Annotated in this window: 55 protein-coding genes, 6 tRNA genes, 2 pseudogenes and 1 riboswitch; of the genes and pseudogenes, 17 read left to right on the plus strand and 46 right to left on the minus strand. The window is 53.6% G+C overall.

What is annotated here, in order from left to right; translation table 11 throughout:
• The first annotated feature begins 6 nt into the window (after window positions 1–6).
• From BMI79_RS04220 to BMI79_RS04230, 3 genes are all read left to right on the plus strand, one after another.
• Entirely contained in the window at window positions 7–2,607 is a 2,601-nt protein-coding gene (locus BMI79_RS04220; protein ID WP_083704364.1) for a ZirU family protein, read from the plus strand.
• Between the two features lie 204 nt (window positions 2,608–2,811).
• Entirely contained in the window at window positions 2,812–3,492 is a 681-nt protein-coding gene (locus BMI79_RS04225; protein WP_244157309.1) for a ZirU family protein, read from the plus strand.
• A gap of 76 nt (window positions 3,493–3,568) precedes the next feature.
• Window positions 3,569–5,185, plus strand: a complete 1,617-nt coding sequence (locus tag BMI79_RS04230) for an Ig-like domain-containing protein (protein WP_076940723.1) — start codon at window positions 3,569–3,571, stop codon at window positions 5,183–5,185.
• Between the two features lie 84 nt (window positions 5,186–5,269).
• On the opposite strand, the pseudogene BMI79_RS04235 reads toward BMI79_RS04230, so the two are convergent.
• Window positions 5,270–5,455, minus strand: a pseudogene (locus tag BMI79_RS04235) (transcriptional regulator); the annotation flags it as partial.
• Window positions 5,395–5,685 carry a hypothetical protein gene (locus BMI79_RS23475; RefSeq protein WP_125828723.1) on the minus strand — a complete coding sequence of 97 codons (291 nt, stop codon included), beginning with the start codon at window positions 5,683–5,685 and terminating at the stop codon, window positions 5,395–5,397. The gene BMI79_RS23475 and the pseudogene BMI79_RS04235, both read right to left, overlap by 61 nt.
• Before the next feature lie 56 nt (window positions 5,686–5,741).
• Between BMI79_RS23475 and BMI79_RS04240 the strand changes: the two genes are divergently transcribed.
• From BMI79_RS04240 to BMI79_RS04275, 8 genes are all read left to right on the plus strand, one after another.
• Window positions 5,742–6,713 (plus strand): phosphotriesterase family protein, encoded by a 972-nt coding sequence (locus BMI79_RS04240; protein ID WP_076940726.1) that lies wholly within the window; start codon window positions 5,742–5,744, stop codon window positions 6,711–6,713.
• A 9-nt stretch (window positions 6,714–6,722) separates the two neighbouring features.
• Window positions 6,723–7,484, plus strand: a complete 762-nt coding sequence (locus BMI79_RS04245; RefSeq protein WP_076940729.1) for a creatininase family protein — start codon at window positions 6,723–6,725, stop codon at window positions 7,482–7,484.
• Window positions 7,456–7,917 carry a PTS sugar transporter subunit IIA gene (locus tag BMI79_RS04250; protein ID WP_076940730.1) on the plus strand — a complete coding sequence of 154 codons (462 nt, stop codon included), beginning with the start codon at window positions 7,456–7,458 and terminating at the stop codon, window positions 7,915–7,917. The genes BMI79_RS04245 and BMI79_RS04250 overlap by 29 nt, the downstream gene beginning before the upstream one ends.
• 168 nt (window positions 7,918–8,085) lie before the next feature.
• A complete protein-coding gene (locus BMI79_RS04255; RefSeq protein WP_076940733.1) occupies window positions 8,086–8,367 on the plus strand; it encodes a PTS sugar transporter subunit IIB in 282 nt (93 codons plus the stop codon).
• Window positions 8,368–8,369: 2 nt separating this feature from the next.
• Window positions 8,370–9,680 (plus strand): PTS ascorbate transporter subunit IIC, encoded by a 1,311-nt coding sequence (locus BMI79_RS04260; protein ID WP_076940735.1) that lies wholly within the window; start codon window positions 8,370–8,372, stop codon window positions 9,678–9,680.
• 16 nt (window positions 9,681–9,696) lie between these two features.
• A complete protein-coding gene (locus BMI79_RS04265; RefSeq protein ID WP_076940737.1) occupies window positions 9,697–10,437 on the plus strand; it encodes a sugar isomerase domain-containing protein in 741 nt (246 codons plus the stop codon).
• A 13-nt stretch (window positions 10,438–10,450) separates the two neighbouring features.
• Window positions 10,451–11,206 carry a GntR family transcriptional regulator gene (locus tag BMI79_RS04270; protein WP_076940739.1) on the plus strand — a complete coding sequence of 252 codons (756 nt, stop codon included), beginning with the start codon at window positions 10,451–10,453 and terminating at the stop codon, window positions 11,204–11,206.
• A 244-nt stretch (window positions 11,207–11,450) separates the two neighbouring features.
• Window positions 11,451–12,413, plus strand: coding sequence for a LysR substrate-binding domain-containing protein (locus BMI79_RS04275; RefSeq protein ID WP_076940741.1), 963 nt, complete (start codon window positions 11,451–11,453; stop codon window positions 12,411–12,413).
• A gap of 295 nt (window positions 12,414–12,708) precedes the next feature.
• Here the strand turns inward: BMI79_RS04275 and dcuC are convergent, their stop codons facing one another.
• From dcuC to BMI79_RS24540, 4 genes and pseudogenes are all read right to left on the minus strand, one after another.
• Window positions 12,709–14,079 carry a C4-dicarboxylate transporter DcuC gene (gene dcuC / locus BMI79_RS04280; protein ID WP_076940743.1) on the minus strand — a complete coding sequence of 457 codons (1,371 nt, stop codon included), beginning with the start codon at window positions 14,077–14,079 and terminating at the stop codon, window positions 12,709–12,711.
• A gap of 14 nt (window positions 14,080–14,093) precedes the next feature.
• Window positions 14,094–14,918, minus strand: coding sequence for an alpha/beta fold hydrolase (locus BMI79_RS04285; protein WP_076940745.1), 825 nt, complete (start codon window positions 14,916–14,918; stop codon window positions 14,094–14,096).
• 142 nt (window positions 14,919–15,060) lie between these two features.
• A complete protein-coding gene (locus BMI79_RS04290; protein WP_241680021.1) occupies window positions 15,061–15,750 on the minus strand; it encodes a MurR/RpiR family transcriptional regulator in 690 nt (229 codons plus the stop codon).
• Between the two features lie 18 nt (window positions 15,751–15,768).
• Window positions 15,769–15,882: pseudogene (locus BMI79_RS24540) on the minus strand (hypothetical protein); the annotation flags it as partial.
• Here BMI79_RS24540 and BMI79_RS23975 point away from each other — a divergent pair.
• Complete coding sequence (locus BMI79_RS23975; protein ID WP_167370510.1) at window positions 15,829–16,113, plus strand: hypothetical protein; 285 nt, start codon at window positions 15,829–15,831, stop codon at window positions 16,111–16,113. The pseudogene BMI79_RS24540 and the gene BMI79_RS23975 overlap by 54 nt on opposite strands.
• 72 nt (window positions 16,114–16,185) lie before the next feature.
• On the opposite strand, the gene BMI79_RS04295 is transcribed toward BMI79_RS23975, so the two are convergent.
• Window positions 16,186–16,392 carry a hypothetical protein gene (locus BMI79_RS04295; protein WP_076940750.1) on the minus strand — a complete coding sequence of 69 codons (207 nt, stop codon included), beginning with the start codon at window positions 16,390–16,392 and terminating at the stop codon, window positions 16,186–16,188.
• A gap of 1,187 nt (window positions 16,393–17,579) precedes the next feature.
• Between BMI79_RS04295 and BMI79_RS04300 the strand changes: the two genes are divergently transcribed.
• Window positions 17,580–19,028, plus strand: coding sequence for a GGDEF domain-containing protein (locus BMI79_RS04300; protein WP_076940752.1), 1,449 nt, complete (start codon window positions 17,580–17,582; stop codon window positions 19,026–19,028).
• 3 nt (window positions 19,029–19,031) lie between these two features.
• Here BMI79_RS04300 and BMI79_RS23980 read toward each other — a convergent pair whose 3' ends face one another.
• Both BMI79_RS23980 and BMI79_RS04305 read right to left on the minus strand, forming a co-directional pair.
• On the minus strand, window positions 19,032–19,193 hold the full coding sequence (locus BMI79_RS23980; protein ID WP_167370511.1) for a YnfU family zinc-binding protein: 162 nt from the start codon (window positions 19,191–19,193) through the stop codon (window positions 19,032–19,034).
• Window positions 19,194–19,269: 76 nt separating this feature from the next.
• Window positions 19,270–19,749 (minus strand): cold-shock protein, encoded by a 480-nt coding sequence (locus BMI79_RS04305; RefSeq protein WP_076940754.1) that lies wholly within the window; start codon window positions 19,747–19,749, stop codon window positions 19,270–19,272.
• 283 nt (window positions 19,750–20,032) lie between these two features.
• On the opposite strand from BMI79_RS04305, the gene cspE reads away from it, so the two are divergent.
• A complete protein-coding gene (gene cspE / locus BMI79_RS04315) occupies window positions 20,033–20,242 on the plus strand; it encodes a transcription antiterminator/RNA stability regulator CspE (protein WP_002210315.1) in 210 nt (69 codons plus the stop codon).
• 46 nt (window positions 20,243–20,288) lie between these two features.
• On the opposite strand, the gene crcB is transcribed toward cspE, so the two are convergent.
• Together crcB and BMI79_RS04325 are read right to left on the minus strand one after the other, a co-directional pair.
• Window positions 20,289–20,672, minus strand: a complete 384-nt coding sequence (gene crcB, locus BMI79_RS04320) for a fluoride efflux transporter CrcB (protein ID WP_076940758.1) — start codon at window positions 20,670–20,672, stop codon at window positions 20,289–20,291.
• Between the two features lie 74 nt (window positions 20,673–20,746).
• A riboswitch (Fluoride riboswitch) is annotated at window positions 20,747–20,809 on the minus strand.
• A 70-nt stretch (window positions 20,810–20,879) separates the two neighbouring features.
• The gene (locus BMI79_RS04325) at window positions 20,880–21,956 is read right to left on the minus strand and encodes a diguanylate cyclase (RefSeq protein WP_076940760.1); all 1,077 of its coding nucleotides are present in this window, start codon (window positions 21,954–21,956) and stop codon (window positions 20,880–20,882) included.
• 216 nt (window positions 21,957–22,172) lie between these two features.
• On the opposite strand from BMI79_RS04325, the gene tatA reads away from it, so the two are divergent.
• Window positions 22,173–22,379, plus strand: coding sequence for a Sec-independent protein translocase subunit TatA (tatA, locus tag BMI79_RS04330; protein ID WP_076940762.1), 207 nt, complete (start codon window positions 22,173–22,175; stop codon window positions 22,377–22,379).
• Between the two features lie 95 nt (window positions 22,380–22,474).
• Here the strand turns inward: tatA and lipA are convergent, their stop codons facing one another.
• The 13 genes from lipA to leuS form a co-directional block, all read right to left on the minus strand.
• The gene (lipA, locus tag BMI79_RS04335; RefSeq protein WP_076940763.1) at window positions 22,475–23,440 is read right to left on the minus strand and encodes a lipoyl synthase; all 966 of its coding nucleotides are present in this window, start codon (window positions 23,438–23,440) and stop codon (window positions 22,475–22,477) included.
• Entirely contained in the window at window positions 23,433–24,101 is a 669-nt protein-coding gene (lipB, locus tag BMI79_RS04340) for a lipoyl(octanoyl) transferase LipB (RefSeq protein ID WP_076940765.1), read from the minus strand. The genes lipA and lipB overlap by 8 nt, the downstream gene beginning before the upstream one ends.
• A 119-nt stretch (window positions 24,102–24,220) precedes the next feature.
• Window positions 24,221–24,487, minus strand: a complete 267-nt coding sequence (gene ybeD / locus BMI79_RS04345; protein WP_024911480.1) for a DUF493 family protein YbeD — start codon at window positions 24,485–24,487, stop codon at window positions 24,221–24,223.
• A 104-nt stretch (window positions 24,488–24,591) separates the two neighbouring features.
• Window positions 24,592–25,803 (minus strand): D-alanyl-D-alanine carboxypeptidase DacA, encoded by a 1,212-nt coding sequence (gene dacA, locus BMI79_RS04350; RefSeq protein WP_076940767.1) that lies wholly within the window; start codon window positions 25,801–25,803, stop codon window positions 24,592–24,594.
• A 180-nt stretch (window positions 25,804–25,983) separates the two neighbouring features.
• Window positions 25,984–27,054 (minus strand): endolytic peptidoglycan transglycosylase RlpA, encoded by a 1,071-nt coding sequence (gene rlpA, locus BMI79_RS04355; protein WP_076940769.1) that lies wholly within the window; start codon window positions 27,052–27,054, stop codon window positions 25,984–25,986.
• A gap of 10 nt (window positions 27,055–27,064) precedes the next feature.
• Window positions 27,065–28,177 carry a peptidoglycan glycosyltransferase MrdB gene (gene mrdB / locus BMI79_RS04360; RefSeq protein WP_076940771.1) on the minus strand — a complete coding sequence of 371 codons (1,113 nt, stop codon included), beginning with the start codon at window positions 28,175–28,177 and terminating at the stop codon, window positions 27,065–27,067.
• Between the two features lie 8 nt (window positions 28,178–28,185).
• Complete coding sequence (mrdA, locus tag BMI79_RS04365) at window positions 28,186–30,081, minus strand: peptidoglycan DD-transpeptidase MrdA (RefSeq protein WP_076940774.1); 1,896 nt, start codon at window positions 30,079–30,081, stop codon at window positions 28,186–28,188.
• A 38-nt stretch (window positions 30,082–30,119) separates the two neighbouring features.
• Complete coding sequence (gene rlmH, locus BMI79_RS04370) at window positions 30,120–30,590, minus strand: 23S rRNA (pseudouridine(1915)-N(3))-methyltransferase RlmH (RefSeq protein WP_004949595.1); 471 nt, start codon at window positions 30,588–30,590, stop codon at window positions 30,120–30,122.
• Between the two features lie 3 nt (window positions 30,591–30,593).
• Complete coding sequence (gene rsfS / locus BMI79_RS04375; RefSeq protein WP_076941232.1) at window positions 30,594–30,911, minus strand: ribosome silencing factor; 318 nt, start codon at window positions 30,909–30,911, stop codon at window positions 30,594–30,596.
• 160 nt (window positions 30,912–31,071) lie between these two features.
• Window positions 31,072–31,734, minus strand: coding sequence for a nicotinate-nucleotide adenylyltransferase (nadD, locus tag BMI79_RS04380; protein WP_076940777.1), 663 nt, complete (start codon window positions 31,732–31,734; stop codon window positions 31,072–31,074).
• Entirely contained in the window at window positions 31,724–32,758 is a 1,035-nt protein-coding gene (gene holA / locus BMI79_RS04385) for a DNA polymerase III subunit delta (protein ID WP_076940779.1), read from the minus strand. The genes nadD and holA overlap by 11 nt, the downstream gene beginning before the upstream one ends.
• Window positions 32,755–33,315, minus strand: coding sequence for an LPS assembly lipoprotein LptE (gene lptE, locus BMI79_RS04390; protein WP_076940781.1), 561 nt, complete (start codon window positions 33,313–33,315; stop codon window positions 32,755–32,757). Before lptE ends, holA begins: the two co-directional genes overlap by 4 nt.
• A gap of 14 nt (window positions 33,316–33,329) precedes the next feature.
• Window positions 33,330–35,912 (minus strand): leucine--tRNA ligase, encoded by a 2,583-nt coding sequence (gene leuS, locus BMI79_RS04395; RefSeq protein ID WP_076940783.1) that lies wholly within the window; start codon window positions 35,910–35,912, stop codon window positions 33,330–33,332.
• Between the two features lie 252 nt (window positions 35,913–36,164).
• Here leuS and BMI79_RS04400 point away from each other — a divergent pair, with 252 nt between their 5' ends.
• The gene (locus BMI79_RS04400) at window positions 36,165–36,647 is read left to right on the plus strand and encodes a zinc ribbon-containing protein (protein ID WP_076940785.1); all 483 of its coding nucleotides are present in this window, start codon (window positions 36,165–36,167) and stop codon (window positions 36,645–36,647) included.
• A 56-nt stretch (window positions 36,648–36,703) separates the two neighbouring features.
• On the opposite strand, the gene BMI79_RS04405 is transcribed toward BMI79_RS04400, so the two are convergent.
• The 10 genes from BMI79_RS04405 to miaB all read right to left on the minus strand — a co-directional run bounded on the left by BMI79_RS04405 (window position 36,704) and on the right by miaB (window position 46,343).
• Window positions 36,704–37,429, minus strand: coding sequence for an amino acid ABC transporter ATP-binding protein (locus tag BMI79_RS04405; RefSeq protein ID WP_076940787.1), 726 nt, complete (start codon window positions 37,427–37,429; stop codon window positions 36,704–36,706).
• Entirely contained in the window at window positions 37,429–38,103 is a 675-nt protein-coding gene (gltK, locus tag BMI79_RS04410) for a glutamate/aspartate ABC transporter permease GltK (protein ID WP_076940789.1), read from the minus strand. The genes BMI79_RS04405 and gltK overlap by 1 nt, the downstream gene beginning before the upstream one ends.
• Window positions 38,103–38,843 carry an amino acid ABC transporter permease gene (locus tag BMI79_RS04415; protein ID WP_076940791.1) on the minus strand — a complete coding sequence of 247 codons (741 nt, stop codon included), beginning with the start codon at window positions 38,841–38,843 and terminating at the stop codon, window positions 38,103–38,105. The genes gltK and BMI79_RS04415 overlap by 1 nt, the downstream gene beginning before the upstream one ends.
• A 173-nt stretch (window positions 38,844–39,016) precedes the next feature.
• Window positions 39,017–39,913 carry an amino acid ABC transporter substrate-binding protein gene (locus tag BMI79_RS04420; RefSeq protein WP_076940793.1) on the minus strand — a complete coding sequence of 299 codons (897 nt, stop codon included), beginning with the start codon at window positions 39,911–39,913 and terminating at the stop codon, window positions 39,017–39,019.
• Window positions 39,914–40,266: 353 nt separating this feature from the next.
• Window positions 40,267–41,796 (minus strand): apolipoprotein N-acyltransferase, encoded by a 1,530-nt coding sequence (gene lnt, locus BMI79_RS04425; protein WP_076940795.1) that lies wholly within the window; start codon window positions 41,794–41,796, stop codon window positions 40,267–40,269.
• 7 nt (window positions 41,797–41,803) lie between these two features.
• Window positions 41,804–42,682: a CNNM family magnesium/cobalt transport protein CorC gene (corC, locus tag BMI79_RS04430; RefSeq protein ID WP_076940797.1), complete on the minus strand. Its 879-nt coding sequence runs from the start codon at window positions 42,680–42,682 to the stop codon at window positions 41,804–41,806.
• Window positions 42,683–42,756: 74 nt separating this feature from the next.
• On the minus strand, window positions 42,757–43,230 hold the full coding sequence (gene ybeY / locus BMI79_RS04435) for an rRNA maturation RNase YbeY (protein ID WP_076940799.1): 474 nt from the start codon (window positions 43,228–43,230) through the stop codon (window positions 42,757–42,759).
• On the minus strand, window positions 43,227–44,282 hold the full coding sequence (locus BMI79_RS04440) for a PhoH family protein (RefSeq protein ID WP_076940801.1): 1,056 nt from the start codon (window positions 44,280–44,282) through the stop codon (window positions 43,227–43,229). The genes ybeY and BMI79_RS04440 overlap by 4 nt, the downstream gene beginning before the upstream one ends.
• Before the next feature lie 215 nt (window positions 44,283–44,497).
• Window positions 44,498–44,833, minus strand: coding sequence for a zinc ribbon domain-containing protein YjdM (locus BMI79_RS04445; RefSeq protein ID WP_076940803.1), 336 nt, complete (start codon window positions 44,831–44,833; stop codon window positions 44,498–44,500).
• An 85-nt stretch (window positions 44,834–44,918) separates the two neighbouring features.
• Window positions 44,919–46,343, minus strand: a complete 1,425-nt coding sequence (gene miaB, locus BMI79_RS04450) for a tRNA (N6-isopentenyl adenosine(37)-C2)-methylthiotransferase MiaB (protein ID WP_076940805.1) — start codon at window positions 46,341–46,343, stop codon at window positions 44,919–44,921.
• 197 nt (window positions 46,344–46,540) lie between these two features.
• Between miaB and ubiF the strand changes: the two genes are divergently transcribed.
• Window positions 46,541–47,722: a 3-demethoxyubiquinol 3-hydroxylase gene (gene ubiF, locus BMI79_RS04455; RefSeq protein WP_076940808.1), complete on the plus strand. Its 1,182-nt coding sequence runs from the start codon at window positions 46,541–46,543 to the stop codon at window positions 47,720–47,722.
• 91 nt (window positions 47,723–47,813) lie between these two features.
• On the opposite strand, the gene BMI79_RS04460 is transcribed toward ubiF, so the two are convergent.
• From BMI79_RS04460 to nagB, 12 genes are all read right to left on the minus strand, one after another.
• Window positions 47,814–47,888: transfer RNA gene (locus BMI79_RS04460), tRNA-Gln, on the minus strand.
• A gap of 16 nt (window positions 47,889–47,904) precedes the next feature.
• A tRNA-Met gene (locus BMI79_RS04465) sits at window positions 47,905–47,981 on the minus strand.
• Between the two features lie 36 nt (window positions 47,982–48,017).
• Window positions 48,018–48,092: transfer RNA gene (locus tag BMI79_RS04470), tRNA-Gln, on the minus strand.
• Window positions 48,093–48,139: 47 nt separating this feature from the next.
• A tRNA-Gln gene (locus tag BMI79_RS04475) sits at window positions 48,140–48,214 on the minus strand.
• Window positions 48,215–48,243: 29 nt separating this feature from the next.
• A tRNA-Leu gene (locus BMI79_RS04480) sits at window positions 48,244–48,328 on the minus strand.
• 7 nt (window positions 48,329–48,335) lie between these two features.
• Window positions 48,336–48,412: transfer RNA gene (locus BMI79_RS04485), tRNA-Met, on the minus strand.
• A gap of 217 nt (window positions 48,413–48,629) precedes the next feature.
• Window positions 48,630–50,294, minus strand: coding sequence for an asparagine synthase B (gene asnB / locus BMI79_RS04490; protein ID WP_076940810.1), 1,665 nt, complete (start codon window positions 50,292–50,294; stop codon window positions 48,630–48,632).
• Between the two features lie 324 nt (window positions 50,295–50,618).
• Window positions 50,619–52,082, minus strand: a complete 1,464-nt coding sequence (gene chiC, locus BMI79_RS04495) for a chitinase ChiC (protein WP_076940812.1) — start codon at window positions 52,080–52,082, stop codon at window positions 50,619–50,621.
• Between the two features lie 484 nt (window positions 52,083–52,566).
• Window positions 52,567–53,319 carry an HAD-IIA family hydrolase gene (locus BMI79_RS04500; protein WP_076940813.1) on the minus strand — a complete coding sequence of 251 codons (753 nt, stop codon included), beginning with the start codon at window positions 53,317–53,319 and terminating at the stop codon, window positions 52,567–52,569.
• A 122-nt stretch (window positions 53,320–53,441) separates the two neighbouring features.
• Complete coding sequence (gene nagC / locus BMI79_RS04505) at window positions 53,442–54,662, minus strand: DNA-binding transcriptional regulator NagC (protein ID WP_076940815.1); 1,221 nt, start codon at window positions 54,660–54,662, stop codon at window positions 53,442–53,444.
• 211 nt (window positions 54,663–54,873) lie between these two features.
• Window positions 54,874–56,028, minus strand: a complete 1,155-nt coding sequence (gene nagA, locus BMI79_RS04510) for an N-acetylglucosamine-6-phosphate deacetylase (RefSeq protein ID WP_076940817.1) — start codon at window positions 56,026–56,028, stop codon at window positions 54,874–54,876.
• Between the two features lie 17 nt (window positions 56,029–56,045).
• Entirely contained in the window at window positions 56,046–56,846 is an 801-nt protein-coding gene (gene nagB, locus BMI79_RS04515; protein WP_076940819.1) for a glucosamine-6-phosphate deaminase, read from the minus strand.
• Between the last annotated feature and the right edge of the window lie 70 nt (window positions 56,847–56,916).

Raw genomic sequence — 56,916 nt, forward strand, 5'->3', positions numbered from 1 at the left:
GCCAACATGCTGACTCCTGCGCCGGATACGGCCCCGGCAGAGCCGCTTGAAACCGTGCCCTATACTCTGGCACCGGGTGAAACCGTCTCCCAGGTGGCGAAAAAATACCATCTTACGGTCGGTGAGTTAAAAAAAGTCAATCAGTTCCGTGCGTTCTCGAAACCCTTCGAACAATTAGCCAGCGGCGATGAAATTGATATTCCGCACACGGCCTCGCTGCCGTTGACAAGCCATCATGAAGACACACAAGCGGCACCGGCTCCGCACTATCAAGAACGGTTAGCCCATAACCTGCTAAAAGGTGCCACGTTACTGGCAGACGACAACACGCCGCTGGCCGCCGCCGGTATGGCGCGTTCTATGGTGGTGGGGGAAGCCAACGACGCGGTGCAGCATTGGCTGAGCCAGTTTGGTACCGCACGTGTCCAGCTTAGCGTGAATGATCGCCTTGGTCTTGAAGGCAGCTCATTCGATATGCTGGTGCCGCTTTATGATGACCAGCAATCGTTGTTATTCAGCCAATTTGGCCTGCGTAATAAAGACAGCCGCAATACCGTCAATCTCGGCGCGGGCATCCGTACCCTGCAGGATAACTGGATGTACGGCGCTAACGCTTTTTTTGATCGTGATATGACGGGCAAGAATAGCCGTATTGGGTTGGGTGCCGAAGCCTGGACGGATTACCTCAAACTATCGGCTAACAGTTATTTACGCCTGACGGGCTGGCATCAGTCCCGTGACTTTGCTGATTACAATGAACGCCCGGCCAACGGTTACGATCTGCGGGTTGATGCCTATTTACCTGCTTACCCCCAGTTCGGCGGCAACTTGATGTATGAACAGTATTGGGGCAATGAGGTGGCGTTATTTGGCAAAGACGACAGGCAGAAAAACCCCTATGCGTTCACCATGGGGATCAATTACACGCCGATCCCACTGATCACTCTCGCAGTAGAGCAACGCGCCGGTAAAGGGGGCAGAAACGACACCAATCTCAGCGTCCAACTGAATTACCATCTCGGAGAACCCTGGCAGACACAAATTGATCCCTCGGCGGTGGCAGCCAGCCGCACCTTGGCCGGTAGCCGTTATGATCTGGTGGAGCGTAACAACGATATTGTGCTGGAGTATCAGAAGCAGGAGCTTATCCAACTGGCATTGCCGGATCAGATGACCGGCAGCGCATTCGAAGTGATCAAAGTGGATGCGCAGGTGGCGGCGAAATATGGGCTGAAGCGCATCGACTGGGATACCGCCGCATTAGTGGCGGCCGGTGGCGTCGTGACGCAAACCTCTTCACACAGTATCTCGATAAAGCTGCCGCCTTATACGGCTGGCAGTAACGTTTATACGCTGGGGGCAGTGGCTTACGATAATCAAGGAAATGCCTCCAACCCGAGCAGCACGCGGATTACCGTCACGCCACAAGTGGTCAGCAAATACAATTCCATCTTAGAGGTTTCCCCGGCTGACATATCTGCGGATGGCGTTTCCACCAGCCTGATTACCCTGAATTTAAACGACGTTAATAACCTGCCGGTGCAGGGAATGGCCAAGCAGCTGACGCTGGATGTGCACTTTACGCCAAATACTGCGGCCAGCAAGCCCGTGAGCCACCCGCTGTTGAGTGCGGTGACCGAAACCGCGCCAGGGGTTTATAGCGCGCAGTTAACCGCAGGGCTGACTCAGGGCGAGGCCATTATTGCGCCAACTATTAATAATATCTCTCTGGCATCGGCTAAAGTTACTTTAACTGAGAGCAATCATGCACCGATCTTGGATAATTTTTCTTTCCTCGTTGAGCCTGCGGAGATTGTTGCCGATGGGGTACAGTCCAGCACGCTGAGCTTTAGCGTGCTGGACAATCGCCATCAGCCGATTATTGGATTAAAGGTGGCCTTTGCGGTGAGCGACGGGCCAGAAGTGACCCTGAGCCCGGTCACGGAAGATAACGGCGTATATAGCGCGACGCTGAGCGGGGTTGTCGCCGGTAACGTAACGGTGGCCCCGACGATCAATGGCGATGCCGTGGCGGTGGATGCATACCCAATCACGCTCATTGCCGATCACAGCACCGCCACTATTGATCTGACGGTGGTGAGCGATGATGCGCTCGCCGACGGCATTGACGTCAATAAAATCGAAGCGCATGTGACGGATCAACACGGCAACCCTCTCGAAGCCGTGCCCGTCGAGTTCCACGCCGATAACGGTGCCACGGTGATACCGCCGGAAGGCATTACGGATGCTGAAGGCTTGATAACGGTGAAACTGGCCAATATCAATCCAGGCGTGACCACGGTGACCGCCATCAGCGGCGGACATGAGCAACGTGTGGAAATCGCTTTTATGCCGGAAGCACCGGAGAAATTGTTGATATATCGCAATGGCGTTGAATTGACTGAGCATCCCGTCGTCGGGGATACCCTGGTGGCCGTGGCGATGTGTTCGATTGCCTTATGTAACGGGGCATCAGTTAATTATCAGTGGGAAGTTGAGTCCGCGGTCGGCTCAGGGGTGTTTATCGCAATCCCCGGTGCCACTTCAGAAGCACTGACGGTGACAGCGGATTTACAGAAACGGGCTATCAGAGTGGTGTCGCATTAACGCTGAATGCTCATCAGTTAAGGCTAACCAGTTCCCTCTCTCTTGGGGAGAGGGTTAGGGTGAGGGGACAATCACCGCACGACTTGCCCCTCACCCCGGCCCTCTCCCACAGGGAGAGGGGGCGATGCCTTTTATCACCCTTCCGTGCCGTTGCGGAAGGCTGTTTAAGCATTGATTTTGAGTGCGGTTAGAGGAAAGAAAACGATGAAGCATAAACTAGGTTCTCTGCTATCGGGGATGTTGCTCAGTATGCTGATTGTTGGATCGGCATGGTCGGCCATCACCTCCACGCCAACCTCTACCGTCAGAGGGCGCGCCCCGGTGGTGACGCAAAGCACTATCGTTTCAGACAATGCCAGCGGTAATGGGCTGATCGATATCGGGGATACCTTAAGTATCGGTACGCCAGGCACCTTCAGTGATGAGGACGGTGACATCGCGATCCCGCAAACTTATCAATGGCAGGCCGATGGGGCAGATATTCCGGGGGCTACCGGCAATACCTATACCATTGTGGCCGGTGACTTAGGCAAAACCATTACGGTGTTAGTGACACCGCATACCGATCCGGCGATTACCGAGCCGGCCGAAGGTATTGCCGTTGCCTCTAATGCCCTGACGGTCATCGCCGGTGGCACCGTGACGGGCGTGACGGTGAGCGGTGAAGTGGGTGGCTATCCACAAGTTGATACGCCGCTGACTGCGACCGCAACCTGTGCGGGCGGCACTTGTACCGGTGTGACCTACCAGTGGCAGATCGAAACTGGTGTTGGCACCAATACCTTCACCGACATCAGTGGCGCAACCAGCAGCACCTATACGCCAGCACGGACCGATCAGCGCTTGAGAGTCCAGGTCGTGGTGGGCAACGCAGCGGCTCAGTAAGCAAGAGTCAGCTCAGGCAGGCTTGATGTGATGTCACGCCTGCCGATTTCACTTATCAGTATGATGGATACGCTGGATGCTGCGCCGTAACGATATCTTCAAGGGGTTGTTATGCGGGATATTACTGGCTCTGACTGCCGTCATGAGCCATGCGGCGCAGGCTGCCCAGCAATCTACCACGCCCGTTCATGGGCGAGCGCCGACGACGACGCTCTCGGTAAACAATACCCAACCGCAGGTTGGGGACGTTATTACGGTGACCTCTGCTTTTGATGACGCAGATGGTGATGCCGAACAGGGAACAACCTATCAGTGGACGCTGGACGGTGCCGCGATCGGCGGGGCCACCAGCCCAAGTTACACCTTGGAACTCAGCGATATTCTGGCGGGCAGTGAACTGAATGTGATCGTCACCCCGCAGACCGATCCCAATATCACCGTGCCCAGCGAAGGGGTACCGGCTCAGTTGGCGAATCCGATCAATCTCCGATGGCAGCGCACCATTGCCAGCCTGACGTGGGCGGAATCCCCCCTGGGTGCGGTGGCCGATGGGCAGGCGGTGAATACCGTGCGTGCCAGCGTGCAGTATCTGGACGGCACACCCGCCGCGGGGGCCACCGTGCTGTTCGATGCCGACAATAGGGGCGCGATCTCCGCCATGGCACAAACGGGAGTCGATGGTGTGGCAACGGCTTACGTCACTAACGTGCTCGCGGGTACCACACAGGTGACGGCCAGTATTGATAGTGACAGCAAGTCTATTGATACGCTGTTTGTGGCTGGCCCCGCCCATGTTGTTGATGCGGAAGTGACCCAGAACAACGCGCTGGCCAACGGCGTTGATGATAACAATGTGCTGGTCAGCGTAGAGGATAGCCATGGCAATAGCGTGGTGGGGGAAACCATGACGTTCACCGCCACCAACGGCGTGACGCTGAGCACCTCCAGCGCTCAAACCGACAGCGACGGCGAAGTGACGCTCGCATTGACCAGTGAATCGGCGGTGAGCAGTGAGGTAACGGCCACCGCCAGCAACGGTGTTTCCTCGACGGTGACCGTTGAATTTTCCGAAGAACTGAAGATGACGCAGATCCTGGTCAATGGCGCGTCTTTCTCGGTTGATGATGGGTTCCCAAGGACAGGGTTTGTTGGCGCGGCATTCCAACTGGTGATCGGCGAAACCACGGCGGGTAACAGCGCTTATAACTGGAGCACCAACCAGAGCTGGGTTAGCGTCGATGGCAGCGGCAACGTCAGATTCAATCAGGAACCGACATCGGGTAATAACAGCGTTACCGTGACGGCGGCGAACCCAGACAATGGCACCACATTAACCTACCCGTTCACCGTGAATCGCTGGTTTAGAAATAATAATTTCAACATTATGACATACGGTGATGCGGCCTCTTGGTGCAGTTCTCAAGGCGGCGGCTACGCCGTTCCGGGGTATGGCCAGATGACCGATAGAACCCCGGTGAGCCAGACCGGTGCCAACCGGGATGCCGACGGTAGACTGTGGAATGAATGGGGCACGATGAACAGTTATTCTAACGGCTGGTTCGCCGGTAACTATTGGGTGACTGAACTGGTCAGCGGTGGTAACGCCCGGCATTACGTTTATCTTGGGAATGGCAGTTTGTTCGATTTCCCGCTGGATGGCGCAACCTATGTCACCTGTTCAACGGCGCTTTAAGCCCGTGCCTGCAAAGCTACACTGGCTCTTCTAATACAGCGCTCTGGTCTGCCACCAGTTCGAGCATTTGCGCCAAACCGTTTCTTTGTGCCAGGCCATTAAGAGTTCGATCTGCGGTAATGGCCGGAATACCACGCTTGAGGACTGAAAATGGCAGACATAGCGCGGCACAATAGACATGCCCAGCCCCATGCCCACCAGATTCATGGTCACCAGAATATTGGTGGCGGCCTGCACGGTATTCGGCTTGCTGTGGTGTTGCGCCAGATAAGTACCTGTTCCTCCATCGCCTTGCGTGCCAACTGCTTGGCCTGTTCAGAGAGAGCAAGAATGGTGATCGCCTGCTGGAGAAAAACCTCGCGCGCGCGGGTCAGCGAAACAGTTTTAAGGCAGAAATTGACGGCGTTGGTACGGTAGCGACCTATTTTTATGAGGATACGGGTATTCACAGCGCGTTGACAGATTGGCTGATTTGCGATCTTGATCGCTTGACTGATCAAGTGGTCCTAACCTATGTTGAGAACACCCTCTTTTTCCGATCCAGGGAGCGGTTCTCATGGGATCTATACGCACGTTAAACGGTGATATTGACGCCAGCCAACTCAGTGTGACCTACAGCCACGATCACATCTATTGCATTCCACCCTACTGGGCAGAACGCCAGGATGACGATTTGCTGCTGGACGATCCCACCGCTTCCGAGCGGGAACTGGCGGATTTTTATCAGGCGGGTGGTCGGGCCATTTACGATGCTACCGCCCCCGACTATGGCCGCCAGGTGGTTGCTGTTGCTGAAATGGCCAAGCGCCAGCAGGTGCACGTGATTGCCACCACCGGCTTTAACAAAGGGTTCCTCTGGAGTAGCAAGCGGCCCGGCTCAACGCAGACCTTTGCCGACTGGATTGAAAGTTCGTCGATCGACGCATTGGTGGAGCACGTTTGTCATGAGGTCACTACCGGCATTGAAGGGAGCCATTATCGCGCCGGTGTGGTGAAGTGCGGCACCGGCTACAACACCATTTCCCCCTTGGAACGCAAAACCATGGAAGTGATCGTCAGGGCCCAGCAATGCACTGGCGCGCCGATGCACAGCCATACGGAAATGGGCACCATGGGGCTGGAACAGGCACAGATCTTCCGCAGTTTAGGGCTGGATTTGTCCCGCCTGTGTTTTGCTCATATGGATCGTAACCCTGATCCGTGGCTCCACCGTCAGATTGCCAACACCGGGGCATTTCTCTCTTTTGACGGGATGAGCCGTATCAAATACTACCCAGAACATGTCCGCACCCAGGCCATATTGGCACTGTGCAAACGCGGCTATCAGAAACACATTTTAATTGGCGGCGATTTCGCCCGTAAATCTATGAGTGCCCACTACGGCAAAGGCGGCCTGGGGCTGAAGTTTATCCTGGCCGATTGGCGGCCAAGATTTATTGCCGAAGCTCAGGAAGAGGGGTTAGATGGCGAAGCCTTACTGTATGACTTCCTGGTAGAAAACCCCGCCCGCTACTTTGCTTTTGGCTAAGGGGGCACCATGAAGCTGCATGAATTCAATGAACAACAGGCCAAACAGGCGCTGGCAAGGGCGCAGATTGCGCTGTTGCCGCTGGGGGCAGTTGAACCGCATGGCGATCATCTGCCGCTGGATACCGATAATCTGCTGGCTGAACGTTTCTGTGCCCTGTTGGATCAGCAACTGGGAGAAGCGGCGATCAGCCTGCCTGCGGTGCCTTATAGCCAGGTGTGGTCACTGCGCGGGCACGCCGGGGCGATCGATATCGGTCACGATCTGCTGGTGCAACTGCTGGTGGCGCTGGCACGCAATATGGCCAGCTATGGCATTGCGACCACGGCGGTGATTAATGCGCATTACGGTAACTTTGACGCCATTAAAGCGGCGGCGAGAATGCTGAAGGAAGAGGGTATTACACTGCTCAGCTATAGCTGGGCCGGTATCGACGCTTGCGTGAGCCAATTGCGCACCTCTGCCGTTGCCTACCCCGGCTATATGCATGCCGATGAGATTGAAACTTCCCTGATGCTGGCGCTGGCCCCGGAATACGTTGATATGGCGCAGGCGCGCGCGCACTACCCGCGCTTCCCGGCAAATTTCCGCTACCGGCCGGTGCGCTGGACCGAGTTTTCCGACTATGCGGTGTTGGGCGATCCGCGTTGTGCCAGCCAGGAGAAAGGGCAGGCATTTGTGCAGCAGGCGCTGGAGGCCACGCTGGCTTCCATCCGCCTTCATTTGGCAGAAGGAGGCGGCGATGATCGTTCGGCAAGCCATCAGTATTGATTATCCGGCCAGCAACGCAGAACAGGCGATTCGGGCGGCGGGCGAGGCGCTGTGTCAGACGGGGGCCTGCCAGCCGGAATATGTGCAGGCGATGGTGGCCAGTTACCGGGAGTTTGGCCCCTACTTTGTCATTGCCCCCGGTTTGGCGATGCCACACGCGCGCCCGGAGCAAGGTGCCATCAAGGCGCAGTTCAGCCTGATACGGCTGCGCGAACCCGTGGAGTTTGGTCATGCCGAGAACGATCCGGTGCAGGTGGTGCTGGGGTTATCTGCCACCAGCAGCGATCGGCATATTCAACTGATTCAACACATTGTTACCTTGCTGGCAGATGAAAATAACCTGCATACGCTAATGAATTCCCGCGATCCCGAGCAGCTTTATCGGCTGATGGCCTGCGCGGTATATACCCAAAATAATTCGAGTTGCTTGTAGGCGGCAACCGAAAGACAAATCGGTCATGGCCGATTTGAACAGCGCTGCTTGCAGCGGCCCCGAAGGGGCGATGTCCAGCATGGGCCGAGTAATGAAGCCAACACCCAAGCAACTTGAAGTATAACGGGTATAACCCGATCTTGATGGCTTAACACGGAGTGACGAGCAATGAAAATTCTGACGGTGTGCGGTTTGGGTATGGGCTCCAGCCTGATTCTTAAAATGAACGTGGAGTCGGTGTTAAAGCAGCACGGCATTCAGGCTTCGGTTGAACATATGGATGTCTCTTCGGCCGCTTCGGCCAGTGCTGACGTGGTGATCACCAATGCAGAGCTGGTGGATAACCTGCGGCACATGCCGTGCCCGGTGGTGATCGTGAATAACTACATCGACAGCAAAGAGATTACCCAGGCGTTGGAACAGGCCGGTATTCTGCAGCAGGGAGCATAGCCATGAGTGAATTTCTGGGGGTATTGCGCTGGATTACGGTCAATATTTTTGGCGAGGCATCAATTTTAATCGGCCTGATTGTGCTGCTGGGGCTGGTATTACAAGGCAAACCGCTGGCGGATATTGTCTCTGGCACGCTGAAAGGCATTCTGGGGTTTCTGATCATTGGCGCGGGGGCGGGCATTATCGTCTCGGCGCTGTTGATCTTTCAGCCCATCTGGACTGAAGTGTTTGGCTTAAGCTCAATGAACTTAACCAATATCATTGGTCAGGTGCATTTCACTGAGCGCTATGGCAGCAGCGTGACGATTGCCATCGCCGGGGGATTCGCGCTCAACCTGCTGTTGGCTCGCCTGACGCGGTTTAAATATATCTACCTGACCGGCCATATGATGTTCTGGACCACCATGATTTTTGCCGGTGTGATGGTGAACAGCAATCCGGCGATTTCCGGCCTGCAACTGACGCTGATGCTGACGGTGATCATGGGGCTGTATTGGACGTTACAACCGGCGCTGGTACAGCCCTGGGTACGCAAAATTACCGGCAACGACAACGTAGCCTTAGGGCACACCTCGGCTTCCGTTGCGTTGCTGGGGGCGCTGTTTGGCCAGGTATTTGCGGCGAATAAAACCAGCTCTGAAGATATCAAAGTGCCGAAAAAACTTGGCTTCCTGCGCGATTCCAACGTGGTTACCGCGCTGACCATGTCGCTGCTGTTCTTTATCGGCACCTTTATTCTGCAAATCAAAGGTACGCCCAAGGCCGCGGAGATTCTGGCGCAGTCTGGCGACCTGAGTTTCTATATTTATGCGTTAAAGCAGTCGCTGATGTTTACCGGCGGCATTGCCGTGGTGCTGCTGGGCGTGCGGATGTTTATCGGTGAAATGGTGCCAGCGTTTAACGGCATTGGCTCGCGGCTGGTGCCCGGTGCCAAACCCGCGCTCGACTGCCCGATCCTGTTCAACTTTGCCCCTAATGCGGTGGTGCTGGGCTTCGTCGGCGCTTTTATCGGTTCGCTGCTGTGGCTCACCCTGATTGGCCACTATACCGGCTATGTTTTCATTCCCAGCATGATTGTGATTTTCTTCCACGCGGGCACGGCGGGGGTGTTTGGCAATATCACCGGCGGGTACAAAGGGGCGCTGTTGGCCGGGTTTATTACCTCCACCGTGGTGGCCTGGGGGCAATACTTCTGCGTCAATTATTTTATCGGCAGCACCATTCCTGATACCGCACTGTGGGCCGGTGACAGCGATATGTTTATGCTGGCACCGTTGATTAGTGCGTTGACCAAGCTGCTGACATTCTGACGGGGGAGGGAAGGCGATGAGCAAGGCATTAAGCCAATATTACGAGCAAATTCGGCAAAAATTGGCACTGTTGGAACAGCAGCCGGAGCCGATTAATCGCGCAGCGGAAGTGATGGCCGAAACGGCGCTGGCTGGCCGCAACCTGTTTGTGTTTGGTGCCAGCCATGCGGGTATTCTGGCGGAGGAGATGAGCTACCGCGCTGGCGGCTTGGCGATCGTCAACCCGTTGTTTACGCCCGCACTGATGCTTAACGTGCGGCCATTGACGCTGACCAGCGCGGTAGAGAATGTTGAACACTTGGGCAGGGTGCTGATTGAGCAATCACCGTTGCAGGCAGGGGATACGTTGCTGATACACTCGGTTTCTGGCCGCAATGCCATCACCCTTGATGTGGCGCTGGCCGCCCGGGCACTGGGTGCCAAGGTGATCGCTATCACCAGCCTGGCTACCGCCGCGCGCGTCAGTTCCCGCCATTCCAGCGGCAAGCTGTTGGTGGATATTGCCGATATCACCATTGATAACCAATGCGACTATGGCGATGCCGCCGTCAGCCTGCCAGGGTTGGCGCAAAAAGCCGCGCCGTTGTCGACCATCATGGGAGCGACCATCGCCAACAGCCTGGTGTTGCGTATTTGCGAACTGATGCAACAGCAACAGCGCACGCCGCCGATCCTGGCGAGCGCAAACATAGACGGTAATCAGCAGATAAATCAGGATATACTTGACGCTTACAGGAGCCAAATACACTACCTCTGAGTGGAGCATGAGTATGTTTGAGTCTGACGGACTCCCACTGTATCTCAGGATAAAAGGCATTATCCTGCAACGCATCATCACCTTTACTTATGAGGATAAACTCCCTGGCGAGCTGCTGCTCGCCGATGAGTTTAAAGTCGCGCGCGGTACCATCAAGCAGGCGATTGATTCACTCGCCAGCATCGGCATGGTGTACCGCGAGCAGGGTAAAGGCACCTTTATCAATCGTGATGCACTGCATAAACACTATACCGACCTGCCCGAGGCCCTGGTGGCCTTCCATTCCGCCACGCCGGTGGAGGCAGAGATCCTCTCCCTGCTTTCGATCATGGCCAGCCAAGAGGTGGCCGAACGGATGGGGCTGGATTTGGGTAGCCAACTGATGCGCCTTGAACGCTTGTTTATGCAAGGCGAGAAAGTGGTTGGCCATGCGGTCACCTATTTAAATGGCCGGGTGTATAACGATCTGAGCCACGTTGATAATGGCAGCCCGCTGTATGAGCAACTGCGGGAAACCTTCGGTTACTCCCCAACCAAGGCAACGGAGCGCTATTTACCCGTGATCTGCGATGCCAAATTAGCCCATCTGTTGAACATCGAGCAGGGTTGTGCACTGTTTAGAATTGAGCGCACCGCCAGTAACCTGGATGATGTGGTGCTGGAGTACAGCATCACACATATGCTGGATGCGGCATTATCGCTGCAGATCGTTGCCAATCAGAGCGTGGTGAACCAACGGTGGAATTGTACCATCGATAAAGCGCGGTGAGCTTTATTCTGACTGGTGAGTTTATTATTTTGCTATATTTTCATTGAAGCGATGTGTTTGCTGATGTCTCTTTATGTATTCCCTTAGTTCTTCAAGTTGCGGGGCGCGGCAAGTTTGAAAACCTCAGAGACAGATGACATGTCTTGGGCTTTCCAGCCTGGCGATCCTCAGGCCACGTGAAGTATGACGAGTATAGAAAGAGCGTTGGAAAGTGGTTCTAAATTGATTAGCCCAGAGGTGCCTCATGTCGCGTTTGCCTACAGTAAGCCATCTCAAAATTTTTGAGGCCATTATTCAACATGGCGGCATGCGCGCGGCCGCAAAGGTGCTAAATCAAACTCAATCGAATATGTCTCGTTCTCTGCGTGAGTTGGAGACGATCTTGGGCGCGAAACTGATGGTTAGCGACACGAAGGGTATGGTGCTGACTGATATTGGCAGGCGCTTCGAGACCCGTGTCAAGCGGGTGCTGCGTGAGTTGGAGACTGCGGTAAACGAAGTGAAACAGGTCAAGGGGTTACACCAAGGGAGTGTCTCATTTGGTTGTTCTCATACCAAGGTGTTTAAATTTATCTCCAATGCCGTTACTGGCATTCTGCAGGCTTATCCCAATGCAGAAATAACGCTTTATGAAGGCCAGCAGTCTGAGATACTGCCCGCCCTGCGGGAAGGGAAGCTGGATTTCTTTATTGGCATAATCTCTAACGCAATCTCTCTGGGGGAGTTTATCGAAGAGCCTCTGTTTTCCTGTTCATTCGGTGTCATTGCCAGAAAAGGTCATCCCTTGGCGCATGCGACCTGTTTGGCAGCGCTTCGCAATGCGAAATGGTATCTCCCCGTGGCCGATGCCGGATATTACAACGATCTCGAATCCCTTTTTTTCCCAGCGGAAGCAGATATAGAATACTCAATATTGAAAGGGGATTCCGTCGCTGTGGCAGAGCATCTGATTTTAGAGGCTGACTACTTGTCCATCAGCCCCAAGCTGATTGAACAGACGGATTCGATGAAAGATCTTTTTTGCTTTATCCCGCTGAGAGAAAAACTGCCTGATGGCCATTACAGTTTGATCTACCGCCAGCAAACCACGTTGCCACCGCTAGCACGGCTGTTAATTACGGAAATCCACAAAGAGTGCAGCAATGATATTGCCATAAATAGAGGGCGAAACGTTTCCAGCATCAGCACCCCACAGGAGAGGGGCTGAGGCCGCTGCTGGCTTATCTACGGCATTAGACTATCGGGCGGATGATCGCCCATATCCGCTCCCAGTTGATCAGCGCTAATAAGACGGCGGCAGCAAACAGAACAAACATGATCCTCGAGAACATATCAACACTCCTTGTTAATAAAATCTGAACCTTTCACACTAAGTGGCTGATAGAGAGTGTACAACCGGAGCACGAGGTTATATATATCCGTTTGATTATTTAAGAATTGACTAGGCCAATAGGTAGGAATTTGGATGGGGCGGCGAGTTTACCGCCCTAAGGAGGAGGGAGTTAGTTGAGAATACCGTTCAGCACCAGCATGGTAACCATGCCGCCAATGGCCGGAATAAGCGTGCGGCGGACAATCATAAAGGGTGAGCATTCACCGGCTTTACTGACCGCAATAATCACCCCTGCAACCGGGGAAATCGATCTTCCCATACCCGCCATCAATTGCATCGGCAGAATCATGCTGACGGCGCTTTCACCAAACTTGGCGGCAATGCCCGGCGCCAAACCGGAGAAAGAAAAGAACGCGGCGACGCCGGAACCGGTCAGGGCCGCAGTCACGCAAACCAGCAGGGCCATCACAACGGTCATATTGCCAAAGCCAAAACCGGCGGCCTGAACGGTGTGGATGATAAAATCCACGGCCCCGATGATTTGCAGCCCCTGGGCAAATACGTCGGCACACACCAGCAGGGAGACGATGCTGGTAAACATCGAACCCATCCCTTTAAAAAATACCTGTATCCCTTTGCAGGCCGCTTTAAAATCCCGCCTGACCAGCAGTTCACAGAAAAACGCCAGTAAGGTGCCAATGATCATGGCGGTCACCACGTCAATCTTGATGCTGCTGACGATGAGCGGGCTGAAGACGATCACCAGAATGACCGGGAAAATCGGCAGAAAAGCGTAAAAAGCCGGTACTTTCCCGCTGTCTTCATCAGCTTGTGGCTGGTGGTGCTGTTGGGCCACCACATGCCCGTCTTTGGCATCAAAATAGCGTGCGGTGAAAAAGATCAGCACGGCCACTACCAGCATCACCCCGGTGGCGACCGGCAGTTGGTAGTGAGCAAAGTAGATCGCCGTTTCCATACCGGCGTGTTTTGCCGCTAGGTTAGCGGTGCCGACCGCCGGGCCGAGATCCATAAATGCCGACATGCCGATCATTGAAGCGGCGGCGGCTTTACTGACCCCTAAACGCACCAGCACCGGAAAGAAGGTTACCAGTAACAGCATGGCTAAACCGGCCGCACTGGAGATCGCCACATGCAGCAATTGAGACAAGATGTAGCCGATCGCTAAAATCAGGTAGGGGGCTTTGATCATCTGCAGCGGCTTGATACACAGATTCACCATCGAGTTCGACGCTTTGATGTGATCCATATAATCAGCAAAACCCCCCGCTGCCATAATGATCAAACCGATACCGGCGACTTGGGTGGTCAAGGACTCTTTAACAAACGCAAAAATATCCCCACCGACCCAGCCGATAGACTTGGCTTTGCCATACAGGATCGATTGTTCCGGGAAGAAGATTGCCGTGATGAGTAATAAACTCAACCCGGCCAGCAGCAATATGGCCTGTGGTTGATAGTTTTTGATAATAAACCAGGCGGCAAGAACGGTAATGATTATGCCGATGATAAATCCAGTCATCGTAGCCCCTATTTTCAGTGATTAGCGATAAATTCGCACAGCAAGGTGTTGTAATAGTCCGGAGCCTGAAAATAAGGCGCATGGCCCAGACCGGGCATCTCGATATGCTGGGTATATGGCACCAGCGCTAACAGATCGGCTTTTAATTTCGGCTGTACCACGCCGTCTTTTTCGCCGGTCAAGATCAGCGTAGGCACGGATATTTGTGGCAGCAGCGGGCGGTTATCGGCCAACTGCAGCATCCGCGTGGCGCGTCTCAAGCCTTCCAGATTGGTTTGTGCCGCAATCTCTGCCGCGTAGTCCAATACCGCAGTGGGCACGTCGGGGAAGGGGAGCAGATCGCGCGCGCGGTTTCTGCCATAGGCTTCGCGGCCGATTTCAGCCAGCTCTTTCAGCCGGGTTTCCAGCTTTTCTGAGATCGGTGCCGTTTCTGGTGCGCCATAGCCCGGGTGCGTGCAGGACAGAACCAGATTTTTGATCCTCTCGGGATGCCGGGCAGCATAGCGGCTGGCAATGGTTCCCCCCATTGAATGGCCAACCAGGGACACTTTTTCATCGCCAAGGTGTAGAATCAGCTGATGTAACATCTGCTCATAGGCATCGATCTCGGCGGCGACCAGCGCTGAGTCGGCATACCCCGGAGCATCCCAGGCGACAATGCGGTAAGTGGGCGAAAGTGCGGCAAATTGGAACGGCCAGGCTTTAGAACTGCCGAGAATACCGTGCAAGAAGATAATGGTTTCACCGGCTCCACAAGTGCGGAAAGATAAATTCCCTTGTGGGGTGGGAATTATTTGTTGCTCGGGGCAAACAGGAATCTCTCTGTTTTCACTGCTCATTATAGAAACCTCGCTGAATAAAATAAATTCCAGGTATTAATAATCATCATATTAGATTTTTATTAGGTGAGGGTTATAAAAAAGACCCGCCAGTAAATGAAGGGTTTATTTTTCTCTGTTGTAGGCTAACGTTAATTTGATTCTATTTATTAAAAACATTAAAAGCTTCAAATAGGGATTCCATCACGTGGAAGTTATCACCCAATTCATTGTTGGTAACCTCACCCATGTAATTGACCAGTGCTTCAATCAGCACGAATCCGGCACTGCGGCTGCTGAACAACCCACTATGCTGGCTCTCCATCAGCAGCAGTGCGCTAGCGAAGTGGCTGAACGGATTGACTGCGTTGTCGGTGATCACGATAGTATCGCCGCGATTCTGATAAAACCATTTTATCAGCCGCGTGGTGACGCTGGAGAAGCGGTAGTAGGAGATGGCAAGCAGGACATCACCCTTGCGCGAATCAATTAATTTATGTGGCAGATTAGCAATGTTGGCATCCAGCAGCACAATGTCTTTTTTAATATATCTGCCGAGCAGATAAAAATATTCTGCCAAGGCATGTGCTGTGGCGCTGCCAATCACATAAAGCCGCTTTTGCGGATCGCAAATCAGCGCAATAGTTTTCTCCAAATCCTTTCTGTTGATGTTATTTAACGTGTTGTTAATATTATTCGTGATTTCTTCACAGTGTTTTTCAATATACTCAATGCCATTGTTGGTGTTTTTCTTTTTATTAAATCGCTCGATGGGCGAAATATTCCTGCGAAGATCGGGCTCAGTGGTGGATTGTTTAAAATCCCGAAAGCCATTGAAGCCGATTTTCATCATAAACCGCCCCAGGGTTGACTTGGCAATGTCGACCTCATTACAGATATCAATCACTTTGCTGTAGGGGATTGACTCAAAATGTTTGTCGAAATAGTCGATAATACGCCGGTCGGTATCGGTAAGATTACCCAGGTTGGCAATACGTTGAGAGAAATCGGCTCTGTTCATGTCATTCTTCCCTGTTTGCCCACCGTTGAGTCATTAATAACAAAACCCAAGCTAGAAAAAACGGGAATCAAAAATTCCCTTGTCAGAAGTGTGTGTCATCTCTCATTCCCTCCCGATCGGCGTCGCTACCTGGCATTAGGGATGCTCCTGGAGGCGTTAGGTGGTGCAAACCAGGCACCCCATCCGGTGCGCTAAGCGCAAAAAGAAACCCCCGCACAATATCCGCGAGCAATATTGTGCGGGGGTGGGTTCAGCCTTATGGCGGAGTTACTTTTTCTCTACGGCAGCCTGAATGGCATCAGCGAGAGAACCAACGTATTTTTCTGCCGTCCTTAATTGGTATTCAACACCGTTGCCATCATTGGTATCAGACAGCGTTGCCTTCAAAAGCTCCAATGCCGCCTGCACGGCCAGTAATCTGCGCTTTTGCTCTTCTGTCGGTGCGAGCCCGGAGCCAAAATAATTCTCTAACATATTCGTTTCCCTTTGCTAGACCTACCGAAATGGCAGACAACATATTGTATATTGAAGTTATACCCAGATTTTTCAAGGTATTTCCTGAATATTTTGCCCCTAGGGGGCTTGAGGGGAGAGGTTCCCCACTTTGCGCGCTAGGAATAGCGCAGTGTTCTGTAACCGCAGGTTGCTATGGTACTGGCGATGACGGCGGCAGCAACTGGGGCAATTGTGTCCGCGGGTTGAGTTGGTAACCTGCAGGTTTATGTAATATTCAATTAATTCATTGTGCTGATTGCGCGGAACAGAAATTACAGTTTATTGTGCTGAACGGTGTTTTTGCTCCCTCGGTTTTTACAGCTGAGGGCTAAAAATATTAATAAAAATATGGTTTATATTTCATGATGCTAATTAAATCACCCTGGGTAAAAATTCAAAGATATATTTATTAATGGCTTGAACAGAAGTTACATCTATCACACCATACTTACGTTTACATGACAGTTCTATACATTTTTGCTGCTAGTGTAGAACTTACCCGATGATGTTGTGTTATTTCTTTATCTGTAGCGTAAGACTATTCCTTATTGATTGTTATCCCGCCTTGTGCGGGATTTTTTTATCTACCGTGATGACAATGTGCTTGGGCGCTGCGCTTTAGCGGCTCACCGCTGGCAGCCTGGCTTAGAGACTCATGAGGGGAAGGAAAATCTATGTATGGCATACCTCCTTACGGCTTCGGGGCTAGTAGCCTTGGCGTAATGCTCTTTTTCAGCACAAGTGAACACGATGTAAGAAACGTTATTAGTTTGCTTGGGCTAACACTGCATGGCGTATCATTGTGCCGGGTTCCTCGCCGGGCTTTTTTTGTTGCGCTTTGGCAAGACTTGCAGGAAAATACGCCATGATTAAAGAATACGTTCAGAAGATGAGTTATATCTTTTTTCAGTGTTGGCATTTTTCGAAGGGTAACGTTTTAAGCTATGTTTTGATCAGCCGTTTGTTATTAGGGATTCATTCCTGTAAACGTGAACCTCCAATTCCCGAAAAAGTAAATTAAGCTGATTCCGTCCAATAAAGAGTTGTACAGTTTTCCGATTGATTCATTTGGTTTTTTAGAGGAGAGAAGTTTTTCACTCTCACTTTGCCGGGAAAGATAATATGCACAAAATGATCATGGTTATTTCAACATCTTGGCTTAAGTTATGAACGTTGGGTTACATTCGAAGCAACGTTTGCCCGCAACAGTTCTATCGATAACTCTTTTCTTGCTGGCCTTTCTGCTTTCTCTCACGGGGATTTTTACCCGTCCTTTGGGAGCACTTTCACTATTTTGGCCGGTGAACGCCATTCTGCTTGGTTTACTGCTGCGTAAACCTGCTTATGCCACCTTTGTGGGCTGGGTGGCTATTTACCTTGGCATGGTTGCTGCAGATCTGACTACCGCTGAGGGATGGTCGCACGCGCTTTGGCTGAATGCTTGTAATATGGCGTTAATCGCCACTGGCTATGTAGTGATGCAACTGCTGCCAAACGCACAGCGGCGGTTGGGAAAACCACAGGCGATTCTATATATGTTTACCGCCTGCCTGCTAGGAGCGGCGATCTCTGCTACGCTGTCTGTGCTGCACGATGACACCCTATACTACAATTCGGTTACCGTCGCTTGGGGAGCATGGTTTAGTGAACAATTTTCAACTAACCTACTGATCTTACCCGTAATTCTATCCGCTCCGCGTTTGAAGCAGCTGCTGCGCATCCAAATTGACTGGCAATGGCGCATCAGTATGCCCTTTTTGGCTCTGCTTTGCTCGCTGGTATTAAGCCTGTATATCGGTGGGCCGGGAGCGATAGCATTCCCGATCCCTGCCTTGCTGTGGTGCGCCGTGCGCTACCAGTTGTTCAGCGTCACGCTTCTGACGTTGCTTACCGGGGTGAGCGAGATTATCAGCGTTTCCAGCAATATCATGCTGTATCAAACACCGGGGCCTGATGCCGCCGTGCTGGATTCGCTGATGTCAGCCCGTTTGGGGATTGCTATGTTAGTGATGGGGCCGTTAATCCTGGCCAGTTCACTCGTTGTGAATCGCAAACTGCTGCGCAAGCTAGAGCACAGTGCCAATCATGATTTTCTTACCGGAGCATTGGGGCGCAGCGCATTTATACGTAAAGCGCGAGAATTGCTGCAATATAAGCATCAAACCAAAGAAGCAATATCAGTGCTGTTGATCGATATCGATCACTTCAAACTGATCAACGATATGTACGAGCATGCGATCGGCGATCGGGTGTTGGCAAACTTTTCTCATATTCTGCGGCGTGAACTGCGCCACGATCAGTTATTTGGCCGGCTCGGTGGGGAGGAGTTTGCCATTATGATGCCGCGCGCGCTGGTTACACAGGCTGTGGCACTGGGGGAATATTTGCGCAAGCGGGTGGAAAGTGCGGATATGAATCCGGCTGGCAAAGCCCCGCTGCGGATCACCATCAGTATCGGGGTCGCCAGTTTGGCGATGACCGAGGAAAAATCCCTTGAGCAACTGATGAATATGGCGGATACGGCGCTTTATCGTGCCAAGTCCCAGGGCCACAACCGCGTTGAGTCGTTTAACAGTATCAGCCCTAACAAAGTGCATCGTGACATGTTCAGATAACCCTTAACCCTGTTTCGGCGTAAACTGTGTACCGCAATTAGGGCAGATCAGAGTGATGTTCTTGCGTAATTTAGAACACTGCTGCTCGGTGACATAGCTGCATTTAGGGCAGGCGATTTGGGTTTTACGGTTGTTAAAACCTTTGACGCTAATGGATTCAGACATGGTATGTACCTGTGTCAGATGAAAACTCACGCTAACACAGGTGGCATTAAAAAGCTTTGATTGTTTTTCTGCTGGGTTACAACGTTTTTAGCGCCTTCAGCGTTTCATCAATATCAATTTCGTGCTCTGAAAAGGTGTGAGTCACATTCTGGAACGTCGTAATGGACAACATGCGCAGGGTTTCCAGCGCTTGCGGTGTTTCAGCCACCTGCGGGCGGATGCGGTTCATCAGCAAACCCACTGAAAGCACGGTGTTTTCTTTATCGACATCGGCTTTTACCGGCACTTCTTGGGTAAAGGTATGGAAGGATTTGATGCTGGAGATCTTGATCCTTTCATTAGCGATAGTGATATATTTGCTGGGTGCTTGCACTTTTACCGCATAGGCAGATGGCCCTTTGGTGTTGTTGGTGGGCTCAAAGGTTACCAGCGCATTTTTTTTGATCAGCTCCGGATTCTGCACTTTAATCACGTGAAAATAACGATTTTCCCCGTTCTCGTCGGTGATAAAACCGAAGCCTTTGTCTGCAAAAAAAGTCGTTATCTTGCCGTTCATCATTATTCTCATAAAATCGTTCGTCACAGCGTTTATGATAGCGTGGAATGCCTTGCTGTGACAGAGGGGCGGTGTTCTGCGGTGAAAGTAGCAGGATCCTCAGAGGTTCGGGCTGCGTTACTAACGTTTACTGACTGTAACAATCAGTTTACTGTGCCGGTTGCGGACTTTTTCACTTTTTATCGATTTTATGTGATCTCGGTTGTGGACAAAATCCCCTCTAATTGCTGTACTGTATCTGACACACACTTTGTGTCTTACATTCACGTTAAAGGTAAGTTTGATGTCTAAGATTAAAGGTAGCGTTAAGTGGTTTAATGAATCCAAAGGTTTCGGCTTCATTACTCCGGAAGATGGTAGCAAGGACGTTTTCGTCCATTTCTCTGCCATCGCTAGCAATGGTTTCAAAACTCTTGCTGAAGGCCAGCGTGTAGAATTTGAAATCACGAACGGTGCCAAAGGGCCATCTGCTGCTAACGTTATCGCTATCTAAGCTACAGTAGCCAAAATTCTTAAAACCCGCTCCATGAGCGGGTTTTTTATTGCCCGCTCAGCCAACTGACCAACATAAACGCCAGCAGCGTCATGGCCAGCGATCCCGCCAGATTGAGCAACATATTGACGATGGCCCACACCAGACGGCCATCCTGTAACAGATAAACAACCTCGACAGAAAACGTGGAGAAAGTGGTCAACCCGCCACAAAAACCGGTGGTGATCAGCAGCTTCCAGGTCGCATCCAGGTGCGTCATTCGCGTAAACAGTGCGAGGGCCAAGCCGATAATGAACCCGCCAACCAGATTCACACTCAGCGTGCCTAAGGGAATATGCTGATGCAGTGGATTCATCTTCATGCTCACCATCCAGCGCAACACGCTGCCTAAGCCACCGCCAATAAACACTGCCAGTAAAGAACTCAACATGATCGAAAACCTGTTCACAAAAAATTGAGGAAACTCAGAAAGGTTCGGGCATGACACTACGCTCCCCTCTGAGAGGTTACGTAGACATCATCAGCCGATGAGGGCGGTTATGGAGGAATGTCATCTCCGTCTGTCGGCACGGGTATTTTTACCAGGCCAGATGGATTTTACACGCTGTAGATTTTGTTTTGTAGCCTGACCACAAAATCAAGGCTGAGGAATAGCCAATTCCTGGCGGTTGCGGCCATTATTTTTCGCTCGATATAACGCACCATCCGCTGCTTTCAGCCAATCTTGATAACCGCGCATCCCTTGCTGGTATTCAGCGATACCGGCGCTGATGTGCAACCTGAGCTCAGGGGCTTCACGGAAAGCGATTACATTTAAACTTTCCTGAATGCGTTTCAGCGCCTGGCTGGCTTGCTCGGCGCTAGTATTCGGCAACACGGCACCAAATTCATCCCCACCGTAGCGGCCTACGATATCTACCACACGTAATCCCAGCAGCAACTCTTCCGCAAGAACGATCAACGCCTCATCCCCCAGTGCATGGCCGAAGGTATCATTAATCGTCTTGAAGTGATCAATATCCATCAGGATCAGCGTGGCTTTGCGACCATAACGCTGGCAGCCGTCAAACTCATTGTGCAACAGATGTTCCCAATGGCGGCGATTATAGAGGCCCGTTAAACCATCCCGCATGCTGATACGCAACAACTCCCGTTTTTTTTCTGCCAGGTGTTTGGCGGTACGGTAGGTGACAAACCCAAGAAATGTCGGGTAGATAAAGATCATAGGCAAACAAAGATACAGCTGTTGTGGCGTGGTTTGCGGATAAAAAGGAAAACCCAGCACGGCGCTGGTCAGTACGGCACCGATAATCTGCGCTGCCAGCCCTTTAAAAAACAGTGGAAGTCCACCGGAAGCAATGTTGTTCATGCTCATCATAGACAGGATCACTACCGCGGGCAGTGCATTAAAACCCATGGCCGCGACCCAGGCACCGCCCATCAAGGCGTCTATCAGCAGATTGCGGATCTCGGTAGCAAAGGGTTTATCAGAACGGATGGACCACTGATAAGCAATATGGGGCCAGACAAAACCATTAAATGCCAGAAGCAACCATACGGCAAAGGGGGGGTGTAAAGGGAATATGGCAGCGAGCACGCAAAGCGAACCAATCGCCAGGCCGACGATACGTGGCAGGTAAGTGCGTTTGGCAAAACCGAGCCCCGATCGTCGTGTCGTCGCCGTTGTTGTAGCGATTAATGGAGCGATTGGCATCCAACGCCTCCCTTGTGGTTAATGATGCAGCGTATCATGCACTTGAGAAACGCCAAATAGAGAAACATGCCCCATGCATTAAGCATAGAACATCTCTGCCAGATCTCACTCTGTTACATGTTGTTGTTGTTCCGAATGCGAGAAAGTAGCTAAATATTGATAGGCAAGGCTTGTTTCCATGCTGCATCTTGCAGCCATAATGAAAAGAAGGTGAATATGGAAGGTATCAGTATTACCAAGCTTCTGGTGATTGCGGTGTTGATTGTATTGCTGTTTGGCACCAGCAAACTGCGCACCCTCGGGGCAGATTTAGGGGCGGCACTGAAAGGCTTCAAAAAGGCCGTAGGGGAAGATGCTTCGCCCTCGCCAAACACCGCAGAGAATCAGGCTGCCCAGCAGAGCGTTGAGAAGAAAGACGTGTAATTTTGCGTGCTGTTGAGCAATAAAAAACGGATGCCATGAGGACATCCGTTTTTTGGCGTTTCTGCGCGCCGAAGCGTAACAAAAAATTACCGTGCTTATTTCACTTCCAACCCTTTCGCCTGCAGATCGGCATGGTAGGAGGAGCGAACAAACGGGCCGCAGGCAGCATGGGTGAAGCCCATCGCCATGGCTTCTTCTTTCATTTCGTCAAACTCTGCCGGGCTGACATAGCGCTGCACAGGCAGATGGTGGCGGCTTGGCTGCAGATACTGGCCCAGAGTCAGCATGGTAACGCCATGGCGGCGCAGATCGCGCATCACCTCTACGATTTCCGCATTGGTTTCACCCAGACCGACCATCAGGCCCGACTTGGTTGGGATATCCGGATGCGCTTCTTTAAAACGCTCCAGCAGCTTCAGTGACCACTCATAGTTAGCACCTGGGCGCACCTGGCGATAAATACGCGGCACGTTTTCCAGGTTGTGGTTGAACACGTCAGGTGGGGTAGCCGTGAGGATCTCCAGGGCGCGGTCCATGCGGCCACGGAAATCGGGCACCAGCGTTTCGATCTTGATATTGGGGCTTTTAGCGCGGATTGCGGCGATACAGTCGGCAAAATGCTGTGCACCGCCATCACGCAGATCGTCGCGATCAACCGAGGTAATGACCACGTAACGCAGCGCCATATCGGCAATGGTCTGCGCCAGTTTTTCCGGCTCATTGGCATCCGGAGCAACCGGGCGGCCATGGGCCACGTCGCAGAATGGGCAGCGGCGGGTGCAGATGGCGCCCAGGATCATGAAGGTTGCTGTCCCATGGTTGAAGCATTCGGACAGGTTCGGGCACGAAGCCTCTTCGCACACCGAATGCAGACCATTCTTGCGCATCGCGGCTTTGATGCCCTGAATGCGCGTAGAGTCGGCAGGGAGTTTGATCTTCATCCACTCGGGTTTGCGTAACAGCTCCTGCCGTTCGGTGACCACCGTTTTTACCGGGATCAACGCCATTTTGTCTGCATCGCGGTATTTGACGCCGCGTTCCATCTGAATCGGTTTACTCATAATCGTGCAGGTTCCAGTTACGAAGCTCGACCGTCTGGTAGCCGAGTAAATGAACAAATTCCTGTACCAGGATTGGATGAACGTCTTCTATGCTGACGCCAGGCACCAGCGCGCTGACTTGTGTCATCTGCATACCGGCATAACCACAGGGGTTGATGCGCAAAAACGGGGCCAGATCCATCGCGACATTCAGGGCCAGGCCATGAAAGGAACTGCCTTTGCGGATGCGCAAGCCCAGTGAACAAATCTTCTGTTCGCCCACATAAACGCCGGGTGCATCTGGGCGCGCGCGCGACGGGATATTGAAATGGGCGAGGGTATTGATAACCGTCTCTTCCAGTGCGGTGACCAGTTGGCGCACGCCAACTTTGTTGCGTTTCAGATCTACCAACACGTACAGCACCTGCTGACCAGGGCCATGGTAGGTCACCTGGCCGCCGCGATCGCTCTGCACCACCGGGATATCTCCTGGCATCAGAACGTGTTCCGCCTTACCAGCCTGCCCCTGGGTAAACACTGGCTGATGCTGCACCAGCCACAGTTCATCGGGCGTGGATTCGGTGCGGCTGTCGGTGAAGTGATGCATGGCTTGGGATACAGGCGCATAGGGCTGCAACCCCAGGTGACGCAAAATGATCTTATTATGTTGCAAACGAGTCATCGTCAGGTTACAGAAGTGAGAAAACCATTATACCGAGCGCTCTGGCTCACGACCAGCATTTATCCCCAGCACCCAGGCACAGCACGAGCAGGCGGTGCCGGTGGGGTTATAGGCTGGCATTACAGCACCATGCGGACAATCTCAATGTTGCCTAACTCTTCATAGAGTGTTTCCACTTGGTCGATATGGGTCGCGGTGATGGTGATGGAAACGGAGTGGTAATTGCCTTTGCTGCTCGGTTTAACCTGCGGGTTGTAATCCCCTGGAGCATGGCGCTGCACCACTTCAACCACCTGGTCTACCAACTCGGGTTGTGCCAAGCCCATTACTTTGTAGGTAAAGGAACAAGGGAATTCGAGCAGTTCGTTCAGTTTAGTTTTTTGCATGTGAATGCGCTCCGTGGGTAAAGCTTGTCTATAAAGTATAACTCCCGCCGGAGCGGGAGTGATTGCTAAGTAGGATATGGGGCTGAAATTCCCCGTTTCAAGCCTTAGCCAAACCAGTGGTGGAACATCAGCTTGATGTAATCTACCAGACGGCTGAAGATGCCGCCTTCTTTTACTTCGTTCAATACGACCAGCGGGCGTTGATCGATAGTCTTGCCATCCAGCTGGAAGTTGATGGTGCCGACGACCTGATTTTTTGCCAGCGGCGCGTGGATTTCCGGCGTGTTCAGCACGTAGCTGGCTTTCAGATCTTTCATCCGGCCACGCGGGATGGTCAGGAAAGCGTCTTTATCTACGCCCAGTTCTACGCGATCGGCATCGCCAAACCAGACCGGCTCTGAGGCAAATTCTTTACCTGCTTTCAGCGGTGCGACGGTTTCAAAGAAACGGAAGCCCCAGGTCAGCAATTTTTTACTTTCGGTTTCACGGCCTTTGAAGGTGCGGCCACCCAGTACGGCGGAGATCAGGCGCATCTGGCCTTCGGTCGCCGATGCCACCAGGTTGTAACCGGCGGCCTCGGTGTGGCCGGTTTTGATCCCATCAACGTTCAGGCTGGTATCCCACAGCAAACCGTTACGGTTCATCTGGCGAATGTTGTTGAAGGTAAACTCTTTTTCTTTATAGATGGCGTATTCGTCAGGAACGTCACGGATCAGCGCCTGGCCGATCAGCGCCATATCACGCGCAGAGCTGAACTGGCCTTCTGCATCCAGGCCATGTACGGTCTGGAAGTGGGTATTCTGCAGGCCAAGCTGCTTGACGTAGGTGTTCATCAGGTTAACGAACGCATCCTGGCTGCCAGCAACGTAGTCGGCCATGGCGACACAGGCATCGTTACCAGATTGCAGGTTGATACCGCGCGTCAGTTTGGAAACCGGCACCCGATCGCCGGGCTTCAGGAACATCAGCGAGGAGCCTTTAAACACCGGGTTACCGGTGGCCCAGGCATCCTGGCCGATGGTGACCATATCATCCTGGCCAATCTTGCCGGATTTCAGCGCCTGGCCAATGACATAGCTGGTCATCATTTTGGTCAGGCTGGCGGGATCGCGACGCGCGTCGGCATTCGACTCTGCCAACACTTTACCGGAGTTGTAATCAATCAGGATGTACGCTTGTGCATCAATTTGCGGGACACCCGGGATCATGGTTTTGATATTAACGTCGTCTGCATGGGCAACTGACGCTGCGCTTATCGCGATGACGGTGCCGAGCGTTAGGCTCTTGATTAAGCGAAAAGAAGTTACATGTTTCATGATCGGAACGACAACATCCGTGAGATTAAGTTAAAAAACGAGCCACACTATAACAGATGGGATCCCGGCAGGCATTAGGCATTCACCCGACTGATAGTGGTTTACCTATATTTACCTGAAAGAAAATGTTTCAGCTAAAAAATGGGCTATCAGCCGTAATCGCCTACCGAGCGTCACGCTTTAGGGTGCAGCAGTGATAAAAGATTGTTGCTGTGCTTCACTGGCCAGGCGCTGCTGCAATTGTACCGCCTGTTGACGATGATTGAACGGGCCTAGCTGAACACGGTAGACGTTGCCATTGGCAGAGACTTTACCGGGAACGCCAAACTGCTGGCTCAGTTGTTGCTGCCAGCTTTGCGCACGTTCGGCGTTGCTCAAGGCACCCACCTGGACCACGACGCTACCGCCTGCGCTGGCTGCCGTGCTGGCAACAGCCGGCGCGGTGACGGCAGGGGCTGTAACGGCCGGTTGTGGTTCCGAGCCTTCCAATACGCCAGCCGGTAAGGCGCTTGGCGCTCCCAGGAACCCGCCACTGCGCATTGGGGCATCACCGCTGTCGCTGTTGTTCAGGCTACTGTTATCAATTGGGCGCACGGCAGCACCATGGTCAACCGGCTGCTCTTGCTGTACGGGGGTTCCCATGCTGCTTGAACTGAGGTCTGGGCGCTGTGGCAAGGCATAACTCTGTTTGGCAACCACGGTGCCGATGGAACCTGGGCCGCTCAGCGAGCCATCAGGGGCTACGCTGATAAAGTCCACTTTCACCTTGGTATTGCTCGTCAAGTTGAGGCGATCGGCCACCGCTTTTGACAGATCGATAATCCGGCCTTGCGTATAAGGGCCGCGATCGTTGACACGCACCACCAACTGGCGACCATTGGCCAGGTTGGTCACGCGCACGTAGCTTGGGATTGGCAGAGTAGGGTGTGCGGCGGTTAGGGCATTGGGATCAAACCGCTCACCAATGGCCGTGGTATTGCCGTTGGCTTCTTCGCCATACCAGGCGGCCAGACCCGTCTGCGAAAAGTTTTGCGGGTCTTTCACAATGCGATAGGTATCGCCATTGACCTTATAATCCTGCATGGTAGTCGGGTTATAGGGCTCATACCGAGGCTCCACACCGCCAATTTCAGTGACTGGCCCGTTGTAGGGCTGCTGCTGTGGAGCCGGTGCTTCTTCCGTGGTAGTGGTACAGGCTGAAAGTAATACCGCAACAGCAACTGCACCGACCCAAAGCCATTCCTTACGCATTACTCACCTCTTATAGATTTTTAGACAGCATTTTGCGATGCGTGTGAATCGACATCACGATGCCGAATCCAGCCATCAGTACAATCAATGCCGATCCGCCATAGCTGACCAGAGGCAAAGGTACGCCAACTACTGGCAAAATGCCACTGACCATGCCAATGTTAACAAATACATAAACGAACAGGATCAGCATCAACCCACCCACCATCACACGGCCAAAGGTGGTCTGCGCCCGAGCGGCGATCATCAACCCGCGGGTGATCACCAGCAGATAGAGCACCAGCAGCACCAGAACGCCGATCAGGCCAAGTTCTTCCGCCAGCACCGCAAAGATGAAGTCGGTGTGGCGCTCGGGCAGGAACTCCAGCTGTGACTGCGTTCCTTGCAGCCAGCCTTTACCCGACAGGCCGCCGGAACCGATGGCGATTTTTGACTGAATAATATGGTAACCGGCCCCTAAAGGATCGCTTTCCGGATCGAGCAGCATCATGACGCGGTCCCGTTGATAATCATGCATCAGGAAGAACCACAGCACCGGAATAAAGGCAGCCACCAATACGGCAGCAAAGGCAATCAGCTTCCAGCTCATCCCGGATAGGAACAGAACAAACAGGCCGGAGGCGGCGATCAGAATCGAGGTGCCGAGATCGGGCTGGGCCGCCACCAGCAGCGTCGGCAGGAAGATCAGGACCAGCGCGATGCCGGTATTTTTCAGCGAGGGTGGGCATACGTCGCGGTTCATAAAGCGTGCCACCATCAGCGGTACGGCGATTTTGGCGATTTCCGACGGCTGAAAACGCACAAAGCCCAGATCCAGCCAGCGTTGTGCTCCTTTACTGATCTGCCCGAAGGCGTCGACCAGAATCAGCAGGATAACGCAGAAAATATACAGGTAGGGCGCCCAGCTTTCATACACCCGTGGCGGGATCTGCGCCATCACGCCCATCACGATCATGCCCATCAGGATCTGGCCGATCTTGCGTTCCATCATGCCGACATCCTGGCCGCTGGCGCTCCACATCACGAATGCGCTATAGACCAGCAGAGCCAGAATAAATAACAGGAAAGTCGGGTCGATATGAAGCTTGGTCCAGATGGAACCCTTTTGTTGGCTTTCAGTCATATTCTACCTTAATCACCTTCTATACCCGGCGGCAGTGGGGCTGCGTCGGGTAATTGCGTATTGTTGTCGCCCAACAGGATATGGTCGAGGATCTGGCGGGTGATGGTCCCTACCGCCGGGCCTGAACCGCCGTTCTCCAGGATGATGGCTACTGAGACCGTCGGGTTGTCGTACGGCGCGAAAGCGGTCATCAGTTTATGGTCACGCAGGTGTTCTGCGAGTTTGTGGGCGTTATAGGTTTCATAACCGAACACCTGTGCGGTTCCCGATTTTGCCGCGGCCTTGTAGGGGGTGCCCTCAAAGAACTTGCGTGCCGTGCCGTTGGGCCGGTTGGCAACGCCGTACATGCCGTCTTTGGCAATTTCCCAGAAGCCTGAATGAATATCACCGATCTGCTTGTGTTCTTCCTGACGGAACGGTACCAGCACCCCGTTGATGCGGGTGCTTTGCAGCAGGTGCGGGATTTTGACATCACCGTCGTTGATCAGCGTATTCAGAGCCTTGGACATCTGGATCGGCGTAGCGGTCCAGTAACCCTGGCCGATGCCTACCGGAATGGTATCACCCTGATACCAGGGTTTTTTGAAGCGCTTGAGTTTCCAATCGCGCGTCGGCATCAGGCCGGAACGCTCTTCAGACAGGTCGATACCGGTATAGTCACCGTAGCCGAACTTGCTCAGCCAGCTCGACAGACGATCGATGCCCATATCATAGGCAACCTGATAGAAGAAGGTATCCGCAGACTCTTCCAGGGCTTTGGTGACGTTCAGGCGGCCATGGCCCCACTTTTTCCAGTCGCGAAAGCGCTTTTCCGAGCCGGGCAGTTGCCACCAGCCGGGATCGAACACCACGGTATTGCGAGTGATCACCCCGGCGCTGAGGGCCGATACGGCGATATAGGGCTTCACCGTGGAGGCTGGGGGGTAAACCCCTTGCGTGGCACGGTTGATCAGCGGGCGGTTCGGATCGTTGAGCAGCCCCTGATAATCTTTGTTGGAGATGCCGTCAACGAACAGGTTCGGATCGTAACTGGGGTTAGAAACCATCGCCAGAATGCCGCCGGTACGCGGATCGCTGACCACTACGGCGGCTCGGCTGCCCACCAGCAGTTGCTCGATATAGCGTTGCAGGTTGAGATCGAGGGTCAGATAAACGTCTTTGCCAGCGGAAGGCGGCTGCTCATGCAACTGGCGGATCACCCGGCCACGGTTGTTGACTTCCACCTCTTCATAACCGGTTTTGCCGTGCAGGGTATCTTCGTAAAAACGTTCGATGCCCAGTTTGCCGATATCGTGGGTGGCGGCATAGTTGGCTAGCTTGCCATCTTTATCCAGGCGTTCAACGTCGCGATCGTTAATCTTCGACACATAGCCGATCACGTGGGTGAGGGCAGAACCATAAGGGTAGTAACGGCGCTGGTAGCCTTTCACTTCCACGCCGGGAAAACGGAATTGGTTGACGGCAAAACGCGCAACCTGAACTTCGGTCAGTGCGGTTTTAACCGGGATCGAGACAAAACGGCGCGAGCGCTTGCGTTCTTTCTCAAAATTGGCGATGTCGTCGTCGGTCAGATCGACGATCGGGCGCAATGCCTGTAGCGTGGCACTGAGATCGTCGACTTTTTCCGGCATCAGTTCCAGTTGGTAGATGGTGCGATTCAGCGCCAGCGGTGTGCCGTTACGATCGTAAATAATGCCGCGGCTGGGGGGGATTGGCACCAGCTTGATGCGGTTTTCGTTGGAACGGGTACGGTAATCCTCAAAGCGAACGATTTGCAGATTATACAGATTGGCAATCAGGATGCCGGTCAGCACCAGAATAACCAAAAACGCCACCAGGGCGCGGCGTACAAACAGGGCAGATTCTGCCGTATAGTCGCGAAAAGGGTTACGATCTATGTTCATCCCGTTACTTTATTTCACTCTGTTACTGTCACCACCGGTCATTCCCGGTGGTAAGGATGATTTGTGGTAATACTCCAGGCGCGATAGAGGCTTTCGGCCACTAAAACACGCACCAAAGGATGCGGTAACGTCAGCGGAGAGAGCGACCAGCTCTGCTCTGCGGCGGCTTTACAGGCCGGTGCCAGCCCTTCCGGGCCACCGATCAGCAGGCTGACGTTACGCCCATCCTGCTTCCAGCGCTCAAGCTGTTGTGCCAACTGGGGCGTCTCCCACGGTGTGCCAGGGATATCCAACGTGACAATGCGGTTGCCTTTGCCCACCGCCGCCAGCATCTGCTCGCCTTCTTTTTCCAGAATGCGTTTGATATCTGCATTTTTGCCACGCTTGCCCGCCGGGATTTCGGTCAGTTCAAACGGCATATCTTTCGGAAAGCGATGCAGGTAATCCATAAAGCCGGTCTGCACCCAGTCTGGCATTTTCGTGCCGACTGCAACCAATTGCAGTTTCACCGCTTAACTCCAGAGTTTTTCCAATTCGTACAGCTGACGGCTTTCTTCCTGCATCACGTGCACAATCACTTCACCCAGATCCACGACTACCCAGTCGGAAACTGCCTGGCCTTTCATGCCGTACAGTTCCATACCGACGGCGCGTGCTTCATCGATCACGCGTTCGGCAATCGACATCACGTGACGGGTCGAGGTGCCGGTGCAGATGATCATGCAATCGGTGATGCTGGATTTGCCCTGTACATCCAGAGCGATAATATCTTGGCCTTTCATGTCATCAATTTTGTCGATGACGAAGTCTTGGAGCGCTTTACCTTGCAAAGGTTCCCCCTCGGGTATGTTCTGTTTATCAGACACGTGTGTGGCCTGAATAATGATGATATCGGTAGGATCCTGCTCTGTGACCTTGGGTCATTGCCCGGTCAGCCCAGGTTTCCGGGGTTTTCAGTGGATACCTGAAAAAGAGCGGCGCAGTATAGCACTATCTGTATAAACCCTGTAACTCGATATAGCGTTGCACGGCGCGCGGTAATAAATCATCGCAACTGATGCCCTGATGGCGGCGCTGACGTATCTCGGTCGCCGAGATCTCCAGCAGCGGAGTATCGGCCAGGTAGATATAACCCTGCGGTTGCTGGCTGAGCAGGCGGGCATCGCTAACGCGGTGCTGTTCCAGCCATTGCTGCAACTCTGGGGTATCCATGCGATCGTGATAACCGGGGCGCGCCAGTACCAGCAGGTGACAGACCTCCAGCAGCGCCTGCCAGCGGTGCCATTTGTGCAGCGTCAGCAGGGAGTCCTGCCCAATGATAAACGCCAGAGGTAAGGCTGTGCCACGCTGTTGACGAATCGTTTCCAACGTCTCAATGGTGTAGGACGGAGTGGTGCGATGCAGTTCACGATCGTCCACCGCAAACAGGGGGTTGTCGATAATCGCCAACTCAACCATTTTCAACCGTTGCTGCGGGGTGGCTTCCGGCTGCGGCCGGTGCGGCGGCACATGATTGGGCAACAGCGTGACCTGGCTTAGGCCAACTTCGCGAGCCAAAGCTTCAACCGGGCGCAGATGGCCGTAGTGAATCGGGTCAAAGGTGCCGCCAAAAAGGGCATGTAGCGTGTTGGCATGTTCCGGTCTAGTGGCCATCAGAGAAACTCGTGGTAAGCGGTTTGCCGCAAATCAGCATCGACAGGGTTTCCAGCTCTGGCCAGACTGGCTGGCCGTAATCTTGCTTCAGGGTAACTTCAATTTGTGCCAGCAGACGAACGGCCTGCTGCAACTGTTGGCCCGACAGCCGCTGCAATGCCTGAGTAATCAGGCTGCGGCGATTCTGCCAAACCTTGTGCTGGTCGAACAGGGTACGCAGCGGGGTGCTGGCCATACGGCGCTGCAGGGTCAGCAGCATCAGCAGTTCGCGTTGCAGAGTGCGCAACAGAATGACCGGCTCGACATCTTCCTGCTGCAACTGTTGCAGAATATGCCAGGCGCGTTTGCTTTTGCCTGCCAGCAGGGCGTCCAGCCAGTGAAAAGGGCTGAAATGCGCGGCGTCGCTAACCGCCTGCTCAACGCGTGGCAGGGGCAGCTTGCCATCAGGGTGCAACAAGGAGAGCCGTTCCAGCGCCTGCGACAGCGCTAGCAGGTTGCCCTCATAGCAGTAACACAGCAATTGATTGGCGGCGTCGTCAAGCTCCAGTTGCATGGATTTTGCTCGCTGTGCCACCCAACGCGGCAGCTGCGCCTGCTCGGGTGTCTGGCAGCTGATCAAAACGCCGTTCGGGCTGAGCGCTTTAAACCAGGCGCTGTTTTCCTGCGCTTTAGTCAGGCGCGGGCCGCGCAATACCAGCAGGATGTCTTCATGCAGCAAACCGGCCAACTTGACCAGTTGTTCAGCAATTGGGGCGGTTGGGCCATTTTCCGGGAAAGTCAGTAACAGGGTTTGCCGGCTGGCAAACAGGCTCATTGCCTGGCAGATACTGAAAATAGCCTCCCAGTCGGTATGAACATCAAGGGAAATACTGTAATGCTCGGTGAACTGCTGTTGCTGGGCTGCATGACGGATCAGATCTTGGCTTTCCTGCAGCAGCAGCGGTTCGTTGCCACTCAATAAATAACAAGCGCGCAGCCCCTCACGGAGCTGCGCGGCAAGTTGTTCTGGATAGAGACGAATCATTGTGCAGGTTGACTGGCCGCTTTTTCATCGGCGGCAGCGGCTTTCTGTTGAAGACTATTTTCCGCAGCCTGCACCACCATCAGCTTACGCACAATCTGCTGCGCAGCCTGCTGGCGCATTTCCTGCAGGATGATTTCTTGTTCGGCATCTTTAGCCAATGCGGTCAACGGGTTATCAAAGAACGCACGAAACACTTTGACGTCCAACGGGTAGATATCATGGCCAGGGATCAAAACCTGTGCCTGCACGGTCATCACCATCTGGTTCTCTGCCGTTTTACCATCCTGGAAGATCGACACGGTATCCTGACTTTGTGTCGAGTTCACGATGCGCAGAGACGGCACATCCTTGCGCGTTGCATCGTTCACAATGGTCACGCCGTTGATGCTCAACTGAGCGCGCACGGCACGCGTCAGCGGGCCAAAGGGATCGTAGCTGTCCAAGATCAGCGTATGCATTTCTGTGGGAACCAGCGCGGTGCCGCGCAGGTGAAAACCGCAGCCGGCGGTGACCAGCACCGCCAACCCCAGCAACAACGTCAGAATACGATGTCGCACAATGCCTCCTTGTGTTAACCCACAACCAGGTTAAGCAATTTGCCCGGAACATAGACCACTTTACGTACCGTGACCCCCTCCAGATATTTGGCCACCAGATGTTCTTCAGCGGCACGTTCACGCACTTGCTCTTCGGTTGCATCGGCGGCCACGGTGATTTTAGCGCGAACTTTACCGTTGACCTGGACTACCACCAGCTTGGAGTCTTCCACCATGGCAGCCTCATCGGCCACTGGCCAGGCGGCGGTATCCACATCGCCTTCGCCGTTCAGCGCCTGCCACAGAGTGAAACAGACGTGCGGAGTGAATGGATACAGCATGCGAACCACCGCCAGCAAGGCCTCCTGCAGCAGAGCGCGATCCTGATCGGTTTCCTGTGGCGCACGGCCCAGTTTGTTCATCAGCTCCATCACGGCGGCGATCGCGGTGTTGAAGGTTTGACGGCGGCCGATATCGTCGGTCACTTTGGCGATAGTTTTGTGCACGTCGCGGCGCAGCGCTTTTTGATCTGCATTCAACTCAGCCACGTTCAGCGGCTGAACGGCACCTTTTTCTACGTGATCGTAAGCCAGTTTCCAGACACGTTTCAGGAAGCGGTTCGCTCCTTCAACCCCGGACTCCTGCCATTCCAGCGTCATTTCTGCCGGTGAGGCAAACATCATGAACAGACGAACGGTATCCGCGCCGTATTTTTCCACCATCAACTGTGGGTCGATGCCGTTGTTCTTCGACTTCGACATTTTGCTCATGCCAGCATAGACCAGTTCATGGCCATCAGGATCGGTGGCTTTGACGATGCGGCCTTTCTCGTCGCGCTCAACGATGGCATCCGCCGGAGAAACCCAGATTCGCTCGCCGTTGCTGCCGGTGTAGTAGAAGGCATCAGCCAAGACCATGCCTTGGCACAGCAGGCGTTTGGCGGGTTCATCCGAATTCACCAGGCCAGCATCACGCATCAACTTGTGGAAGAAGCGGAAATACATCAGGTGCATGATCGCGTGTTCGATCCCGCCGATGTACTGATCGACCGGCAGCCAGTAGTTGGCCGCAGCCGGATCCAGCATGCCTTCGTCGTACTGCGGGCAGGTATAGCGCGCGTAGTACCAGGACGACTCCATAAAGGTATCGAAGGTGTCGGTCTCGCGCAGCGCTGGCTGGCCGTTAACGGTGGTTTTAGCCCACTCAGGGTCGGCTTTGATCGGGCTGGTGATGCCGTCCATCACCACATCTTCCGGCAGGATCACCGGCAGTTGGTCTTCTGGCGTTGGCATCACGGTGCCGTCTTCCAGCGTCACCATCGGGATCGGTGCGCCCCAGTAACGCTGGCGGGAAACCCCCCAGTCGCGCAGACGGTAGTTGACTTTGCGTTGACCAACGCCCAGGGCAACCAGTTTATCCGCAATGGCATTGAAGCCCGCTTCATGCTCCAGGCCGTCGAATTCGCCAGAGTTAAACAGCACGCCTTTTTCGGTCATGGCTTCAATGCTGATGTCTGGCTGGCTGCCATCCAGATTCAGGATTACCGGCTTGATCTGCAGGCCATACTTGGTGGCGAATTCCCAGTCACGCTGATCGTGAGCAGGCACTGCCATTACGGCACCGGTGCCGTATTCCATCAGTACGAAGTTGGCAACCCAGATCGGCAGCTTTTCACCGCTCAGTGGGTGAATGGCAAACAGGCCGGTGGCCATGCCTTTCTTCTCCATGGTGGCCATTTCAGCTTCGGCGACCTTGGTATTACGGCATTCATCGATAAATTCAACCAGCGCCGGGTTGTTCACTGCACCAAGCTGTGCCAGCGGGTGACCGGCCGCCACCGCCACATAGGTGGCCCCCATAAAGGTATCCGGGCGGGTGGTGTAGACGGTGACTTGCTCGTCGCTGTTGGCCACGCTGAAGGTGATCTCTACGCCTTCGGAACGGCCAATCCAGTTACGCTGCATGGTTTTCACCTGCTCTGGCCAGCTTTCAAGCGTATCCAGATCGTTCAGCAACTGATCGGCGTAAGCGGTGATTTTAATAAACCACTGTGGGATCTCTTTGCGTTCAACTTTGGTATCGCAGCGCCAGCAGCAGCCGTCGATCACCTGTTCGTTGGCCAGCACGGTCAGATCGTGCGGGCACCAGTTCACCGCAGAGGTCTTCTTGTAAACCAGGCCTTTTTCGTAAAGCTTGGTGAAGAACCATTGTTCCCAGCGGTAGTAGTCTGGTTTGCAGGTGGCGATCTCGCGATCCCAGTCATAGCCGAAGCCCAGCAATTTCAGCTGGTTCTTCATATATTCGATGTTGTCGTAGGTCCACGGTGCCGGTGCGGTGTTGTTTTTCACCGCCGCGCCTTCTGCCGGCAGGCCGAACGCGTCCCAGCCGATCGGCTGCAGCACGTTTTTGCCCAACATGCGTTGGTAGCGGGAGATCACGTCGCCAATGGTGTAGTTACGAACATGGCCCATGTGTAGGCGACCAGAAGGATATGGCAGCATGGAAAGGCAGTAATACTTTTCCTTGCTCGCATCTTCGGTAACCTTGAAAGTTTGCTTCTCTTGCCAGTGAAGCTGTACGTTCGATTCTATCTCTTCGGGGCGGTATTGCTCTTGCATGGCGGCCGGTGGTCCTGTAGGTGTGAAACAGCTACATCCGTAGCATTCTGTTGAGTACTTAGATCCGCATAGCATAGCTGATAAGACCTCCCGGCAACAACACCAAGCGCCCCGACGCGGCGTATTTAAAAAAAACATCGCCATGATGTGATCCACCGCCGGTCAATCTTCCACACTTATCGAGTGTCATCAGGGTTTTAAGGCTAAAATGAAAGGATAAGTCCGGTCACGGCAGTTCATCGAGGAGAAAGTATGAACAAGGTTGCTCAGTATTACCGCGAATTGGTGGCATCTCTGACGGAACGTTTGAAGAACGGCGAGCGTGATATCGACGAGCTGGTTGCCAGCGCCGAGAAACGTTTGGACGAAGTGGGGGAGTTAACTCGTACCGAGGTGGAACAGGTTACTCAAGCCGTGCGCCGCGATCTGGAAGAGTTTGCCCGTAGCTATAAAGAGAGCCAGGATGATCTCACCGACAGCGTATTTATGCGGGTGATTAAAGAAAGCCTGTGGCAGGAGCTGGCGGATATCACCGATAAAACCCAGTTGGAATGGCGTGAGGTTTTCAAAGACGTCAGCCACCACGGCGTGTATCACAGTGGCGAAGTGGTAGGGCTGGGGAATCTGGTGTGTGAGCAATGCCACCACCATTTGGCATTCTATACGCCAGAAGTGCTGCCGCTGTGCCCGAAATGCGGCCACGATCAGTTTCAGCGTCGGCCGTTTGAGCCTTAAGATCGGCAACCTGTCAGCATGATGGATGCGCCCCATAGCGGGGCGCATCAGAAGCCTTAATGAAGAATTTTGGCCAGAAAGTCTTTAGCGCGATCGGACTGTGGATTGTTGAAGAAATCGTCTTTATTACGATCTTCAACGATCTTCCCTTCATCCATAAAGATCACCCGATGAGCCACCTTGCGGGCAAAGCCCATTTCGTGCGTCACTACCATCATGGTCATCCCTTCTTGCGCCAGCTTCACCATCACGTCCAGCACTTCGTTGATCATTTCCGGGTCGAGGGCGGAAGTAGGTTCATCGAACAGCATGGCGATCGGGTCCATACATAACGCACGGGCGATCGCGACACGCTGCTGCTGGCCGCCGGACAACTGACCGGGGAACTTGTTGGCATGTGCGGAAAGGCCGACGCGCTCAAGCAATTTCAACCCTTTCTCGCGTGAGGCTTCCTTGTCGCGTTTGAGCACTTTGATCTGTGCTAACGTTAGGTTTTCAATGATCGACAGGTGCGGGAACAGCTCAAAATGCTGGAACACCATGCCAACTTTGGAGCGTAGCTGCGCCAGATTGGTACTCTTGTTGTTAACCTGCGTGCCGTTTACCAGAATATCGCCTTTCTGGATGGGTTCCAGCCCGTTGACCGTTTTAATCAGGGTAGACTTGCCTGAGCCTGAAGGACCGCAGACCACCACCACTTCGCCTTTTTTGACTTCAGTGCTGCAATCGGTCAGAACCTGAAAGTGACCGTACCACTTAGAAACATTTTTCAGGGATATCATCAAACAGTCCTTTTCTTCAAATAGCTTACCAGCGCCGATGCGGCGATACTGATAACAAAATAGACAAGACCCGCAAACAGGATCATTTCAACCTGCGTGCCGTCGCGCTCGCCGATGGTGGAGGCAGTACGGAAGAAATCTGCCAGGCTCAGCACGTAAACCAGCGAGGTATCCTGGAACAAAACGATCCCCTGGGTCAACAGCAGCGGCACCATGGCGCGGAACGCCTGCGGCAGGATCACCAGCCGCATGGACTGCCAGTTCGTCATCCCCAGCGCTAGCGCTGCAGAAGATTGGCCGCGTGACACGCTCTCAATACCGGCGCGGATAATCTCCGAGTAATAGGCGGCCTCAAACAGGGAGAAGGCCACCATGGCCGAGATCAGACGAATATCGGTTTTCGGTGACAGCCCCAGCACCTGTTGCAACAGGCTTGGCACCACCAGATAGAACCACAGAAGCACCATCACCAGCGGAACGGAGCGGAACAGGTTGACATACAGCGCCGCAAACCAACTGATTGGTTTGATCGGTGACAGGCGCATGACCGCCAGAATAGTTCCCCAGATGATGCCAAAGACGATGGCCGTCAGGGTAATCTTCAGCGTAACCATTAACCCTTGCAGCAGATACGGGAAGCTCGGGACAATGGATCCCCAATCAAATTCGTACATTATTTACTCCCCATATTGCCGGGTAACTGCACTTTCTTCTCGACGATACGCATCAGCAGCATAATTACGGCGTTAATACCGATATACGCGAGGGTGATGGCAGTAAAGGATTCATAAGCATGCGCGGAGTAATCGAGCAGTTTACCGGCCTGGGCGGCCATATCCACCAGGCCGATGGTAGAGGCGATGGCAGAGTTTTTCACCAGGTTGAGCATCTCCGAAGTCATCGGTGGCACAATCACCCGATAGGCATTCGGTAACAGTACGTAACGATAGGTTTGTGGCAACGTCAGGCCCATGGCTAGCCCGGCGGCGCGTTGGCCGCGTGGCAGGGATTGGATCCCGGCGCGCACCTGTTCGCAGACGCGGGCCGCGGTGAACAGCCCAAGGCACAGCATGGAAGAGACGAAGAACTGAATGTTAGGGTCCAGTTCGGTTTTAAACCACATGCCAAGATCGGCAGGCAGCAGTTCCGGCATCACCAGATACCAGGTGAAGAACTGTACGATCAGCGGCACGTTACGGAACAGCTCGACGTAGCAAGTTCCCAGCGTTGAGAGAAAACGGTTTGGCACGGTCCGCAAGATGCCGAACAGTGAACCGACAAAGAAAGCGATCACCCATGCACAGACGGAGAGGGCGACCGTGACCTGAAAGCCGGACCAAATCCAGCCAAGGTAAGTGGTATTCCCAAACGGGGCCTGCTGCAGGAAGATACCCCAGTTCCAATCTATTGACATAACAAACTCCGTTAAGCAGGTGCAGAGCACCTTAAAGCTTGATGACGATTCGGCAGCGGCAGCGCACGCAATGCCCTGGTTGAAGGGGGTATGCGGGAGGGGAACGGCCCCCCGCATACCTGTTGCCCATAATCAGCCATCAACAAAACCGGTTGTTCCGGCTTTATCTTTTATTAGTTCAGTGCTTTGTCGTTAGGCTCTTTGAACAATTGCTTCATGTCGTCAGACAGTTCGAAGTTCATGTTGAGATTTTTTGGTGGGATCGGTTGCTTGAACCAGACATCAAACCATTTGACGGCTTCACCAGAGGTCTGCGCTTGAGCGATGGTATCGTCAACCAGTTTTTTGAATTGGGCATCGTCTTTACGCATCATGCAGCCATAGGCCTCTTTGGATTGCGGAGTGCCGACGATTTCCCACTGATCGGGTTTCTTGGCTTTCGCCCGCTCGCCCGCCAGCAGCGCATCATCCATCATAAAGGCTACGGCACGGCCGCTTTCCAGAGTACGGAAAGAGTCACCATGGTCTTTGGCGCTGATGATGCGCATCTTCATCTGATCTTTGTCGTTCAGCTTGTTAAGCAGCACTTCAGAGGTGGTGCCTGAAGTTACCACAACCGGTTTACCTGCCAGGTCTTTGAAATCTTTGATATCGGAGCCTTTCTTCGCCAGCAGGCGGGTACCGACGACGAAGATGGTATTCGAGAACGCAGCCTGCTGTTGGCGCTCAAGGTTGTTGGTGGTGGAACCACACTCAAAATCGAAGGTGCCGTTCTGCAGCAGTGGAATGCGGTTTTGCGAGGTAATCGGCAGCATTTTCACCTGCAGATTTGGCGCATCCAATTTTTTCTTAACGGCTTCAACGATTTGGTTGGAATAATCCTGGGAATAGCCCACCACTTTTTGCTGGTTGTCGTAATAGGAGAATGGCACTGAGGATTCACGGTGGCCGACAACAATCACACCGTTGTCTTTGATTTTCTTCAGCGTACCGGTCAGTTCTTCCGCATGGGCTACGCTACAAGACATACCGATAAGTAGTAGCGATAACGCCAATTTACGCATTTGCATGGTCCAACTCCTCTGATGTTGTGATTGCCCGAGCTTAGCGAGCATCGGGTGAAAACGGCTATTACCGACTTGTGTTATAGAGACTCTTAGACGGATTGCCGATAGAAAATAGCCGATTGTGAACAGTATGAAACTAATTTGTTTCATTTTTTGCGACATCACGCGCACCAAATGGATGCAATAAACGGCCATTGCACTTTGCGGGTGCATATTATGCTCTGGCGCTGTGCATTGGGTGCCGCACGATATCAGTAAAAATCAATCATTACCTGTTACCGAGGAATTAAAGCAAGGAGCGTGCCAGAAGTAGGAGGGAGAAATGAAGCAGGGCGCATTAGCGCCCTGAAAAGCAACTACTTACGCCGTAATCGAGCGATCAGCGCCATGCTGCTCAGCAGCAGGGTGATAAGCCAAACCGGGGCGGAACCAAAGCGCGCATACGGCGTAACGCCAGTGGTTGGGGTGACTTCCGCCGCCAGCACTTTGCGGGTGAACTGCGGGATCGACGCCTGCACTTCGCCCATTGGGCCGACTACTGCGGTAATACCATTATTGGTGCTGCGCAGCAGAGGGCGGCCCAATTCCAGCGCACGCATGCGCGCCATCTGGAAATGCTGCCAGGGGCCGATGGAGTGGCCGAACCAGGCATCATTGGAGACCGTCAGCAGGAAGTGGGTATCTGGCCGGAAATTATCGCGTACCTGCTGGCCCAGCACGATTTCATAGCAGATAGCCGCCGTCAGGTTGAAGCCGCGTACGTTCAACTGTGGCTGCACGTAATCGCCACGGCTGAAGGAAGACATCGGCAGGTCGAACAACGGGGCTAGTGGGCGTAACAGCGTTTCCAACGGCACGAATTCACCGAACGGCACCAGATGGTGCTTGTTGTAGCGATTAGCTGCCGGGTAGCTGTACGGCGTTTCTTCCCCCAAGACGATCACGCTGTTGAAGAACTGGGTGCCCTGTGCCGTGGCGCGGGCGTCGACGATCCCGGTAACCAGGCTGCTGTTTTTGGCGCGCATCAGGTCATCCATCATGGTGAGAAAACCGTTCTGGTTGCTCTCCACGTCTGGAATGGCGGACTCCGGCCAGATGATGATCGGCGCTTTACCCATAAATGGCCGGCTCTCATCCAGGTAGGTTTGCAGCGTACTGACCAGTGACTTGGGATCCCACTTCATCGATTGTGCGATATTGCCCTGCACCATGGCGACATTCACCGTTTTTTCCGGCAGTGGAGTAAACCAGTGCAGTTGGCGCAGCGGCCAAGGCAGCAACAGCATGGCGATCGCAATGAGCGCCGGGGCGAGACGGCGTTGATTAAGGGCAAAAACCAGCAGGCCGCTGAGGGACATCAGGATCAGCGTGATCGCGTCAACGCCCAACAATGGCGCAATGCCTTTCAGCGGGCCGTCGATCTGGCTGTAACCAAATTGCAGCCAAGGGAAACCGGTGAGCACCCAACCACGCAGGAATTCCGTCAGTTGCCACAGCGCCGGTGCGGCAATCGCCAGCCGCCACCAGGTGGTGCGTGGCCAGATGCGCGTTAGCAGCCCGGCAAACAACCCGGTATACAGCGCAAGATAGGCCGCCAGCAGCGCAACCAGGAAGATATTGATGGCAAACGGCATGCCGCCGAAATCGGCAATGCTGACGTAAACCCAGTTCACACCGGTGCCGAACAGCCCTAATCCCCAGCAGAAACCGAGCAGGGCGGATTGGCGGGTGGTGCGGTTGAGCGTCACGGCCAACAGGCCGAACAGTGAAATAATGGCCGCAGGCCAGAAATCGTAAGGGGAGAAGGCCAGCGTGCCGCTGGCACCGGACAATAGCGCCAGCAGGGCGCGAACCCGCTGGCGTTCAAGTAAGAAGGCTTTAGCCATGTGTGATTTATTCTTCCAGTTTCGGTTGCGGAGAATCGTCCGGAATTTTGACATGCACCTGGATGATGCGCCGACTGTCAGCCATCGCCACCTTAAACTGGTAGCCTTCGATTTCGATGGTTTCCCCGCGAGCAGGCAAGTGGCCGAAGGCTTGCATCACCAGGCCGCCGATGGTGTCGACTTCATCATCGCTGAAATGGGTACCGAAAATCTCGTTGAAGTCTTCGATCGGTGCCAGCGCGCGCACGGTGAACATATGGCGGCTGAGCTGGCGGACATCACGATCTTCTTCATCGTCATATTCGTCTTCGATTTCGCCGACAATCAGCTCCAGGATGTCTTCAATTGTCACCAGGCCAGACACACCGCCGAATTCGTCAATGACGATCGCCATGTGATAACGCTGGGAGCGGAACTCCTTCAGCATCCGGTCAACCCGCTTGCTTTCCGGCACCACTATCGCGGGGCGCAGCACTTTGTCGATGCTGAAAGGCTCGGAATCGGCGCGCATAAACGGCAGCAGATCCTTAGCCATCAGAATGCCTTCAATGTGATCTTTGTCTTCGCTGATCACCGGAAAGCGTGAGTGGGCGGATTCGATGATCACGTCCAGGCACTCTTCGAGCCGTTGGTTACGCTTGAGCGTCACCATCTGGGAGCGCGGGATCATGATATCGCGCACGCGCTGCTCGGCGATATCCATCACGCCTTCCAGCATGTCGCGGGTATCGGGATCGATCAGATCGTTTTGTTCGGAATCACGGATCAGCTCTACCAGATCGCCACGGTTTTTAGGTTCGCCGTGGAATAACTGGTTAAGGATAAGAGTAAAGAACCCCTTCTTGGGACTGGGGCTGTCGTTGTTTTGTGAATGGTCGTCGCTCATGGCGTTCTAGTTAATATCACTCATGTCAGAGTTAAGGTGGCCAGCATCAGCGCCAGATGGGGCTGATGCTAACATCAGTTGGGGTCTTTTTCCGCCAGATAAGGGTCCGGATAACCCATATCCTGCATGATCTCGGTTTCCAGAGACTCCATTTCTTCGGCTTCATCGTCTTCAATATGGTCATACCCTAGCAGATGAAGGCTGCCGTGAACAACCATATGCGCCCAGTGTGCTTCCAGCGCCTTCTGTTGCTCAACCGCTTCCTGTTCAACCACCTGGCGGCAAATGATCAGATCGCCCAACAGCGGCAGCTCGATTCCCGGTGGGGCTTCGAACGGGAATGACAGCACGTTGGTGGGTTTATCTTTACCGCGATAGGTCAGATTCAGTTCGTTGCTTTCCGCTTCATCCACCAGGCGGATAGTCACTTCGGCCACTTCCTGAAACTGCGGCAGCACGCCTTCCAGCCAGCGCTGGAAGGTGGCTTCGTCCGGCAACCCCTGGCTGTCGGCACAGGCGATTTGTAAATCCAGGATCACCTGGCTCATGGGGCCTCCTGCTCAGAGGCAGTGTGCGCCTCGCGTTGACGTTGTTCGGCGATAGCGTCTTTGCGTTTCTGCTCGGCCGCTTCCCAGGCTTCATAGGCAATCACCACGCGGGCGACCACCGGGTGGCGCACCACGTCTTCACTGTGGAAGAAGTTGAAGCTGATCTCTTCCACTTCAGACAACACTTCCACCGCGTGGCGCAGGCCGGATTTCTGGTTGCGTGGCAGGTCGATCTGCGTGACATCACCGGTAATCACCGCTTTTGAGTTGAAACCGATGCGCGTCAGAAACATCTTCATCTGCTCGATGGTGGTGTTCTGGCTTTCGTCCAGGATGATAAAGGCGTCATTCAGGGTGCGGCCGCGCATGTAGGCCAAAGGGGCAACTTCGATCACGTTACGTTCGATCAGCTTTTCCACGCGCTCAAAGCCCAGCATTTCAAACAGGGCGTCATACAGCGGGCGCAGATACGGGTCGACCTTTTGGCTCAGATCCCCCGGCAGGAAGCCGAGTTTCTCTCCGGCCTCAACCGCTGGGCGGGTCAGGAGAATACGGCGGATTTCCTGGCGCTCCAGCGCATCAACCGCTGCGGCGACCGCCAGATAGGTTTTACCGGTGCCCGCAGGGCCAATGCCGAAGGTGATGTCGTGTGCGAAAATATTGGCGACGTACTGCGCCTGATTGGGCGTACGCGGCTTCACCATGCCACGCTTGGTTTTGATGGTCACCGCTTTGCCGTAATCCGGCACGCTGTCGGCAACCTGCTCCAACACCCGGCTCTCTTTGATCGCCAGATGGATCTGCTCTGGGTCGATATCCGGGATCACGCCGCGAATCGGGGCGGTATCCACATACAGGTGGCGCAGAATATCGGCGGCGGCAACCACGCACAGCTGTTTACCGACCAGCTTGAAACGGTTGTCACGGCGATTGATTTCGATCCCTAATCGGCGCTCGAGCTGTTTGATGTTGTCATCAAACGGGCCGCACAGGCTCAACAAGCGTTGGTTGTCTGCGGGCTCTAACAGGATTTCTTGTGTTGCGACGTTCAAACTATTCCTCAAGGCTCACACCGGGCCTGGTTGATGTCACGTAACTGCGTTTTTAACGCACGCGTTCAGGACAAACCCCGAACTCTCTTTCTTGAATTATTCATGGTGCGCAGCGCGGGCGCAAGTCCAGCCAGATCTATCTGTGCGCCGGGAGGAGAATTCAAGGGGGGGAAGCGTTGGGGGCCAATTAATTTGGCCCTTGAAACCGGGAAGGATCAGTTCTTTTTCACAAACTCGGATTTCAGCTTCATCGGGCCAAAGCCATCGATTTTGCAATCGATATTGTGATCGCCTTCCACCAGACGGATGTTTTTCACCTTGGTGCCGATTTTCAGCATGGAAGAGCTGCCTTTGACTTTCAGATCCTTGATCACGGTCACCGCATCGCCATCGGCCAACAGATTGCCGTTGGCGTCTTTCACGATCAGGGCGTCAGCCTCTTCTGCCGTGGCGCTATCGCTCCACTCGTGGGCACATTCAGGGCAGATAAACATATCGTTGTCCTGATAGGTGTATTCGGAGTTGCACTTCGGGCAGTGTGGGAGTTGCATTGTTATGTTGCCTCATCATCAAAAATAAAAAAACGCCGGGCAAAAACAGCCCGGCAGAGAAAACGGGTTATGCCATTAAAGCCGATCAAGGCTGGTAAGTACCGACACCCAGTTCATTTTCCTTACGCGTTCGTGCAATCACCGCTCCAGGGGATTCATGCACGCGCAGGTCCATCTGCTGCTCGGTGCGCACCACGGTGCCGTGCAGTGAATTAGCATGCACCCCGGTAATTTCGACATCAACAAACTGGCCAATCATTTCTGGTGAGCCTTCGAAATTGACCGTGCGGTTGCACTCGGTACGGCCAGCCAACTGCATCACGCTCTTACGCGATGTGCCTTCTACCAGAATACGTTGTACGGTGCCCACCATGCGGCGGCTGAATTGCAATACCTGCTGTTGAATACGTTCCTGCAGGATATACAGCCGCTGTTTTTTCTCTTCTTCGCTGGTATCGTCTGGCAGATCGGCTGCTGGCGTGCCAGGGCGCGGTGAATAGACAAAGCTGAAGCTGTTGTCGAATTTCACTTCGGCGATCAGGTTCATGGTCTGTTCAAAATCTTCCCGGGTTTCGCCAGGGAAGCCGATGATAAAGTCGGAACTGATCTGAATATTGGGGCGCACTTTGCGCAGTTTGCGAATAATCGCTTTGTATTCCAGCGCGGTATGCGAACGTTTCATCATGGCAAGAATGCGATCTGAACCGCTCTGCACCGGAAGATGCAGGAAGCTCACCAGTTCCGGTGTGTCTTCATACACCGCAATAATATCATCGGTGAATTCGATCGGGTGGCTGGTGGTGAAGCGGATGCGGTCAATACCGTCGATCGCCGCCACCAGGCGCAGCAGTTCGGCAAAGGAACAGATCCCGCCATCATAGGTTGCGCCACGGTAGGCGTTAACGTTCTGGCCCAGCAGGTTCACTTCGCGCACGCCCTGAGCGGCCAACTGGGCGATCTCAAACAGCACGTCGTCGCTCGGGCGGCTGACTTCCTCACCGCGGGTATAAGGCACCACGCAGAAAGTACAATACTTGTTACAGCCTTCCATAATCGAGACAAAGGCGGTAGGCCCTTCGGCACGCGGTTCTGGCAGGCGGTCAAATTTCTCGATTTCAGGGAAGCTGATATCCACAATTGGGCTACGAGTCCCTTTGACGTGGTTGATCATCTCTGGCAGGCGGTGTAGCGTCTGCGGGCCAAAAATGATGTCAACGCAAGGCGCCCGGTTGCGAATATGTTCACCTTCCTGTGAAGCCACACAGCCGCCTACGCCGATGATCAACTCTGGATTTTTTTCTTTAAGCAGCTTCCAGCGGCCCAGCATACCGAAAACTTTTTCCTGCGCTTTTTCGCGGATCGAGCAGGTATTCAGCAGCAACACGTCCGCTTCTTCAACGTTATCAGTCCATTCGTAACCGTGCGTGCTTCCCAGTAGATCGGCCATCTTGGATGAGTCGTACTCATTCATCTGGCAGCCCCAGGTTTTGATATGCAGTTTTTTCATCATTGATTTGCCATTACTCAGTGCGAAGAGAAAAATGCGTTAAGCGCCATGCAGGAGCGGTATTGTAATCATTTGATGGCGGTGTGACCAGCGGAGCGAAGACCGCATGCGATCTGCAACCCAATTAAAAATTGGTTACACTGGCTGAAAATGCCGTAACCGGTCGGGCGGCACTTAATCAAGTGAAAAGTATAGCCAAAATGAAGACTTCTCAAAAACGGGTGGATGCCGTGGTGGTTGGCGGCGGTATGGTTGGTGCAGCGGCGGCCTTGGGGTTGGCGCAGGCCGGGTTGTCTGTGGCGCTGCTGGAGCATCAGGCTCCGGAAGCGTTTGACGGGCAAACCCCGCCAGATCTGCGGATTTCTGCTATCGGCTGCACGTCTGTGGGCTTATTGAAACAGCTGGGTGCCTGGCAGGCGGTGGAAAAGATGCGCTTGGCCCCCTATCGCCGCCTGGAGACCTGGGAGTGGGAAACCTCACGGGTGGCGTTTGATGCGGCATCGCTGGGGCTGCCTGAGCTGGGATTCATGGTTGAAAATCGTATTCTGCAGCTGGCGCTGTGGCAGCAGTTGGAACGGTGCGAGAATTTAACGCTCCATTGCCCTGCCAAGCTGCAATCGATGCAGCGCACTGAAGACCACTGGCTTGTGACGTTAAGCTCGTCTGAGACCCTACAGGCGCGTTTGGTGATAGGGGCGGACGGGGCGCACTCGCAGGTGCGCAAACTGGCCGCGATTGGCACCAGCGGTTGGCAATATCGTCAGTCCTGCATGTTGATCACCGTAGAAACCGGCGCGCCGCAGCAGGATGTGACCTGGCAGCAGTTTTTCCCCTCTGGGCCACGCGCTTTCTTACCCTTATATGACCAATGGGCTTCGCTGGTGTGGTACGACAGCCCACAGCGTATCCGCCAATTACAGGCTTTGCCGTTGGCGCAGCTCGAGCGTGAGATCGCGGCGGCTTTCCCGGCGCGGTTAGGCACGGTGAAAGTGCATGCGGCAGGATCTTTCCCTCTGGTGCGCAGTCATGCGCAGCGCTATGTACAACCTGGTTTGGTGTTGCTGGGTGATGCTGCTCATACCATCAATCCGTTGGCCGGGCAGGGCGTTAATCTGGGATACCGGGATGTGGATGCCTTATTGGATGTGATCAGCGCTGCTCGTGAGCTGGGGGAAGATTGGGCCAGCGAAGCGGTATTGCTGCGCTATCAGCGCCGTCGGCGTACCGATAACCTGCTGATGCAAAGCGGTATGGATCTGTTCTATACCGCTTTCAGCAATAATCTGGCCCCGTTGAGCGTGGCACGCAATCTGGCGCTGATGGTGGCGCAGCGGGCGGGCAAGCTGAAAGAACATGCATTGAAGTATGCGTTAGGGTTGTGATTTTTTCTCGGTGAGGCCCGGCATGACTGGGCCAGCCGCGCATGGCCGTGCAGAAAAGCAAAAAGCCCGCATAAGCGAGCTCTTCTGAATTTGGCTGGGGTGCCAGGATTCGAACCTGGGTATGCTGGTATCAGAAACCAGAGCCTTACCGCTTGGCGACACCCCAAATGGTGCATACAGCATGGTGGCTACGACGGGATTTGAACCTGTGACCCCATCATTATGAGTGATGTGCTCTAACCAACTGAGCTACGTAGCCGTTTCACTGTTCATGTTACTGGTCAACAGTGTTGAATGGCTGGGGTACCTGGATTCGAACCAGGGAATGCCGGTATCAAAAACCGGTGCCTTACCGCTTGGCGATACCCCAATAACACAATCAACTTTTTACTTCACAGCGCCCCATCCTGAAAAAGATGGCTGGGGTACCTGGATTCGAACCAGGGAATGCCGGTATCAAAAACCGGTGCCTTACCGCTTGGCGATACCCCACCTGCTGTTAAACACGCGATGAAAGAAAATGGTGCGGGAGGCGAGACTTGAACTCGCACACCTTGCGGCGCTAGAACCTAAATCTAGTGCGTCTACCAATTTCGCCACTCCCGCAAAAAGATGGTGGCTACGACGGGATTCGAACCTGTGACCCCATCATTATGAGTGATGTGCTCTAACCAACTGAGCTACGTAGCCATCTTTTTTCGCGCAACCTTCATCGGCGTTGCGGGGCGCATTATGCGTATATGGCCGTTTTGCGTCAACAAGTTTTTTCCCGAAAAAGCGCCTGAAGGTGTCGTTTGTCTGGGTTGTGAACAGGTTGCCGATAAAAACGTCAATTAAGGCAATTACCGCATGAAAACAGCAACAAAAAGGCGGGCCTGAGGCCCGCCGAGAGAAAAAACGCAGAACGTTACTGATAGGCCGACTGGTGAACGCCAACGGCACGGCCAGAGGGATCGTCCATCTTTTTGAAAGACTCATCCCATTCAATGGCCTTAGCTGATGAACAGGCCACAGAAGGGCCGCCAGGAACACATTCAGCCGCGCTTGGCAGTGGGAACAGCTCTTCAAAAATCTCGCGGTACAGGTAGCCTTCTTTTGAGGTTGGCGTGTTGTACGGGAAACGGAAACGGGCGGTTTCGAGCTGTTGATCGCTTACCTGCTGGGCAGCCACTTCTTTTAGCGTATCGATCCAACTGTAACCAACGCCGTCAGAGAACTGCTCTTTCTGGCGCCACGCCACGCTGGCAGGCAGGTAGGATTCAAAACACTCGCGGATAATGTGTTTTTCCATTTTGCCGTTGCCGCACATTTTGTCTTTCGGGTTGATACGCATGGCCACATCGAGGAAGTTTTTATCCAGGAACGGCACGCGGGCCTCCACCCCCCAGGCGGACATGGCTTTGTTGGCGCGGGCACAGTCATACATATGCAGCGCCAGCAGCTTACGCACGGTTTCTTCATGGAATTCTTTGGCGTTTGGCGCTTTATGGAAATACAGGTAACCGCCGAATACTTCGTCAGCGCCTTCGCCAGACAGCACCATCTTGATCCCCATTGCCTTGATTTTACGTGACATCAGGTACATCGGCGTTGACGCGCGAATGGTGGTCACATCATAGGTTTCGATGTGATAAATCACGTCGCGGATCGCATCCAGCCCTTCCTGTACCGTGAAGTGGATTTCGTGATGTACGGTACCCAGATGGTTAGCCACTTCCTGCGCGGCACGCAGATCCGGTGAACCTTCCAGGCCGACCGCAAAGGAGTGCAACTGTGGCCACCAGGCTTCGCTGCGTTCGCCATCTTCTACACGGCGTGCGGCATATTTCTTAGTAATGGCAGAAATCACCGAAGAGTCCAGGCCGCCGGAGAGCAGCACACCGTAAGGCACGTCGGACATCAGATGGCTTTTCACCGCCTCTTCCAGCGCGTTACGCAGGGCGTTGGCATCGGTCACGTTGTCTTTGACGTTGTCGAAGTCGAACCAGTCACGCTGATAGTATTCACGGATCTCTCCGTCCTGACTCCACAGGTAGCTGCCCGCCGGGAATTCTTTGATACTGCGGCAGACCGGCACCAGCGCCTTCATTTCTGATGCGACAAACAGGTTGCCATGCTCGTCATGGCCCATATACAGCGGGATGATACCGAGATGATCGCGGCCAATCAGATAGGCATCTTTCTCTGCATCGTACAGTGCAAAAGCGAACATGCCTTGCAGTTCGTCGAGGAAGTTCGGGCCTTTTTCCTGATACAGCGCCAGGATCACTTCACAGTCGGAGCCGGTCTGGAATGCATAACGATCGCCCAACTGCTGACGCAGCGCCTGGTGGTTATAAATCTCACCGTTGACGGCCAAAATATGGGTGTGCGCAGCGTTATACAGCGGTTGAGCACCGTTGTTCACGTCGACAATCGACAGGCGCTCATGGGCCAGAATGGCTTTATCGCTGGCATAAACGCCGGACCAGTCCGGGCCGCGATGGCGCATCAGGCGGGACAGTTCCAGCGCTTTTTTACGCAGTTCAACCGGATCGGACTTCAGATCGAGCACACCGAAAATAGAACACATACAAACTCTCCTAACGACTTTTCTTGGGCTGTGATGTTTGGCTACGGCATTACCGTTTTATTAAGGATAGTGCGGTTTTATTGCCTTCTGGTGATGAAAATGCGTCAAAACCTGAGGAAGATGCAAGCGTTTTAACGTTGTGCTGAGAAATAGTCAGTGCGTGAGTGGCTAAAATTAGCGGATGTGCAGTTTTATACGTCGAAAATTAGCGAAAGTGTAATTTTTATGGGAATAGATAGATTGCCGGTAAAATTTTCCGGCAATCCATTGAGTCGATCTTACCTCAGCGCCAACAACGCTCTGGTTGGATGGGCGCAAGGGCTATCAGGCACTTAACTGCCACAGGGTGAAGGCGGCGGTCGGTGTCCAGGCTGCATTCGAGGTGTGTGCTTGAATACAGGTATATTTCTTGCCTTGATAGGTGACGAGATCGCCAGCTTTATACGCGTGATTGATTTCCCACTCGCTGACGCCCGGATTCGGTGGCGCAGTACCATCGTCTGCGGTTTTTACCGTCAGCGTGCTGCTTGGCAATGATTGAGTGCCTTTACTGTCTGTCGCGGTGACAAAGTAGCTGTATTGGGTGTTAGCGGTCAGCCCTCGGTCTTGCAGGCTAAGGCTACCTGTCTGGCCAACAGCATTGCCGTTGCGGTAAAGGGTGTAACTGACGACAGGGTTACCGCCGGTAGCGGCAGACCAACTCAATTGCACCGAAGTTGCCGCCAAGGCGGAAACGGTCAGCGCCGTGGGGGCACTGGGTTTTTCTGGCTGCGGTGGCAGCACCCCTCCCTGAATCAACTGGGCGTAGCGTTTGGCAAATTCCCCGTTGTACGCCACGCCCGTTTTGCTTTTACCGTTATCCCAGTTGACGGACCAGGTCATCAAGCCTTTTATCGACAGATTGTTAGCATCCAAGCGGCTGAACGCGCGATAGACCGCCTGCGGATCGATCACGTAACCGGTCGCTGCTGCGTCGACGTTGCTTGGCAAGCCGATAACAAATTTAGCGGGTGAGATTTTGGTGTAACCACGGGTGCCGGTGACCAGGCTTTCCGTCAGGTAATAGAGAAAGTCTTCTTTCATCGCGTCATTGTTCTGGGTAATCCAGGCACCTTTACCGCCATTGGCTTCATCAACCCAGAGGCCATCACCCCCTTGGTTATAATATTGTGGTGCAATAAAATCATAATACCCCTCTAGCGCGGAAATATAATCCAGGTAACTGCCCGCGGTCCGTAAATAAGGGAATTCCGGCGCCATGCTAATAATGAAATTTTTACCTTGAGCGGCGTAATAATCTTTTACTTTTTTAAGTGCGATGGGTAAGACGGTTTTATTATTGGCGGCACCGATTGCCGCCTGTTCCAGATCAATATCTAAGCCGTCGAAACCATAGGTTTCTACCAGGCGGATAATTTCATCCTTCAGCTTATCTTCATCGCCGGTTTTTAATGCGATATGCGCATCGGCACCGCCGAGAGAGAGTAATACCGCACGCCCTTGGCGGTTCAATACGCCAACCTGACGGCGGAATTCGGCATCGGAAAGGTTGTAGGGCTTAAAGGTGGGGATGCCTTCGCCTTTCATAAACGCCACGGCAACCACATTGTATGCTTCAGGGATATCGGTCAGATTCATATTGGCGAATTGGCCTTGCTGATAGCCGTCGCTGTTACCTGCCTGCCAGTTATGCCAAAAACCCATCATGATTTTCTTGTTGCGCATATCCGGCATAGCTGCGGCGTCGTCGGTGAGGGGGCTTAAAATAGAAGAATGAATATCAGTCATCATTAACCTCGTTATTTGTGAAAACAGGATTTATACCCGTCATACTTCAAGTTGCTTGGGTGTTGGCTGCGTGACTCGGCCCATATTGGGCCTCGCCCCTTCGGGGCCGCTGCAAGCAGCGTTCAAATCTGCTTGCGCAGATTTGTCACTCACCCCAGTCACTTACTTGAGTAAGCTCCTGGGGATGATGAGCCTCTTTGAGGCTCACCCTACGGGCCAGCGCCAAGCGCTGTTCAAATCAGTCTTTGACTGATTTGTCATTCAGTTGCCGCCTACAAGCAACTCGAATTATTTTGGGTATGGTTAACATGCCGCGAATAACGTTATCGGGCATGAAACTAGCATGCCGGTTTTTTATCTGCTGAAGATGAAAGCTTTATTCTTCACAGATAAATAAATTTCACGTTGAAAATAATCTGAGGTTATTAATTGATTTTTTACACGCTGGATAATAATAGAGCGGCTGAGAGCGCCGCCCTGAGGATCAAAAGATATTGATATCCGCCACTGAAGGGAAGATATGGCTCGGGCGGAACGGCATGGTTTCGACATCGTCCAAGTTAGAAACACCCGTCAGCACCAGAATGGTTTCCAGCCCGGCCTGGAAACCGGCCAAAATGTCGGTGCGCAGGTTATCACCGACAATCACGGTTTCTTCAGAGTGGGCCTGCAATTTGTTCAGCGCTGCGCGGATAATCCAAGGGCTCGGTTTGCCCACGTAAAACGGTTGGCGGCCAGTGATCTTTTCGATCGGCGCACACAGCGCCCCGCAGGCTGGAACAAATCCGTGGCCGTGGGTATCTGGGTTAGTAGCGATAAAACGTGCGCCGTTATTCACGAAGTAGGCCGCTTTATGCATCATATCCCAGTTGTATGAGCGGGTTTCACCGACGATAACGAAGTCCGGGTTGATATCGGTAATGGTAAAGCCGGCTTTATACAGTTCGTGAATCAGTGCACCTTCACCAATCACGTAGGCTTTTTTGCCTTCCTGGCGGCGTAGAAAATCTGCAGTGGCCATGGCTGAGGTATAAAACGCGCTTTCTGGCACCTCCAGCCCGGCAGCGGCAAAGCGGTTGACCAGATCCTGCGCGGTTTGCGACGGGTAGTTGGTCAGCATAACCAGTGGCATTCTCTGCTCCTGAATGCGAGCCAGAAACTGGTCTGCGCCCGGAACAGCGGTATTGTCGTGCATCAGCACGCCGTCGATGTCACATATTACGTTTTTAATCATCATTGTTGCTGTTTCTCATGATTGACCTTTTGCCTTTCAAGTTACTGCAGGATTGGCAGTAACTTGAAATCTTTTAGGTAGAGTTGCAGGCAAAATGCGCAGCTAGCACTAGTGCCGGGGGGAATTTAGCTTTCCAACAGCCGCTGTAACAGCACACCATTAAGCATGGCCCGTTTGACCAGCGCGAAAGCACCGATCGCCGAGCGATGATTGAGTTCAGAGGTAACCACCGGCAGATTTTTACGGAAATCCTTCAGCGCCTGCGTATTGATGCAGCCTTGGATCGCTGGCAACAACACCTTGTCGGCTTCGGTGATTTCACCGGCAATTACCACTTTTTGCGGGTTGAACAGGTTGATAGCGATCGCCACCGCTTTACCGAGATAGTGGCCGACGTGCTCGATCACTTCGCTTGCCAGCAGATCGCCACGGTTGGCCGCTTTGCAGATCGCCGCAATATTACAGTCGTCTAAGGTTAATTTGCTTGGGTAGCCCTGCGTCAGCAAATGGCGCACGCGCTGCTCAATCGCCGCGTTGGCTGCGACGGTTTCCAGGCAGCCAAAGTTGCCGCAGTGGCAGCGTTCACCGAGGGGATCGATCTGAATATGGCCGATCTCACCTACGTTGCCGTTATTACTCAGGAATATTTGGCCGTTAACGATAATCCCCGCGCCGGTGCCGCGGTGCAGGCGCACCAGAATGGAGTCTTCACAGTCACGGGTAGCACCGAAGTAATGTTCCGCCAGTGCCAGGCTGCGAATATCATGGCCGACAAAACTGGTGACGTTGAAACGTTGCTGAAGATTATCGACCAGCGTCCAGTTATTGACGCTGATGTGCGGCATATAGTGCACCACGCCCTTGGCTGGAGCGACCAGGCCAGGCAGAATTACGGCGATGGCGATCAGTTCACGCAGCTTGCGCTGGTAATTTTCGATAAATTGCTCAATAGCATTGAACAGTGCGTTTTCCAGTGTCTCCTGGGTGCGTTCCGGCAGAGGGTAGTGTTCCTCACCCAGCGATTTACCACTCATGTCGTACAGCGTAATGGTGGCGTCATGGCGGCCAAGGCGCACGGCGACGGTGTGGAACTGGCGGGTTTCAGAAACAATGGAAATAGCACGGCGGCCACCGGTGGAGGCTTGCTGATCGACTTCTTTGATCAGCCCGCGCTCCAACAGTTGGCGAGTAATTTTAGTGACGCTGGCGGGGGCTAGCTGGCTGAGTTCAGCAATCTGAATCCGCGAGATCGGGCCTTGTTGGTCGATCAAACGGTAAACTGCCGCGCCGTTGAGTTGTTTGACTAAGTCAACGTTCCCTATTTGTGCCTGTCCGCCAGTGCTCATCAATAATTTTACTCTTTGTCTGTGAATGATACCCACATGACTTGGAGTTGCAGCTACGCGGCAAGGGCGCGAGTCCCCAGGAGCATAGATAGCTATTGACTGGGGTGACAACTCTGCCAGGAGCAGAGTTGAACGCTGCTTGCAGCGGCCCCAAAGGGGCGAGACTCATGGATGAGCCGAGTAACTGCCCGCAGCCAACAACGCTGCGGCTTCAAGTAAGCGGGGTATAAACCTCGTTACCGTTAACGAAGGTCGTGGTGATCTTATAATCACGGGTAAATGCGGTCAGGTTTGCTACCTTCCCAGCCTCAATCGTACCTAAGCGTTGTGCTACACCAATGGCGCGCGCTGGGTACAGCGTCGCCATGCGCAGCGCTTCGTCCAGTGCAATTCCCACGTGCTCCACGCTGTTCTGCACCGCTTCGATCATGGTCAGTGCGGAACCACTCAGGGTGCCGTTTTCATCAACGCATAAGCCATCGCGATAGTATATTGTTTTGCCAGCAAAAATAAATTGATCAATCTTCGCGCCTGCTGGGGCGGTGGCGTCGGTGACCAGTACCAATTTATCACCTTTTACCCGTTTGGCGTTACGGATACTCGCCCAGGCGACGTGATGGCCATCGGCAATAATGCCGGTGTAGACTTCTGGCGTGTCAAAAATTGCCCCCATCAGGCCGGGTTCACGCCCGGTAATGTATGGCATGGCGTTGTACAGATGCGTGGCGAAGGTAATCCCCGCGCCGAAACCGATACGTGCCTGATCGTAGGTGGCGTTTGAGTGGCCAGCGGAAACCACGATACCGGCATCGCTCAGTTGCTTGATGAAATGAGGCTCAACCATTTCCGGTGCCAGCGTCACTTTGCTGATCACGTCTGCGTTGGCACACAAGTAGTCGATCATCTCGCTGGTTGGTTTGCGGATAAACGCCGGGTTGTGAGTCCCTTTCTTGACCGGACTCAGGTATGGCCCTTCCAGATGCAGGCCAAGCGCCTGATTCGGATTGTTTTTCAAGTAAGCGCGCATCACGTTGATGCCGTGCTTCATAAAATCGTCGCTGCAGGTGATCAGCGTCGGCAGATAGCTGGTGCAGCCCGATTTCTCGTTGGCACGCTGCATGATTTCCAGCGTGGTTTCCGAGATGGCTTCCAGCGAGTCATTGAATTGCACACCGCCACAACCATTAAGCTGAACGTCAATAAAACCGGGGGCTAGGATGGCGCCACCCAGATCGCGCGTTTCAATGCCAGCAGGCAACTCAGCCAGTGGGCAGACTCGTTCAATCAGACCATCAGCAATTACTACCGCGTGGTCATCAAGCACGTCTAGGCCGGTAAAAATCCGGCATTGGGTTAAAGCGAACATGTAGCCCCCTGCAAAAATTAAAGACTATTAACGCTTTCCGCTTCTAATTCACGGAAATATTTAACGGTTTTCACCTTCAGCTCCATAGTGGAAGGCTCATCGCAGACCACGATGGATTTCGCGTGCAACTGCAGGCAACTGATGGTCCACATGTGGTTGACGCAGCCTTCAACGGCGGCTTCCAGAGCCTGCGCTTTGCCACGGCCGGTGACTAGAATCATCACTTCTTCCGCGTCCAGCAGCGTGCCGACGCCCACGGTCAGGGCGTATTTCGGTACCTGGCTGACGTCGCCGCCAAAGAAGCGGGAGTTGGCAACGCGGGTTTCTTCCGTCAGCGTTTTGATACGGGTGCGTGAAGCCAGGGAAGAGGCCGGTTCGTTGAACGCAATGTGCCCATCGACCCCCACACCGCCCATGAACAGGTGAACTTTACCGTAGGACTTGATCTTGGCTTCGTACTGGCGGCACTCTTCATCCACATCTGGCGCGTTGCCGTTCAGCAGGTTGATATTTTCGCTCGGGATATCAACGTGGTTAAAGAAGTTGCTGTACATAAAGGTGTGATAGCTTTCAGGGTGCTCCTGCGGCAAGCCAACATATTCGTCCATGTTGAAGGTTACCACGTGCTTGAAGCTGACTTCACCTGCTTTATGCATGGCAATCAGATGCTTGTAGGCTTCAAGTGGGGTACCACCGGTTGGTAGGCCGAGCACAAACGGGCGATCGGCCGTTGGTTGGAATGCGTTGATGCGTTGAACGATGTGGCGTGCAGCCCATTTGCCGACTTGTGCAGTATCTTTCAGTGGGATAAGTCTCATCATACACCTCTTGGTAAAATAAACTGTGGCTATACTGTGACGGGGTCAGAGCTGGAACCTTAAGCGTAAC

It is taken from the genome of Serratia oryzae, from assembly GCF_001976145.1.
Lineage (GTDB): Bacteria > Pseudomonadota > Gammaproteobacteria > Enterobacterales > Enterobacteriaceae > Chania > Chania oryzae.

Bases quoted from the DNA above. Each gene is read 5' to 3' on its own strand.
- BMI79_RS04220 (WP_083704364.1), top strand. From the start codon at position 7: ATGCTGACTCCTGCGCCGGATACGGCCCCGGCAGAGCCGCTTGAAACC.
- BMI79_RS04225 (WP_244157309.1), top strand. From the start codon at position 2,812: ATGAAGCATAAACTAGGTTCTCTGCTATCGGGGATGTTGCTCAGTATG.
- BMI79_RS04230 (WP_076940723.1), top strand. From the start codon at position 3,569: ATGCTGCGCCGTAACGATATCTTCAAGGGGTTGTTATGCGGGATATTA.
- BMI79_RS04240 (WP_076940726.1), top strand. From the start codon at position 5,742: ATGGGATCTATACGCACGTTAAACGGTGATATTGACGCCAGCCAACTC.
- BMI79_RS04245 (WP_076940729.1), top strand. From the start codon at position 6,723: ATGAAGCTGCATGAATTCAATGAACAACAGGCCAAACAGGCGCTGGCA.
- BMI79_RS04250 (WP_076940730.1), top strand. From the start codon at position 7,456: ATGATCGTTCGGCAAGCCATCAGTATTGATTATCCGGCCAGCAACGCA.
- BMI79_RS04255 (WP_076940733.1), top strand. From the start codon at position 8,086: ATGAAAATTCTGACGGTGTGCGGTTTGGGTATGGGCTCCAGCCTGATT.
- BMI79_RS04260 (WP_076940735.1), top strand. From the start codon at position 8,370: ATGAGTGAATTTCTGGGGGTATTGCGCTGGATTACGGTCAATATTTTT.
- BMI79_RS04265 (WP_076940737.1), top strand. From the start codon at position 9,697: ATGAGCAAGGCATTAAGCCAATATTACGAGCAAATTCGGCAAAAATTG.
- BMI79_RS04270 (WP_076940739.1), top strand. From the start codon at position 10,451: ATGTTTGAGTCTGACGGACTCCCACTGTATCTCAGGATAAAAGGCATT.
- BMI79_RS04275 (WP_076940741.1), top strand. From the start codon at position 11,451: ATGTCGCGTTTGCCTACAGTAAGCCATCTCAAAATTTTTGAGGCCATT.
- dcuC (WP_076940743.1), bottom strand. From the start codon at position 14,079: ATGACTGGATTTATCATCGGCATAATCATTACCGTTCTTGCCGCCTGG.
- BMI79_RS04285 (WP_076940745.1), bottom strand. From the start codon at position 14,918: ATGAGCAGTGAAAACAGAGAGATTCCTGTTTGCCCCGAGCAACAAATA.
- BMI79_RS04290 (WP_241680021.1), bottom strand. From the start codon at position 15,750: ATGATGAAAATCGGCTTCAATGGCTTTCGGGATTTTAAACAATCCACC.
- BMI79_RS23975 (WP_167370510.1), top strand. From the start codon at position 15,829: ATGTTTGTCGAAATAGTCGATAATACGCCGGTCGGTATCGGTAAGATT.
- BMI79_RS04295 (WP_076940750.1), bottom strand. From the start codon at position 16,392: ATGTTAGAGAATTATTTTGGCTCCGGGCTCGCACCGACAGAAGAGCAA.
- BMI79_RS04300 (WP_076940752.1), top strand. From the start codon at position 17,580: ATGAACGTTGGGTTACATTCGAAGCAACGTTTGCCCGCAACAGTTCTA.
- BMI79_RS23980 (WP_167370511.1), bottom strand. From the start codon at position 19,193: ATGTCTGAATCCATTAGCGTCAAAGGTTTTAACAACCGTAAAACCCAA.
- BMI79_RS04305 (WP_076940754.1), bottom strand. From the start codon at position 19,749: ATGAACGGCAAGATAACGACTTTTTTTGCAGACAAAGGCTTCGGTTTT.
- cspE (WP_002210315.1), top strand. From the start codon at position 20,033: ATGTCTAAGATTAAAGGTAGCGTTAAGTGGTTTAATGAATCCAAAGGT.
- crcB (WP_076940758.1), bottom strand. From the start codon at position 20,672: ATGTTGAGTTCTTTACTGGCAGTGTTTATTGGCGGTGGCTTAGGCAGC.
- BMI79_RS04325 (WP_076940760.1), bottom strand. From the start codon at position 21,956: ATGCCAATCGCTCCATTAATCGCTACAACAACGGCGACGACACGACGA.
- tatA (WP_076940762.1), top strand. From the start codon at position 22,173: ATGGAAGGTATCAGTATTACCAAGCTTCTGGTGATTGCGGTGTTGATT.
- lipA (WP_076940763.1), bottom strand. From the start codon at position 23,440: ATGAGTAAACCGATTCAGATGGAACGCGGCGTCAAATACCGCGATGCA.
- lipB (WP_076940765.1), bottom strand. From the start codon at position 24,101: ATGACTCGTTTGCAACATAATAAGATCATTTTGCGTCACCTGGGGTTG.
- ybeD (WP_024911480.1), bottom strand. From the start codon at position 24,487: ATGCAAAAAACTAAACTGAACGAACTGCTCGAATTCCCTTGTTCCTTT.
- dacA (WP_076940767.1), bottom strand. From the start codon at position 25,803: ATGAAACATGTAACTTCTTTTCGCTTAATCAAGAGCCTAACGCTCGGC.
- rlpA (WP_076940769.1), bottom strand. From the start codon at position 27,054: ATGCGTAAGGAATGGCTTTGGGTCGGTGCAGTTGCTGTTGCGGTATTA.
- mrdB (WP_076940771.1), bottom strand. From the start codon at position 28,177: ATGACTGAAAGCCAACAAAAGGGTTCCATCTGGACCAAGCTTCATATC.
- mrdA (WP_076940774.1), bottom strand. From the start codon at position 30,081: ATGAACATAGATCGTAACCCTTTTCGCGACTATACGGCAGAATCTGCC.
- nadD (WP_076940777.1), bottom strand. From the start codon at position 31,734: ATGGCCACTAGACCGGAACATGCCAACACGCTACATGCCCTTTTTGGC.
- holA (WP_076940779.1), bottom strand. From the start codon at position 32,758: ATGATTCGTCTCTATCCAGAACAACTTGCCGCGCAGCTCCGTGAGGGG.
- leuS (WP_076940783.1), bottom strand. From the start codon at position 35,912: ATGCAAGAGCAATACCGCCCCGAAGAGATAGAATCGAACGTACAGCTT.
- BMI79_RS04400 (WP_076940785.1), top strand. From the start codon at position 36,165: ATGAACAAGGTTGCTCAGTATTACCGCGAATTGGTGGCATCTCTGACG.
- BMI79_RS04405 (WP_076940787.1), bottom strand. From the start codon at position 37,429: ATGATATCCCTGAAAAATGTTTCTAAGTGGTACGGTCACTTTCAGGTT.
- gltK (WP_076940789.1), bottom strand. From the start codon at position 38,103: ATGTACGAATTTGATTGGGGATCCATTGTCCCGAGCTTCCCGTATCTG.
- BMI79_RS04415 (WP_076940791.1), bottom strand. From the start codon at position 38,843: ATGTCAATAGATTGGAACTGGGGTATCTTCCTGCAGCAGGCCCCGTTT.
- BMI79_RS04420 (WP_076940793.1), bottom strand. From the start codon at position 39,913: ATGCAAATGCGTAAATTGGCGTTATCGCTACTACTTATCGGTATGTCT.
- lnt (WP_076940795.1), bottom strand. From the start codon at position 41,796: ATGGCTAAAGCCTTCTTACTTGAACGCCAGCGGGTTCGCGCCCTGCTG.
- corC (WP_076940797.1), bottom strand. From the start codon at position 42,682: ATGAGCGACGACCATTCACAAAACAACGACAGCCCCAGTCCCAAGAAG.
- ybeY (WP_076940799.1), bottom strand. From the start codon at position 43,230: ATGAGCCAGGTGATCCTGGATTTACAAATCGCCTGTGCCGACAGCCAG.
- BMI79_RS04445 (WP_076940803.1), bottom strand. From the start codon at position 44,833: ATGCAACTCCCACACTGCCCGAAGTGCAACTCCGAATACACCTATCAG.
- miaB (WP_076940805.1), bottom strand. From the start codon at position 46,343: ATGATGAAAAAACTGCATATCAAAACCTGGGGCTGCCAGATGAATGAG.
- ubiF (WP_076940808.1), top strand. From the start codon at position 46,541: ATGAAGACTTCTCAAAAACGGGTGGATGCCGTGGTGGTTGGCGGCGGT.
- asnB (WP_076940810.1), bottom strand. From the start codon at position 50,294: ATGTGTTCTATTTTCGGTGTGCTCGATCTGAAGTCCGATCCGGTTGAA.
- chiC (WP_076940812.1), bottom strand. From the start codon at position 52,082: ATGACTGATATTCATTCTTCTATTTTAAGCCCCCTCACCGACGACGCC.
- BMI79_RS04500 (WP_076940813.1), bottom strand. From the start codon at position 53,319: ATGATGATTAAAAACGTAATATGTGACATCGACGGCGTGCTGATGCAC.
- nagC (WP_076940815.1), bottom strand. From the start codon at position 54,662: ATGAGCACTGGCGGACAGGCACAAATAGGGAACGTTGACTTAGTCAAA.
- nagA (WP_076940817.1), bottom strand. From the start codon at position 56,028: ATGTTCGCTTTAACCCAATGCCGGATTTTTACCGGCCTAGACGTGCTT.
- nagB (WP_076940819.1), bottom strand. From the start codon at position 56,846: ATGAGACTTATCCCACTGAAAGATACTGCACAAGTCGGCAAATGGGCT.